This window comes from Pseudomonas sp. EMN2 (assembly GCF_009650555.1).
Lineage (GTDB): Bacteria > Pseudomonadota > Gammaproteobacteria > Pseudomonadales > Pseudomonadaceae > Aquipseudomonas > Aquipseudomonas sichuanensis.
In genome coordinates this window covers 110,567-165,036 of the sequence record NZ_VZZR01000012.1, presented here as the reverse complement: position 1 = coordinate 165,036, position 54,470 = coordinate 110,567, and the positions used below count along the sequence as shown (strand labels likewise).

The following is a 54,470-nucleotide window of genomic DNA, read 5'->3' as shown; positions in this document are numbered from 1 at the left end:
CATCGAGAAGGTTTAAGCCATGACCCAGACCCTCGCCCAACGGACCCGGCTGCGCAAGCTGGCAGCGAAGGACGCAGCCAGCGTATCTCCGCCCGCGCTCATGGACGGCCTGACTAGCTATGAGCTGATGCTCGCGAAGTTGCAGCAGGATCAGCTACGCCTCAAGCAAGTCCAGTCGCAGAAGGCCAAAGCCAAGCTCAAGGAAGTGCTTTTGCCGGATTACGTGCCATACGTGGACGGCATTCTCGAAGCTGGTAACGGAAGTCAAGACGACGTGCTGATGACGGTCATGATCTGGCGCTTGGACGCAGCCGATTACCTGGGTGGCCTCGACATCGCCGAGTACGTCCTGAAGCACGGCATGGTCACGCCGGATCGCTTCAACCGCACCACCGGTTGCCTGATTGCGGAAGAAGTGGCCACCTCGGCCCTCATCGCCCAGAAGTCCGGTAGCAGCTTTTCGCGTGATGTCCTGACCCGCACCGCGGAGCTGACCAAGGACTCGGACATGCCAGACGAGGCGCGGGCCAAGCTCAAGTTGGCACTTGGACGAGCAACTCTGGAAGGCCTGGACGAGAACAACCCCGGCCAGCCGGATGATCTCCAGACTGGTGCTGACCTGCTCAAGGAAGCCATCGCGCTGCACAGCACCTGCGGCGGCAAGAAAGACCTGGAGCGCGCCGAGCGCCTCCTCAAGAAACTCGCCGGCCCTGCCGGCTAACCGAGCGTCCCACGCAACCCGGCGGCTCGGGACGGATCAGCGGCCATTGGCTCAGCTGTGAAGCCCCGACCACCGCCGACCTTTCCAGAGCACGCGATCATGAGCGGATTCGTAGCCGGCGGCCCGACTTCGGGCGGCCAAGTCACCAGCGATGCCTTCTGGCCGTCGATTGACCTGGGCAAGCTGCGCGAAAGCCTGCGTATCGACTCCAGCGTCACCCCTGCCAGGCTGAAAACGGCTGTGATGGCCGCCATCATCGCGGTCAACAACGACCTGGCCGTCTGGCGCGAAGCCAAACAGGCCGGCGGGGCCAGGACACTGGCCGAAACCCCAAGCGAACTCATCGAGGGCGAATCCCAACTCGTCTACCTCTACCTACGCGCCGTCGAGTGCGCGGCCGGGGCCGAGGTTTGCGAGCGGTACCGCGGCTACGACACCACCGGCAGCGGCGACAAAAGTGCCGACGAAGACGCCCCGACCATTGATGACTACCGCCGGGACCAGCGCTGGGCGATCCGCGATCTGCTTGGCACATCGCGCACCACCGTGGAACTGCTGTGATGGCCGAACAACGGCGCACCCAGCAAAACGACACGGTCGATGCCCTGTGCTGGCGACACTACGGCCGCACGGCCGGCGTCGTTGAGCAGGTCCTGGACGCCAATCCCGGCCTGGCCGACCAGGGGCCGGTGCTCCCTGCCGGCCTGCTGGTCATCCTCCCCGAACTTCAAGCGGCAGCCCCTGATCGCCCGATGGTGCAGCTATGGGACTGACCGCTCACACCCAAACCCCACCAAGGAAGGCCCCGAATGCCTGACCGTCCCGAAACCTGGGCCTGGCTCGCAACCTGGCTCGAGCACAACTGGCCCGGCCTGTATGCCGGCGGCCTGGCCATCGTCATTGCCGCCCTACGGGTGATTTACGGCGGTGGCGGAATTCGCCGCATGGCCGTCGAGGCCCCGCTCTGCGGCGCCTTGGCACTGTCGGCCAGCCATGGACTGTCGCTGATCGGCATCCCGATCAGCGCCGCCCCGTTCTTCGGCGGCGTCATTGGCTTGCTGGGCGTCGAATTCACCCGCGCCACCGCGAAGAAGTTCTTCACACGCAAAGAGGGAACCGCATGACCGCTCTCCGACATGGCGACCGCTCCCAGGCGGTGCGCGATTTGCAACGCCGGCTCAACGAACGCGGTGCACAGCTGCTGACCGACGGCGCCTACGGTGACGCCACCGAAGCGGCGGTGCGGGCCTACCAGCTCAAGCAGGGACTGGTTTCGGACGGCGTGGCCGGGGCCAAGACACTGGCCAGCCTGGCGGGGGGCGACACCCAGAAGCTGCTCAAGCACGCGGACCTGGTGCAAGCCTCCCAACGCCTGGGGGTGCCGGTGGCCGCCGTCTACGCCCTCAACGAGGTCGAGTCCAAGGGCCGAGGCTTCCTGGACAACGGCAAGCCGGTGATCCTGTTCGAACGCCACATCATGTACCGGCAGTTGCAAATCGCACGGGCCGAAGGCGCCAACGTGGCCCAGCTGCAGCAGCGCGCCAAGCAACTGGCCGTTGAGTACCCCGCCCTGGTAAACCCGAAGTCTGGTGGCTACATCGGTGGCACCGCCGAACACCAGCGGCTGGCCGGCGCCCGTCAGATCGACGATGCCGCAGCGCTTGAATCAGCGTCCTGGGGTGCCTTCCAGGTGATGGGCTACCACTGGAAACGGCTCGGCTACGCCAGCGTTCACGATTTCGTTGAGTGCATGCGCCGCAGTGAAGCGGAACACCTGGAAGCCTTCATCCGTTACATCGAGGGCGATGTAACGCTGCACAAGGCCCTGAAAGCCTTGAAGTGGGCCAAGGTCGCGGAGCTGTACAACGGCGCCGACTACAAGCGAAACCTGTACGACGTGAAACTTGAGCGCGCCTTCGAGCTGCACCAAGACCGCGCGATGGTGCCAGCATGACAGTCGGCCGGCCGCTGGGCCTTGAAATCAGCCCCCGGATGACGGGCAAAACCACCCGCCTTATCGCCAAGGCAAAGGAGCACCTTGCGAAGGGCGACCTGGTGCGCGTCGTCTGCAGTAGCGGGCATCAGGACTACTTCAGTAAGCAAATCCCAGGTGCGTTGGTGCGGAGCCACCGCCAGCAGTTCCCTGCCAACCTCGATCCAGAGGAAGGAGTGTGGTTCTACGACGAGTTCGAATGGCTGGCCAACGCACAACATCGAGCAAACGCCTACTACTACTCATCGCCTCGCTTCACCCGCAAGATCGGCTGTGACGCAGGCTCGGATCTGCTGCTTCAGTTGCTCTACGCGAACGAAGGCCGCTTCGAGCGCCACTACTGGTGCGCGGATATGAGCGAATGCCTAGAAGAGGCCCGCCTGAGCTACGCGCCAGACGAGTTCCGCCGCCTGTTCCTCGGGGAGTTTTTCGAGTGATGGGGTTTCGCGGCTGGCTCCTGGCTGCTTCGGCGTCAGCCGGTATTGCTGTTATTTGCTGGGGCTGGTGGCGGGCGAACGATTTGAAAATCGAACGCCTGGTGCAAGACCTTGCCGCAGCCCAGGCTGACGCCCGCAATAACCTGGCCACGGCCAACACAATGAAATCCACCCTGGAGCGCGAACGCGAAGACCAGGCCAAGCTGCGGCAGCTCCAGGGCGAGCTGCGCGCGGGCTTGGCCAGCCGCGAGCGCCTGATCGAGGCCTTGACCCATGAGAACGAAGAACTACGGAACTGGGCTGATCAGCCTCTCCCTGACCCTGCTCGCCGGCTGCGGGAGCGTCCCGCCATCACCGGCGCCGCTGCTTACCGTCAGTGGCTGTCCGGTGGTGGTCCCGTGCCAGCTGCCAGCGACGGCGCCGTCCAAGAACGGCCAGTTGCTCAGTGACCAGGAGCGCACCGAACTGGCCTGGGCCGAGTGCGCCGCCCAGGTCGACCTTGTCTACCAGCACCAGGTGAGCCATGAACAAGCCCGATAGCCTGCGTGCTCATCTGCTGCAGGCCGTTCCCGACCTGCAGGAAGACCGGCTTCTGATGTTCATCGACGAGGGCAAAGTCCGATGCACCGGGGCCGAAAGCTTGTCATTCGAGTACGGTTACAACCTGCAAATCATCCTGACCGACTACGCCGGGCACCCCGATGCCGTCATGGTGCCGTTGCTGGGCTGGCTCAAGGTCCACCAGTCGGAGCTGCTGCACAACCTGGACAAGTCGAAGGAAGGCGTGAAATTCGAGGCCGATATCCTGGACCGCACCAAAGTAGACCTCAGCATCACACTGCCACTGACCGAACGGGTCATCGTCGGCACCGACGGCCAGGGCGGCACGACGATCCAGCATGCCGGCGAACCTCAGCCGGCCGAGTGGTCAAGCATGGAAGAGTGGGTCGTCCAGAATGGCTGACCTTGAAGCCCTGGATGACTGGGCGGCGCCGCTACTGCAGCACCTGGAGCCGGCCGGCCGTGCCAAACTCGCCAAGGAGCTGGCCAAGCAGCTGCGCAGGAGCCAGCAGCAGCGCATCGCCGGCCAGCGCAACCCGGACGGCAGCCCGTTCACTCCGCGCCGGCCGCCCAAGCTGCGCGAGAAGCAGGGCCGAGTGAAACGCAAGGCGAAGATGTTCCAGAAGATGCGCACCGCCACCTACCTCAAAGCCAAGGGCGATGCCAGGGGCGTTACTGTGGGGTTCTCCGGCCGGATCGCGAAGATCGCCCGCGTGCACCAGTACGGTTTGCGCGACCGGATCGCGCCACGAGGCCCCATGGCCCACTACGAAAAGCGGGAACTGCTGGGGTTCACTCCCGCTGACCAGGACCTGCTCAAGGACCTGATTCTCGCCCACCTCAAGCTGTAAAAGCGCCTGCTACAAGCAGCCCAGGCTGCACACGCGCACGCGTGGCGCGACCATCGCCGGCATGAACTCCATCGCCGAACTCAACCGCCTGCTGGAAAACCTGATCCGCTTCGGCACCGTTGCCGCAGTGCAGCTAGCGCCGCCCCGCGTTCAAGTCCAGACCGGTGGCCTCAAGACCACTTGGATTCCCTGGCTTGCCTGGCGTGCCGGCAAGGACCAGGAGTGGGACCCGCCTACCGAGGGCGAGCAGGTGCTACTGCTCTCTCCCAGCGGCCAGCTGGCCAACGCCGTAGCAGTCACAGGCATTTTCAGCGATGCGGTACCGGCCAACGGCGACCGTGCCGGGCTCCACCGCAGGACCTACGCCGACGGTGCCGTGATCGAGTACGACAGCGTGGCGCACCACCTGGCGGCGGTTCTGCCGGATGGCGGCACCACCGAGCTCACCAGCAAGGGCGGCATCCGCATCGTTGGCGATATCACCCACGAGGGTAACTACACCCAGACCGGCGACCAGAATGTCACGGGCACCGTAACCGTCTCGGTCGATGTCGTGGCCGATGGCATCAGCCTGGTCAAGCATCTGCACGGCGGCGTGATGCCTGGCCCGAGCAAAACGGGCGTACCGGAGGCCACATGAACAGATTCACCGGCCGGTCTATCTCCCGGCTCAACCACATCATCCAGTCGATCGGCGACATCCTGACCACCAGGATCGGCACCCGCGTCATGCGCCGCGAGTACGGCAGCCTGTTGCCTGACCTGGTCGACCACCCCGCGAACGAGGCAACCCGGCTACGTGCCTACGCCGCTACAGCCATGGCCCTGACCCAGTGGGAACCCCGTATCAGCGTGCACCGCATGCAGCTCCAGGACCTCACCTTGGCCGGCAACGCCACCATCGAAATCGAGTGCACGCTCGTCGACTCCAATGAGCCGCTGAGCCTCAGCGTGCCAATCCAGCTGGGGGGTAGCCTGTGAGCAACTTTGTTGCCATTGACCTGAGCCTGTTGCCCGCGCCGGCCGTGGTCGAGCAGATCGATTACGAGGCCATCCTGGAAGAGCGCAAGGCCTACGCCATCAGCCTCTGGCCCGCCGACGAACAAGCCGATATCGCTGCGCTCCTGGAACTGGAGTCGGAGCCACTGACGAAGCTGCTGCAAGAGAACGCCTACCGCGAAACAGTGCTGCGGCAGCGTGCCAACGAAGCGGCAGTAGCGAACATGCTGGCCTACGCCAAGGGTTCCGACCTGGACAACCTGGCGGCGAACTTCAACGTGTCGCGTCTGGTAATCCAGGCTGCCGACCCGAACGCTGTCCCTCCGGTACCACAGGTGCTGGAGAGTGACGAAAGCTTACGAGAGCGCGCCCAGATGGCCTGGGAAGGGCTGAGCACCGCCGGCCCGCGCAACAGCTACATCTTCCACGCCCGTTCCGCCGCAGGCCAAGTAGCTGATGCCACGGCCGAGAGCCCATCCCCGGCCGAGGTGGTGGTCACGGTTCAGGCCTTGGACGGTGACGGCACGGCCCCGGCTGGGCTGCTGGCCACGGTGAACACCTACCTGAGCGATGAAAACCGCCGGCCAGTTGCCGATCGCCTGACCGTGCAAGCTGCGGAAATCATCAACTACCAGGTAACCGCAGAGCTGTTCATGGTCACCGCTGGCCCCGAGGGCGAACTCGCTTTGGCTGCGGCTGAGGCCAGCCTGATCGCGTTCACCACGCAACGGCGCCGCCTGGGCCTGGAGATCTCGGAGTCGATCATCCACGCCAAGCTCCATGTCGAGGGCGTGCGGAAGGTCGTGCTGCAAGGCTGGCAGGATGTGGTGGCCACCAAGGCCCAGGCCCCGTACTGCACCAAAATCAAGCTGTCGCTGGGGGTGGACTGATGGCCGAGCGCCTGCTTCCTGGTAACGCCAGCTCGCTCGAAGTACTGGCCGCCCAGGCGCTGGCGGAGATTCAGCGCGTGCCGATTCCATTGCGGCAGCTGATGAACCCTGCCACATGCCCAACAGCGCTGCTGCCCTACCTGGCCTGGACGTTCTCTGTGGACCGGTGGGACCCGAAATGGCCTGAAGCGGCAAAGCGCGCAGCCATCCAGGCCGCCTACTTCATCCACTCCCGCAAGGGCACGATCGGCGCCTTACGTCGCGTAGTGGAGCCGCTGGGCTATCTGATCGAGGTCAAGGAGTGGTGGGAGACGCTGCCACTTGGCGTACCTGGCACCTTCTCGCTCCGGGTCGGGGTCGACGATCAGGGGATCAGCGAAGAAACGTACCAGGAGCTCACCCGACTCATTGACGACGCCCGGCCAGTCAGCCGGCACCTGATCGGGCTGGACATCAGCCTAGAAACCCAAATTCCGGCCTACCAGGCGGTCGCTGTTCTCGATGGCGACGCTCTGGAAGTCTACCCGTGGGAGCCTGCAGACATTGAGGTAAGCGTGGGTGGCTTCGACGCCGTGACTGAACACACCATCGACCAACTGGACGTTTACCTCAATGGCTAACGCAAGCACGCAATTCGGCGGATTTTTGACCAATGTCGGGATAGCCCAGCAGGCCAACACGGCGGCGCTGGGCATTCCCTGGAACATCACCCACATGCTGATCGGCGATGCCGGCGGCGAACCGTCCGTGACCCCGGACCCAACCCCGAGCCCAGCCCAAACCGCCCTGGTACGCCAGGTGCACCGAGCGCAGTTGAACGCACTGTACCAGTCGCCCACTGACCCGGCCGTACTGGTTGCTGAGCTGGTATTGCCGCCTGAGACAGGTGGCTGGTGGATTCGGGAGCTGGCCCTGGAGGATGCCAACGGCAACTTCATCGCCGTGGCCAAACCGCCGCCCAGCTATAAGCCGCTGCTGGCCCAAGGGTCGGGGCGCACCCAGACCATTCGCATGCACGTCCTGTTCGGCAATACGGCGAACGTGTCGCTGAAGATCGACCCGAGCATCGTCCTGGCGACCCGCGATTACGTCGACACGGCGATTCTGTCGGCGCTGAACAAGCAGGATTTCAAACACTCGGTGCAGGTGGCCACCACGGCCGCTATCGCCCTGAACGGCCTGCAGACGGTCGACGGAGTGGCGCTGAGTGCCGGCGCGCGGGTGCTGGTCAGGAGCCAGGCAGCGGCCAAGGACAATGGTATCTATGTCGTGGCGGCCGGTGCCTGGGTCCGTGCGGACGATGGCGATGCGAGTAGCGAGGTCACTTCGGGACTGTTCGTACATGTCGAGCAGGGCGCGGTTGGTGGCGATACGGTGTGGCAACTGACGACCGATGCGCCGATCACCCTTGGTACGACGGGCCTGGTATTCGAGCAAATCGCTGGCCCATCCGGCGTCACAGCCGGAACTTACCGCTCGGTGACGGTGGACCGGAACGGGCGAGTGATGGCCGGTACCAATCCGGCCACGCTGGCGGCGGCTGGGATCACGGATGCTTATACCCAAGCGCAGGTCGATTCGGCGATCGCGATCGCTGTGAATAACCTGGACTACAAGAACTCAGTGCAGGTTGCGACCACGGCTGCAATTGCACTGAGCGCGTTGCAGACCGTTGACGGGGTGGCACTGAGCGCCGGTGCGCGGGTGCTGGTTAAAAACCAGGCCGCTGCCAAGGACAACGGTATCTATGTGGTGGCCGCAGGAGCCTGGGCCCGAGCGGTCGATGCGGATGCGAGTGTTGAGGTTACGCCTGGGCTGTTTGTGCATGTCGAGCAGGGCGCGGTGGGAGCCGACACGGTGTGGCAACTGACGACCAATGCACCGATCACCCTTGGTACGACGGGCCTGGTATTCGAGCAGATCGCTGGCCCATCCGGCGTCACAGCCGGGACTTACCGCTCGGTGACGGTGGATCGGAACGGGCGAGTGACGGCCGGTACCAACCCAGCCACGCTGGCAGCGGCAGGGATCACGGATGCTTACACCAAGCCCGAAGTCGACGCTCTTGTGGCAGCCGCAATTTCCAGCAAGAGGGTCAAGCAAGTCGCCCGGGTCACCAGCGCCGCACTTCAGGGAATTTCCGGCGCAACGGTGGGGCCGGTGGCCTTTAGCCCGCTGTCGACCACGTTTGAGGCGGATGGCGGCGTGTATGCGATTCGTGCGCGGTTGCAGTTTAACGTCAGCACTAGCGGCGCGGCGGGCAGTAACTATGTAAGTGTCACGCTGAAAAACGGCGCCACTGTGCTTGATACCTGGTCGCAAAACATCTCAGAGAACCTGTGGCGGGGCGAATCGGCTTTGCTCCGATACACAAACCCGATGTCAGGAACTGTGAACTTGACAGTCAACTTCTCGAAAACCAGCACAGCGGGCTCTGTTTTTGTCAACGGTGACCGCGACGACACCACCAGCAACGACAGCGGACAGGTTTCGCAACTGGAGATTATTCGCTTGGGAGACGCAGCATGAGGCGCTTTGGACGTTATGACCCTCTAGTCGAGGGGCCGCAGATGCTGCTGGCGATTATTGAAATGCCAGAATCTGAGTCGGCGGATGCAGAGTACGCTGGGCCGGAGGACGGTGAGGGGCTGCTGGATCTAGCCCAGCATCCCGATGTTGGCGCGTTGTCGTGGTATCACACAGCTGAGCAGCGTTTTCTGGGGGTTCGTCCCAGCTCGGCGCATGTCTGGAATGGGCAAAGCTGGGCGCTGGACGAAGTGCTTGGCCTTGAGGCCCGCGCTACTGCCGAGCGAACCTGGCGCGATGTTGAGCTGACCAATGCTGTATGGCTGCGCGACCGCCACCGCGATCAAGTGGAGATTGGCGGCAGCACTACGCTGACGGCTGAGCAATTCCAGGAACTGCTGGTTTATATGCAGGCTCTGCGCGACTGGCCGCAATGTGAAGCGTTCCCTGACAGTGCGCAGCGACCTGTGGCGCCAACCTGGGTCGCCGAACAAACCCTGTAGCGGGCATCCCTACAACCCAACCAGCTCGCCCCGGTCCCGCGCGCGCGGCAGCCTGTGCAGTGTCATTCACACACTGCGCAGGCAAACCATGGCCGACTACCTCCACGGCGTCCGGGTCATCGAACAATCCGATGGCACGCGCCCCATTCGCACCATCTCCACCGCCGTCATCGGCCTGGTCTGTACTGCAGACGACGCTGATGCCACTGTCTTCCCACTCGACACGCCGGTCCTGTTCGCCGGGGTGCAGTCCGTCGTCGGCAAAGCCGGTACCACCGGCACCCTGGCGAAATCCCTGCAGGCGATCGCCGATCAGGCCAAACCCTACGTCATCGTGGTTCGCGTCAAGGAAGGCGAAACCGAGGCCGAAACAACCAGCGCGCTGATCGGCACCACCACGGCCGAGGGCAAGTACACCGGCATGAAGGCCCTGCTGGCAGCCAAGTCGCGTGTCGGCATGGTCCCGCGCATCCTCGGCGTGCCAGGCCTGGACGCCTTGCCGGTGGCCACCGCCCTGGTATCGATCGCCAAGGACCTGCGCGGCTTCGCCTACGTCAGCGCCTGGAACTGCAAGACCAAGGAAGAGGTCACCGCCTATCGCGAGAACTTCGGCGCTCGCGAGGTCATGGTGATCTGGCCGGACTTCCTGAACTGGGACACTACCGCCAACGCCACCGCCACGGCGCCCGCTGTGGCCATCGCCCTGGGCATGCGCGCCAAGATCGACCAGGAGGTCGGCTGGCACAAAACCCTGTCCAACGTTGCGGTCAGCAACGTGACCGGCATCAGCGCCGACGTGTTCTGGGACCTGCAGAACCCCGCCACCGATGCCAACTACCTCAACAGCAACGAGGTGACCACCCTCATCAACGAGAACGGCTTCCGCTTCTGGGGCAGCCGCACCTGCAGCGACGATCCGCTCTTCGCCTTCGAGAACTACACACGTACCGCACAGGTCCTGGCCGACACCATGGCCGAGGCCCATATGTGGGCCGTCGACAAGCCGATGACCCCCACCCTGGTGAAGGACATCATGGAGGGCATCAATGCGAAGTTCCGCGAACTGGTGCGCTCTGGCTACCTGATCGGCGGCGGCTGCTGGTACGACGAGGACCTCAACAGCAAGGAGACCCTCTACGCCGGCCAGCTCAAGCTCAGTTACGACTACACGCCTGTGCCGCCTCTGGAGGACCTCACCTTCATCCAGAAAATCACTGACAGCTACCTGATGGAATTCGCTGCCAGCGTCAACGCCTAACCGGAGATCGCGCCCATGGCACTGCCAAGCAAACTCAAGAATATGACCCTGTTCAACGACGCCAACAGCTACGTTGGCAAGGTGAAGAGCGTCACCCTCCCACCCCTCGGCCGCAAGATGGAGGCCTTTCGCGGCGGCGGCATGAACGGCCCGGTGAAGGCCGACCTGGGCTTCTCCGACGACGGTATCCAGTTCGAATGGAAAACCGGTGGCCTGGACCTCATCTCGCTGCGCCAATTCGGCGCCACCAGCGCCACGGCCTTCGGTCTGCGCTTCAGCGGCGCTTACCAGCGTGACGACACGGGCGAAGTGACCAGCGTGCAGATCGTGGTGCGCGGCCGCCACGAAACCATCGACCTGGGCGAAGCCACCCCGGGCGAGGACACCGAGCACACCATCACCACCACCTGCAGCTACTACCGCCTCACCGTCGACAACCGGGACGTCATCGAGATCGATCTCCTGAACTTCATCGAGAAGGTCGACGGCGTCGACATGCTCGCAGCCCAACGCCGTGCGATCGGCCTGTAATCACCTGGAGTCCCCATGGAACAGAACATCCAAACCACCGACACCAACCTGACCAGTGACGTCGTTGCGCTGCCTGCAGCCCCACAGCTCAAGGACAATGAGGTCCTGCTCGATGAACCGCTGCGCCGCGGTGATCAGCATCTGACCGTCGTCTCGCTGCGCAAGCCATCCTCCGGCGAGCTGCGCGGCATCCAGCTGGCTGACCTGCTGCAGATGGACGTGTCCTCGCTGATCAAGCTGCTGCCGCGTATCAGTGAGCTGCTCGAGCACGAGGTCCGCGCCCTGGACCCAGCCGACCTGGTCGCAATCGGCGTGAAGGTCACCGGTTTTTTGCTGCAGAAGCGGACCAGGACGGACGCATCCCTGGTTGCGTAGAAGACGCCATGGCCGACCTGGCCGTGGTTTTCCACTGGACGCCAGCCGAGATGGACCGGCTGAGCGTCCAGGAGCTGATGGAATGGCGTGAGCGCGCCAGGGTTAGGAGTAGTAGCAATGGCAAATGATCTGCAGCTCAAGGTTGTCCTGGACGCCGTGAACAAGGCCACCGCGCCGCTGCGCCAGATCACCCAGGGCGGACAGGACACCGCCCGCGCGCTCAAGGAAACACGCGAACGCTTAAAGGAACTGAGCGCACAGCAGAAGGACGTGAGCGCCTGGCGTCAACAGCACGCCCAGGCACGCGAAACAGCCCAGGCCCTGGACGCGGCACGGGCGAAGGTCAAGGAAATGGGCCGGGCGATGTCTGCCACCGATGCCCCGACCAAGCAGATGACGGCCGAGTTTCAGGCAGCCATCAGGGCCACCAACGCCCTGAAGCAGCAGCAGAAGGACGAGCAGGAGGCGCTGCGTGGCCTCCAGCGCCGTCTTGGTGAGGCCGGCATCGACACGCGCAAGCTCAACCAGCACAACCAGGCCTTGCGCCAAGAAATGGCGCAGACCAACCACACCATCGAGCAGCAAGAGGCCAAGCTCAAGCAGCTGGCGGCCACCCAGCGCAAGGCCGCCCAGGCCAAGGCACGCTTGGAAAAGGTGCAGGGCCGCGCGGGCGCGATGGCCGGCGCCGGGGCCGCAGGGATTGCGGGCGGTGTGGGTGCCGGTGTGGCCGGCGCTGCCCTGATCGCGCCGCAGCTGGAGGTTGGCCACCAGGGATCACTGATCGCAGCCCAGTCGGGCGAGTCCCCCGAGCGGTCCGCGCAGTACTCGAACATGATCCGCAACATCCGATCGGACGGCCAAAGCACCGACATTGCCGCGATCGGCGAGGCCGTGGCCGCGGCTAAGAGCACCCTTGGCGCCCTGGGCAGCGTGGGCGACAAGGAGCTGGACAGCGCCGCGCGGAAGGCTCTCGACCTGTCGCAGATCATGGGCATCGACGTGGCCGAGAGCATCCAGATGGTTGGCATCCTGATGAAGAACGGCCTGGCCAGCAGCAGCGAGGAAGCTTTCGACCTGGTCGCCGCCGGCATGCAGAAGGTTTCGACACAGATGCGCGGCGAGATCCCGGAAATCCTGCATGAGTACTCCACGCACTTCCGTGGGATGGGCTTCAGCGGCCAGGAGGCAATGAGCCTGCTGGTAAACATGGCGAAGCAGGGAAAGTTCGCCCTGGACAAGACCGGCGACGCCATCAAGGAATTTTCCATTCGCGGCTCGGACATGTCGAAGTCCAGCACGCAGGCCTACGCCTCAATCGGCCTCAACGCCACGAAGATGTCCTCCGCAATCGCCAAGGGAGGCAAAGACGCCCGCAAAGCCCTGACCACCACCGCCAACGCGCTGCTGCGCATCAAGGACCCGGCAGAACGTGCGAACGCGGCCATTGCCCTGTTCGGCACGCCGGTTGAGGACCTGGCCGTCGACCAGATCCCCGACTTCCTGAAGGCGCTGGCCGGCGGTACCGCGAGCCTGGGGGAAATTGGCGGGGCTGCGGACAAGATGGGCAAGACCTTCCGGGATAACCTGGGCGGCGACCTGGACAAGCTCACCGGCACCTGGTCGGCGCTCATCGGCTCACTGGTCGACGGCCAGAATGGACCGCTGCGCGAGCTGGTGCAGACCGTCACCGAGGTCGTCGGCGCGGCCAAGACCTGGATCGAAGCCAATCCAGAGCTGGCTTCTGGTATCGCCAAGGGGGCGGCAATCGTCGCGGTCCTGGTCGCCGGTATGGGCGCGCTCACTGTGGCCATGGCCAGCGTGCTGGGCCCATTCGCCCTGGCGCAGTACGGTATGGCCATGTTCGCCGTGAAAGGCTCGACGATGCTGCCGGTGATCGGTCGGCTCATCAGCGTGCTGTCTGGCGGGCTGATGAGCGCACTTCGCTTGGTCTCGGCCGCCATGTGGACCTTGGCCGCCAACCCTGTGGTCCTCGCGATCGCGGCCGTGGTCGCGGTGCTGGCCGGCGCCGCCTACCTCATCTATCGCAACTGGGACCAGGTGAAGGCCTACTTCGCCAGTGCCTGGGAAGAGATCAAGGCAGGATTCAGCGGCGGCATCACCGGCATCCTCACCGTGCTGGCCAACTTCAGCCCCATCGGGCTGATCTACCAGGCCTTCTCGGCCGTGATGAACTACCTGGGCGTCGAGATGCCCGGCCGCTTCACGGAGTTCGGGGGAATGATCATTAACGGCCTGGTCAACGGCCTGATGTCGGGGTTGAGCCTGGTCAAGGACACGATCAGCGCCCTGGGCGACTCCACCATCGGCTGGTTCAAGGAAAAGCTGGGCATCCACAGCCCATCACGGGTATTTGCTGAACTCGGCGGCTTCACCACCGAAGGCCTGGCCATGGGCCTGGATGCCGGCGCCAAGCAGCCTCTGGATGCCGTAGCGCGCCTGGGGCAAGACCTGACCCAGGCCGGGCAGTTCAAGCTCAACGCCGCAGCTCCCACAGTCGGCGCGGCCCAGGGCATCGCGGTCGAGGCCGCATCAGCCGTTACCTTGGACAACAGGCCACCGATTGCCGCTGCTGCCGGCAGTACCAGCGATAGCCACGACGTGATCAATTTCTACATCCAGCCCCAACAAGGCATGGACCCACAGGCAATAGCCCGCGCTGTCAGCGCCGAGCTGGACCGCCGCGACCGCGAGAAGTCCGCTCGGCGGCGCAGCGCCCTTTCTGACCAGGAGTAACAGGACATGATGCTCGCCCTGGGCATGTTCATTTTCAGCGTGAACACCATCGCCTACCAGGAACTGCAGCGCCAAACCGATTGGAGATGGGCTAGCAGCAACCGCGTCGGCGCCCAGCCAGCGCAACAGTTCACCGGCCGAGGCGACGACAAGATCACCCTTCCCGGGGTGATCCTGCCGGAGCTGACCGGTACCGTGGTCAGCCTGGACGAACTGCGCGGCATGGCCAACACGGGCCGGGCATGGCCCATGGTCGACGGCACCGGCCGGATGCGTGGCCTGTACGTCATCGAGAGCCTGAGCGAAACGCAGTCCCTGTTCTTCACGGACGGCACCGCGCGCAGGATCGAATTCAGCCTTGCGCTCAAGCGGACCGACGCCGGCCGCATTGACCTGCAGGGCAGCACGGCCCAGCGCAACTCGCGAATCCTGCGGGAGGTGCTGTGACCGACGACGAACTGCGCGTAGTGGCGTTCATGCGTGACGCTCACGATGAACTCCGAGAGGAGTCCCGTCACCCTGTGCCGGCCTACCGGCTGACCGTTGACGGCAAGGACATGGCCAAGGCCATCAGCCCGCGCCTGATCAGCCTGCAGCTGACCGACAACCGTGGCCTGGAGGCCGACCAGCTGAGCCTGAGCCTGTCCGACCACGACGGGCTGCTGGCCATCCCCCCACGCGGCGCGGTGGTGAAGCTGTGGCTGGGCTGGAGCGACACCGGGCTGACCTACAAAGGCTCGTACACCGTCGACGAAACCGAGCACAGCGGATCGCCCGACATGCTCAACATCCGCGCCCGATCAGCGGACATGCGCAAGGGGCTTAAGACCAAGCGCGAGCGCAGCTGGAGCGGTACCACGCTCGGCCAGGTCCTGGGCGACATCGCCACCGCGAATGACCTGAAGACCAGTATTGCCGAAGCGGTCGCGGCCCGAGCGGTCAAACACCTGGACCAGGCCAACGAGTCCGACGCCAACATGCTCACCCGCCTTGGCGAACTGCATGACGCCGTGATCACCGTAAAGGCCGGCTGCCTGGTCTGCCTCCCAGCCGGCGGAGGCAAAACGCCCAGCGGGGCCGCCCTGCCCCATGTAACGCTGACCAGACGCGACGGTGACGGCCACCGCTTCCTCCAGGCCGACCGCGATAGCTATGACGCGGTGAAAGCCTACTACTACGACGTGGGCAGCACGAAAAAGCAGGAAGCAATCGCCGGCGGCGGCGAGAAGGTCAAGGATTTGCGGCACACATACAGCGACCGGGATTCAGCCTTGCGGGCCGCCCGATCGGAGCTGAACCGCCTGCAACGCGGCAGTGCCACGCTCAGCTACAACCTGGCCAAGGGCCGGGCCGACTTGATCCCGGAGCTGACGTACAGTCTTCAAGGGGTCAAGAGCGAGATCGACGCAATCGTCTGGTACGGCGGCAACGTGCAGCACAGCCTCACCGCGGACGCCGGATTCACCTCCAGCCTGGAGCTGGAGAGCAAGCTGCCAGAGGACAACGTCGATTCGTTGTACGAGGAGCCGAAGGATGGCGCTTACACCGGGGTGGTGGCGTTCTACAGAGACAAGGCGACGGGCAAGGAGACCTCGGTCGTGGCGGGCGAATCGACCAAGCCGAAACGCCTGAGGCGGGTCTATGACAACAAGGAGGCCGCGCAGAAGGCCGCCGATCGGGAGTGGAAGAAACTGCAGCAGAAAAAATCCTGAGCAAAAAGAAACCCGGCAAAGTTGCCGGGTTTCTTCTACCGCGCCTTACTCGGTTGACCGCAGAAGCGCCTCCATGATCCTGAGAACATCCTTCCTCCGCTGCTCGTCAAGATCGCGCAGCAGTTCAAGAAAGAGGCGTTCCAACTCGGTAAGGTTTTGCATGTCATTACTCCATTCCATGTGACAGGAGCGACATAAACCATGTCGCTCACTGCCCCAGGAGCAAAGACTAAACTCAACTTAGATTGGGGTAGCGAAGAACCATGTCCCGACTTGATCGCTTTGCTTAACGCTAAGCTTTACGTCGCCATACACTTCTGGCTTTCCTTCCAGCATGGACGGCAACTTTTTGAAAACCTCCTTGTAGTCTGCTTCGGGAGCAGCTGCAGCGAGCGCTGCGCTCGCCATCATCATGATCTCAAGCCCCGAGATTGGCTTACCGTCGCCAGCTCCTATCAGGGTAATTTCCTGGATCTCGCCGTTTGCCTTGGATACCGAACCAATCAACGAGGCATATGGACCAAGGTTAGCGTTGAATATGTCGTTTACTTCTCCAACCGTCACTGCCCCACCATCAACTCGATACGGCTTCTCGTATTTTTTTAGAATCGGGTTAATACGCTCGGCGTATTGCTTAGGCGTTACCCCGAGAGTCTTAACAACAACTTTCGCTACTGCTGGCTTCTGCGACTCAACCGAAGCAGATTTTTCACTGCCGCCAGTACAGGCTTTGACCGCAAAGACGACAATTACTAACAGGAGAACCAATCCCATTAGCTGTTGAGCGGCTGTCACCCCTGGGTTTGAAACACCGCAACTGGGGCAGGTTTTTGCCTTCGCATCAATTTGATGTTTGCAGGATTTGCAAGGCTTGAGCGCCATTTAAAGAACTTCCTTTTGTCATCCAATGAATGACCGCCCTGCCATGGGGCGGCCTACTACATCCTCTGGGGGGGCTTACCGATGTACTTCACCCCAAATTACTTCGACTGCGGCTTCGCGAACGCTCGTGCCGTTCGGCCCAAAATCGCTCTATCGCTCTCATCCATATCGCGCAGCAACTGTACGAATTCTGCCTCTGATGCAGTGATGCTGTCCGTTGGCTGCGGTAATCGGGCTCCGGTTACCACGTACAGAACGTCAACGCCCTTCTCCGCAACGGCTGCTAGGTAGGCTGCATCGGGGCTTCTGTCCCCTTTCTCGTAATTGAACTGCGAGGTTTTCGCGACGCCAGCGATGGCGGCGAAATCGGCCTGGTTGTAACCAAGACGAACACGCTCCTCTTTCAGCCTCTCGCCGATATTCAACAAAACGGAACTCCAATCCTTGACCATTCAACGAATGTTGAATAATCTGACCCTACGACCACACGAAACCACACGAAACGAGACTATGCCGAACACCTACCCCACCGAGCAAGCATGCCAAGAGGCCCGTGCTCGTATCGCACGACAAGGAATTTCAGCGAAGGAATGGGCCGAAAAGCATGGGCTCAATCCCTCTACCGTGTACGCCGTCCTCAACAGGCAAAAGAAGTGCCTTCGGGGCGAGTCACACCGCGCTGCAGTGCTGCTCGGCATCAAAGCAGGCGAAATCGAAAACTAGCCCCCCTGGCCCAAGGAAGACACCAGAACATGAAGACCCCCGTTCTAGAAACCCTGCGCCAGGTCGTGAGCGCCGTTGTGTGCGCATACCCTGGCGGCCGCGAGTGCGCAGCATCACGCCTGGGCCTCCAGCTCAAGCAATTCGACAATCGCGTGTACGAGAACGCCGGTAGCCGCCCGCTGAGCTATGAGCAGATCCACCAGCTTGAGCTCGACACCAAGACGACTCATCTGCCGGAGTTCATTGCCCGCATGTACGGCGGGATGTTCGTGCCGCTGTCGCAGCCGCAAGATCTGGACAACGTCGAGCTGTACACGCGCTCCCTCAAAACTGACGCCAAGCTTGGCCTGGTCGATCAGATCATTGCGAGTTCGATTGAGGACGGCGTGATCGAGCCCAAAGAGGCTATGGCCATCATCCAGGCCCTCACCCTTTACTTCGCGGCACGTACCGCCGAAGTCGCGGCAACCCTCCAGCTATACGGCAGGGAGCGCAGATAGTGAGCAGCACCTACAAGCTCGTTTGCGCCCACTGCGCAAGCCCAATGCGGATCCGCACCAGCGAAGGCACCCACATTTTTCTGCGCGTTGCGTACCTGCAGTGCAAGAACGAAGCCTGCGGCTGGTCGGTACGCGGCCAGTTCGAAATGACCCACGAAATGAGCCCGAGCGGCATGCCGAACCCCTCGGTTCGCTTGCCTGTAGCGAGCGTGGCCCAACGCCGAATGGCAATGAAGTCCCCCGACGCTCAACCCGATCTGCTGGACCAACTGGATGTGGAGGCTGTGACCGCATGAACGCAATCGCATCGATCTCGACCGTTGAAACCGACTACCGCGCTGCTATGCAGCAGGCGGCCGTGGCCTTCCTGTTCCGCCGGAATGGTCTGCACCTGACCGGCGACCATCAGGTCCTGGAGAACTGCCGGCATTACCTGGTCCAGTCGCTTGAGGTACCCGCGCACCTGGTGCAGCGGATCGCCGAGCTGGCCGTCGCCGAGTTCGAGAGCAAGACCACCAAGCGCCTGCAACTGGTGGGCGTGTGCGTCACCAGCGGGATATTCCGCCCCCGACTGGTCCTGCTGGACACCATTACACAGCACCGCTACCAGGTGCCGGCCCGCTACCTGCCGCGCCGCATGCTGCAACACCGCGACACCTTCAAGTAACCCGATTCAACCCCTACCCGATGCCCCGTTCCGCGTGGGTAAGGGGAAACTGCATTCCACTGGTGGCCGAAATGAGCAACATCACCATTCAAATCACGCTCGACGAGCAACAGGCAAAGCAGTACCAGCTGTGGCTTGCCGGGCAATTTGCCCTCGAAATGTCCGGAGTCTGGTACTCCGACCGCTACCGGAACGTGCCGACCGGCGAGCGCGGCCGCAAGGTTCTACAGGACGTTCCCCACCTGCGCGGCATCTGCCGGACGCGCAAAGCGCTTGAGGATTTGCTGGGCCCTGTGCAAGTGGAGCGCCCGCAGTGACTCCACAGACTATGGAACACCAACTGCGCGCCGACGTCCTGCAGCGGCTGGAGAGCGACTACGGTTTGCAGCACATGTCGGGCACCGAGTACATGCGCAAGGGCACCTGCCCCCAGTGCAGCCAGCGCCGCCTATTCTCGCGGCACGACAACCCCTGGTTCATCCGCTGCGGCCGCGAGGAAAAGTGCCGCTACATGGCCCCAGTCAAGGAGCTGTACCCGGACCTTTTCGACGACTGGAGCAAGCGCGCACCGGCAACAGAAAAGGAGCCGGCCGCCAGTGCCATCGCGTACCTCACGTTTGCCCGTGGCTTTCGCCTTGAACTGATCAAGGGCTGGTACACACAGGAGAACTACTTTGATCGGGAGCTGGGCATCGGGTCCGCAACGGTCCGTTTCCCGCTTGAGCGCGGTGGTTACTGGGAGCGCCTGATTGACCAGCCTGCGCGGTTCGGTAAGAAGAAGGCACGCTTCCAACCAGGCCAGAGCTACAAGGGCTATTGGTGGTGCCCGCCTTGCCTCGACCTGCAGGAGGTCAAGGAACTGTGGATCGTTGAGGGCATCTTCGACGCCATCGCCCTTCTGCATAACGGCATCGCAGCCGTGGCCGCCCTGTCATCGAATGCTTATCCCGAGGAATCGCTCAAGGCCCTGATCACCACTTGCGAAGGCAAGACCCCCAAGCTGATCTGGGCGCTGGATAACGAGCCAGGCGCGCATAAGTACACCAAGGCATGGGTGAAGCAAGCCCGCGCCCTCGGCTTTACCTGCGAAGCGGCACAGATCCCCCAGCCTGATGCCCGCAAAGTCGACTGGAACGACCTTCACCAGCGCTGGGCCTTCATCGATGACGACGAAGCCCGGGCAGAGCGCATCAAGACCGAACTGGACGAGGCCAAGCACCACGGGGCGCTGCTCATCGCAGAGAGCGCCGTGGAGAAGGCACTGCTGATGTACCAGTGGCGTGAGCGGGAAGAGTTCCACTTCGGATACGACTCGCGCCTCTACTGGTGGCGGCTGGACATCTCCAAATTCAACAGCGCCATGCAGGCACTCGACTCCAGCGAAAGCCAGGAGGACCAGCAACTAAACGACAAAGCCCGTCGCGCAAAAGCGCTGCGCATGTCCGGTTGCGTGGTCGAGATCGCGAACTGCTACCCCAAGGCCCTGTACTACCAGCGCAACGAGATCACCGACGAGTCCTGGTACTTCTTTCGCGTCGACTTCCCCCACGACGGGGCCGCGGTAAAGAACACCTTCACGGGTAGCCAGGTGGCCGCCGCCAGCGAATTCAAGAAACGCCTTCTCGGCATGGGTGCCGGGGCCGTGTTCACCGGAAGTGGACAACAGTTGGACAAGATCATGAAAGACCAGCTCTTCGGCATCAAAACTGTGCAAACCATCGACTACCTCGGTTACAGCCGCGAATACGGCTGCTACGTTTTCAACGAAGTCGCCGTGCGCGACGGCCAGGTGGTCAGCGTCAACGAGGAAGAGTTCTTCGAAATGGGCAAGCTCAAGCTCAAGAGCTTGCAGAAGGGCGTAAAGATGGCGCTGCAGAAGGACGACAAGCGCTACAACGAAGAGTGGGTATCGCTGCTTTGGACCTGCTTCGGCGCCCAGGGCATCGTCGCCACGACCTTCTGGTTCGGCTCGCTGTTCGCCGAGCAGATCCGCTTCCGCTATCAGTCGTTCCCCTTCCTGGAAGCCACGGGCGAGGCCGGCGCCGGCAAGACCACCTTGCTCACCCTGCTGTGGAAGCTGTTCGGCCGCGAGGGCTATGAGGGCTTCGACCCGGCCAAATCCACCAAGGCCGGCCGCAGCCGCTTGATGGGCCAGGTATCCAGCATGCCGGTGGTGCTGCTCGAATCCGACCGCAGCGGCGACGACAAGAGCCACGCCAAGACCTTCGAGTGGGACGAGCTCAAGGACTACTTCGGCGGCGGCACGCTGGCCACCAAAGGTGTGAAGACCGCCGGCAACGAGACCTACGAGCCGCCGTTCCGCGGGACCATCTCGATCAGCCAGAACGCCCCGGTGGTGGCCTCCGAGGCGATCATGACCCGCATCGTCAAGCTGCACTTCGTGCGCCCTCAAGTCACGGTTGAGAGCCGCGCAGCAGCCGACCGCCTGAACGGCCTGGACGGCGCGCTGCTGAGCAACTTCCTGCTGCGGGCCGTCCGCAAAGAGGCCGAGATCCTTGAGCTGTTCGCCGTGCGCCTGCCGGTGTACGAGGCAAAGCTCCGTGCCCTGCACTCGCATTGCTTTGCCTGCGGAACACCGTTCCAGGGCGACGAGAGCCAATGCCATCACTGTGGCAGCCAGCTCAGCGGGTATATCCGCGTCGAGCGGATCATCTACAACCACGCCCAAATGCTCGCCCTCCTGGACTGCCTGCGCCTGGTCGTGGGCCTCAGCGACCACCAGGTCGACCACACCCGCGCCCAGCTGGTGCGCATGGCCATCGAGCGCCAGGCCTCGATCAGCTCCGACCACCCAGTGGTCGCCGAATTCTGGGAGGTATACGAGTACCTGGAAGGCCTGGACGCCGACGGCCCAGTGGTGAACCACAGCAAGAAAGACCACGTCATCGCCATCAACCTCAACGACTTCGTCAAGTGCGCAGCCGAGCACCGCCAGAAGCTGGCCGACATCAACGAACTGCGCGACCGCCTCAAAGACTCCCGTTCCCACAAGCTCATCGAGGTCAACAAGGCAGTCGACAGCGCGGTACGGGCTCACCAGGCGAAAAGCGGCAACTACACCATCACCAAGCAACCCATCGTCAAGTGCTGGATTTTCCAGGCCTGACCGAGGAACTCACATGTTGATTCGAGTGTTGATCGGCAACGCGTCCGCTGATGGCCGTAGCCAAATCCAACAGGAAAAGGATCGGCAGGTCGCTGCCGGCCAGGACTACCCAATCATCAACGCAGGCGCTTACGCCGAAGACGGGCTGAACGAGATCCTGGAGGTGCGGGTGAACAGCGGTCAGCGCGAGATCCTGGTCGACGACTGCACCAGGGCGCAGATCCATAGCGTGATCGCTTGGCAAACCAGCGTAGAGGAAGACCCGCGATTCGAGGACGTGTACGTCCAGCTGGCCCGCCGAAACTGAATTTCAAAGCAAGAAAAGTGGTGCCAGGGAGTTGCAGCTCCCCGGCACCAGCCAAACCCAAGGAGAATGAAATGCGCTTGAAACCCACTCACCCCCTCAGCCCCAGCACCAGACTGAAGCCTGGCGGCCGAAAGGCTATCACATCGGTATTCCGGCCCGGAGACAAGGTGAGCCAGCTGGTGCGGGCAAAACGGTCCCGTTGCACGCGGCGCCATCACAAGGTGGCCATCGTTCTGTACTCGTTCGGCCAATGTGTGGTCGTGCGCTACAAGAACCGCCCGAAGGAGCTGTACCCCGCTTGGGTACTGATACTGGCACCTCAACAAACTGCTATCGCGCCTGGAGGTCGAGTATGACCGTGCCGGCGAACATCAAGCGCTTCAGAGTCAAGGACACCTGGAAGGACTTCGAAGTAGTACTCGAAGTTGACCTCAACCGCCTGACTGCCGAACGTGCCCAGCAGATCAACAGCTTCTGGACCAGCGCCGAAGACCGGTTGGACGAGGAAGGCGGTGATGTCGTCCGCACCGTGATTCGACTCGCCGGCCTCGAAGTGATGTGCGAGATCCTTGAGGATCGCGGCGCCGATTTCGGTGATGCGGACCGCTGGTATTGCGAGAAGACCACCCAGAGGCTCCACGAAAGCGAAGGCTGGGGTGGCAGAGCCGAGGGTGACTGCTTTGGATGGTGCGGGATTCGTGTTGTTGGGGCCGAAATCGATCTGCCTTGCTTTGAGGATGTAGCTGTTTCGGAGGTGAGCGCATGAGCCAGCAGACCCGCCCGCGCCTGGCCAGCCACTCGCTGGACCTGCCGAACCATTGCGACATCTGCAACAAGGCCCGCTCCCACGGGAATCATCAGCGCTGCAGTCAGATCCGCCAACAGCGTCAATCTGCGTATTGGTCAGCCTACATGGCTAACGTCGAGGCCAAACAGGCACAAGGGGGCCGTCGCAATGCTCGCTAAACGCAAGCTCTACCACTTTCACTTCTGTTGCGGCCTGGGCGGCGGTGCCAAGGGCTTCAACCGTGCCAAGCCCATCGTCGGCAACGTGCAGGCTGAGTGGGAGTGCATCGGCGGGGTGGACGTGGACCCGGCCGGCCTGGCCGACTTCGAGCGCCTGTCGGGCGTGAAGGGCACCCTGGTCGATCTGTTCACCCGCGACCAGTACATCCGCTTTCACGGCAAAGAGCCGCCACCAGGTTGGCGCGAGGCTACGCCGGAGGATATCCGGCGTGCAGCTGGTGGTCGCCGGCCGGACGCCGTCTTCATCAGCTCCCCGTGCAAGGGCGCCAGCGGCCTGCTGTCGGAAACCATGAGCCTTACCCCGAAGTACCAGGCGTTGAACGAACTGACGCTGCGCTGCATCTGGCTATTCGGCGAGGCATGGAAGGATGACCCGGTACCGCTGCTGGTGTTCGAGAACGTCCCGCGCCTGGCCAGCCGCGGCCGGCACCTGCTGGACCAGATCGGCGCACTGCTCAGCTACTTCGGCTATGCGGTCGCCGAAACCACCCACGACTGCGGCGTGATCGGTGGCCTGGCCCAGAGCCGCAAGCGCTTCCTGCTGGTAGCGCGCCACGTCGAGAAGGTTCCACCGTTCTTGTACGAGCCGGAGAAGAAGAACCTGCGCGCAGTGGGCGACATCCTGGGACGTATGCCGCTGGCCGGCGACATCGAACAGGCCGGTCCAATGCACCGGGTACCAGCCCTGCAGTGGAAGACCTGGGTTCGTCTGGCCCTGGTCGAAGCTGGCAAGGATTGGCGCAGCCTGAACGACCTGTCGATCGAGGATGGCTACTTGCGCGACCTGATTATCGTGCCCCAATTCCGCGACGGCTTCCTTGGCGTGAACGATTGGGCCGAGTCGGCCGGTACCGTGGCGGCCCGCAGTGGTCCAACCAATGGCAAGTTCTCTGTGGCGGACCCGCGTGCCAAGGCCGGAGCCCTTCAGTATCAGCAATACGGCGTGCGGCGCTGGCAGGACACCAGTGGCGCGGTGATCGGTGTCAAGAGCCCCGGCCAAGGGACGTTCAGCGTCGCTGACCCTCGGCGGGTAGGCAACGGCTTCGGCAAGTACCTGGTCACGCCATACGCCAGCTCGGCTGGCACAGTGATCGCTGGCAGCACCACTGGCCAAGGCGCGTTTGCTGTTCAGGACCCCCGCCCGGGCATGCGCCGTACCAAAGGCGATGCCTACCTGACTGGTGGACACTATGGCGTGGTGCCCTGGACTGGCCCGGCCGGGGCCGTTTCAGCAAGCGCCATGCACGACAATGGTCGCTGGAGCGTTGCAGATCCCCGCCTTCCCGAGGCGGACGACCGGCTTACCTGTGTGATCGAGTCGCTCGACGGAACCTGGCATCGCCCATTCACCACACTGGAGCTGGCAGCGCTGCAGAGCCTGGTCGAGCCCGAAGAGCAGCTTGAGCTGGACGGCCTCAGCGACCAGGCGTGGCGCGAGCGAATCGGTAACGCAGTGCCGCCGGCTGCGGCCGAAGCTATTGCCCACGTTATGGGCACCACCCTGCTCCTGGCCGCCCAAGGAGAGACCTTCATGCTCAGCAGCATGCCGATCTGGGTCCGCCCGGTTGCGGTTGGCCTGAGCGTTGCTCAACAGGAGGTGACATATGGCTGATCTCTTTTACCTGCAGGACAGCCGCAGCAACGTCGGCAGTAGGGCCATGTTCTGGCGAGAGGGTGGCGGTTACACCTCAAACCTCGATGCGGCTGAGCTGTTCACCCGTGAGCGTGCTGTAGGGCAATTCGCGAGTCGCGAGAGCGACCTCCCCTGGCCCGTTGGCTACGTTCGCGCTCATGTTGAGGTTGGCGTCGACTCTCAGTACCTCACCAGATCCGAAGCCGAGGCTTACCGTAACCAGGATGGTCGGGTGTATGTAGCCTATGTTCGCGAGTGGGACGGCAACGACCTGGTATGGCGCGGCGGCGAAGGCCCTACTGCCAACCTGGAAGATGCCATCCACCCAGGAGCAGAAGATACCGCTGGTTACGTGGCGCAGGGCTTCGAGCTGTGGCCGTGCGGCTACATTGCCGAGCGTTCCCGGCCGGTGGTCCGGGCTGCGCTGCTCGACCATAAGCAGGCTCTGCGCTCGGTCAGCCTCAAACTGCCCAAGCTCAACCGTCCCCGCCATCGCAGCTACAACTATCGGATCAACTGCGACGGCTGTGGCCGCTTCATCAGCGAGCATCAGCGCTTCGAGGACTGCCCAAACTGCGGAGCGAGGAACGCACCATGACCGCTCTCCACCAGAATCCTGGTAAGTCGATTCTAGTCGTGGGCGTAGGGAAACCAGCCGTATGATCGACCACCAGCAGCCCGGCATGGTCCTGACATTCCAGGACCTTCAGCGCCTCACGGGTTACACCCGCCGGTCTGGAGTGGAGCAAGCCCTGCGAAAGCAGGGCATCCGCTGGTTCTGGGGGCGCTATGGCCCCTGGACCACCATTGACCTGGTCAACCAGGCCGGCGGCAAGACGCCGGCAACCGAGAAATATGACAGCGAGATCCTATGAGGCGGACCCGTAAACACAACCCGCACATCCCCGCCCACATTGATCAGGCCGCCATTCCGGCGGCCGTTTTTTTTGACCATCGTTGGGAGGGCACCTGGTACACATCCTGGCGAGACGAAGGCGGCAACCGCAAGCGCATGAACATCGCCGGCCGCACCGCCACCCTCAGCGACCTGCATCGGATCATGGAGGAAAGGAACGGCGTCGATCGGGAAAGCCTCAACCATCTGTGCAGGGAGTTCCACGCCAGCGCGCAGTTCAAGCGGCTCGCAAAGAAAACCCGCGACGACTACGAGTACTCCCGCGACGTGCTGCTGGCCATCCCGACCAAGCTGCAAAAACCACTCGGCGAATTGTCAGTACGCAAGTTCACCTCTGCCTTGGTGCAACGCCTGGTCGACCGGATCGCCGACGAAGGGAAGCCGTCAAAGGCCGCGCACGTCCTTCGCTACCTGCGGCGAGTCATGCAGTGGGGCCGTAACCGCGGCTACCTGGAGATCAATGTCGCCCTGGGCATCGAAGCGCCAGCCGAGCGCAAGCAGCGCCGGCTGCCGAACCCCAAGATCATGGGCGAACTGATCGCACGGGCGCACGCCATGGGCCAGCTCACACGGGGACAGCCTGGGGCATGCCCGGCCTACCTGGGGTACGTGATGGAGCTGGCCTACCTGTGCCGCTTGCGCGGCATCGAAGCCGTCACCCTCACCGATGCGAACGAGCTGGACGATGGAGTCCAGACGAACCGGCGTAAGGGAAGCCGTGACAACGTTGTGTGCTGGACGCCCAGGCTCCGAGCTGCCTGGGAAGGGGCCAAGTCATACCGGCGCCGCATATGGACCAGCCAGTCCTACCCAATTCCAGCCTCGGCCGAACGTCGCTTCATCATCGTGGCAGCCCACGGCGGACAGTTGCAGAAGAGTAGCCTGGACAGCACCTGGCAGCGCTTCATCACCAGGGCGATCAAGGAGGGCGTCATCACCGAGGAGCAGCGCTTCGCGTTGCACGACCTCAAGCGTCGCGGCATCACCGACACACCCGGCGACCGCAAGCAGAAGCAGGACGCCAGCGGCCACCGCGACGAAGCAATGCTCGACATCTACGACTTCAGCCTCCCCCGCGTATCCCCTTCCGCCGACTGATTCCCGCGTACCAAGACGGCCAGAAGCTGCATGGTTTCTGGCTTTCCGCATGCCCAGCACGTACCAGAAAACACCGTAACCTATTGATTTACCTGCTATGAGCAGGGTTCTTGTAATCAGTAGGTCCCGGGTTCGATTCCTGGTGCCGGCACCATATAAATCAAGGGTTTGCAGCGATGCAGACCCTTTTTTTTGGTCCAAAACGTAACAATCAGCGTAACAAGAGCTCGGCAGGGATACGCACATGGCATGGTTTGAAGACGCTCTCAACCTCCTGTCACCGGGCTGGGTTGGCTCGCTAATTGGCCTGGCAGGCCTGGCCTATGCCCTCCTGACGAGGAAGCGCAAGCGGATCAGTTACACGTACTTGGGCGAGCACTTGCTCGGAAGCGGCTCGGATTCCCTGCCCCAAGGAATCACCGTCCAGTATCAGGGCATCGACATTCCTCGCTTGACGAGATCAGTCGTTGTCATCTGGAACAGCGGTGAAGAGACGCTTATGGGTAGCGATATTGTTTCCAAGGACCCACTGCGCTTCTGCGTCGGTCAGGGTGGCCAGATCCTGTCCATATCCATCGTCAAGAGTAGCCGAGAGGTGAACGAGTTCTGCCTTACTCGTCCAGAGGGTAGATCAGACGAAGCCCATTTTTCATTCAACTATCTTGATGCGAAGGACGGTGCAGTCGTGGAGATCCTTCACTCAAGCGCAAAGCGACAACCGCGGATCAAAGGCACTATGAGGGGCTTACCACAGGGGCTTCGGGATTGGGGCGCGTTGCAGCGAAGGCCGCAACCTAAAACTCGTGTAGATCGTGTGGCCGGCTTCATCGTAAGGCTTGTTCCAATCATGACAGCAGTACCGTTGTTTCTGGCTGCATCCTTCAAGCCCCAGCTTTTCCCCCTGACCAGTGTCGATGGCTTGCTATTTGCGGGGGTCGGGGCACTGCTCGCATCCACGATTCTGGATATGTATCGAATGCGTCGTAGGTACCCCAAGCAACTCCACGCAGAGGCCCTCGAGTGATACACACCCGAAAGTTGAACCCTCGATGGCATATGTGCGGGTAGCGTAACGCCCCCCTGCATGTAGCAAAGCAAAATTTAGGTTGACCCCTAAAAAGCCTGTCAGATTTGTCAGATGGATATTCTTACCTCTGTCTAACCCTTCTATCTCAAGGCCTACAGCGTTTTCATGTAGTGTCAGAAAGGTGTCAGCGGGGTGTCAGAACCTGACAAAACCACCGTATCAGATTTAGCTTTCTCAAATCATTGATTTATAAGGCTTTTTATTTTGGTCTGTCAGATTTGCCACGAATTTCCCAGTTCGTTGTCAGATCGCAAACCCAGTAAATACGCGGCCTCCAGCCGATTCCCTGACAGATATCCATGTTCTGACAGGGATTTGGGGGTCAGCCTGAAAAACCTTTCATGGGGCACCCCGAAGCTATCCTTCAAACTGCCCCGCGTAGCGAATTGATCGAGAGCATCAGCACGCGCTAACCAGCGACCCAAGCGGCACTGCCCGTCATCGAAGTCATCTAGTCCGACAAGGCATGGGAGGTGCACTGGGAATACCAGGAACCGCCCGAGAGCTCGATCCTGTTCACGCGCCGCGGGTACTTTGACGGCTACATCGATGGCGCGATGGACGCGATCGGTATCTCACCTGAGAAGGTGGCGTGTGCAAGCGCTCGTACCGGATCCGTGAAGCGCTCCACTGAAGCTCAGGCCATCCAGCTGCGTCACGCCCTGGATCGCCTGCTAACCCCAGTCGTCGCGAAGGAGTTCCAGCGCCTTAAGAAGGAAGCCAACCTTCCGCACCTCCGCTTGGTGGCAGCTGAGCAGGACTGAAACGCTGTGAAAAGCTGACAAAACGCCGCGCCCTCACCGCACGGGGGCTCCAGGCGTATTAGTGCTCTGCACCTGGAGCGCTCTTCACCAGCTCAAATGACCATGTCCAAAATGAAAAGTCCGGCAAAAACGGGATTTCTTTACCACACCCTCACAAATTCCGTGGCCTAAAGCCGACCCGCCCCGCTCCACTACCCCGGCCGCACAGTGCAACAACGCCTGCACAACCTGTCATTCCCTTTCACAGTATGAAATGGCTGCCACCCTGCGAGAGCCCTTAAACGGCGTGGCCTGCAGCTGGTATTGCACCCCAACGCTGGTTTGCACTTTTTTACGACGAAAAGCGCGTCGGCGGGAGGGGATAAGTGTATTTTTACCTCATTTTTTTGTATCGTTCCTACTTTACTCTTAAGGCTTGCCTCGGTCGTACGAGCCAAGGGAAATTCTAAAAAAGGAAGTTATATGACGCAGGAAATCGATGTTCTGATGGGCGAGCCTGACGAAGAAGTACAGTCGCTAATAGAAAATTTTCCAATTACCGATCCTGATGAGTACTTTGCGAAAAGTGCCTTCCGAATCGTATATCAAACCAATAACTTTTTCTTGCCACAACTTCGCGACCTTATTGATCGAGGCGAAGTGCTAAATATTAGACCAGAATATCAGCGCCGACTGAGATGGAATATTTCACAGAAATCTAAATTAATTGAGTCTTTGCTGTTAAACATTCCAGTACCTCCAGTGTTTTTATATGAAAGCGATGCCGCTCGCTATGAGGTCATGGATGGCCAACAACGCTTGAACGCTGTTCGGGAGTTTCTCGCAGGTGAGTTCGCGCTCAGCTCTCTTGAAGTGCTAGCTCCGCTTAACGGCCTTCGCTATTACAGCTGCCCTCCTCGTATCAAGCGCGCTCTAGATAGAGCAAGTCTTTCAGCTGTGGTTCTACTTCTAGAAAGTGAAAGCAGCAAAAACCCTGGGTATGCCGATCTTCGGGATATTCGACGCTTTATATTCGACAGGCTGAATACAGGCGGCACAAAACTCAACGCTCAAGAAATTCGCAACGCACTGAACCCTGGGGAATTCAATAGGCTTATCATTGAGCTTACCCGATACGACTTATTCACTAAAACCTTTGATATACCGGAGTATACCGAGAGCGATCCTAGCGAATACTACGAAAACGCTAAACGACAAAAGAACACACTTTATTCCAGCATGGGCGACTGCCAGTTGGTCCTGCGATATTTTGCTCTAAAGGATGAGGGAAATATCCGAGGTTCGATGAAAGCCATGTTGGATAGGGCGATGCGGCTTCAAATCACCGCGCATGAACGTCAAAAATTAGAAATTGAATATAAAGAAAGGTTCGCTTTCCTATATCAGCTTTTTGATGGTAGGCCCTTCGCTCTTCCCGAAGATGAAAACGGACGCCAGCGTGTTTCAGCAGCTATGTATGACGCGTCGATGGTGGCAATCGATGCCCTCTGGCCACATAGAAACGACATCTTCCAAGATAGTCAAGGTGTACTTGAACGGCTGCACAAGGCGCATCAAGATCCAGCCCTATCCCATGTGCTAACAGGGCAGGGCAATACTGCCAAGTCCATAAAAGAGCGCATTGACTTACTGAAGAATATTTTCAGGCAGGAGTGATACGTGGCTACAGTATTCGAAGTAATCACGGAAGAGTTCCTAGATGATGCTGAAGCCATCCAGAATATTGTCGCTATTTTAGAAGAAGCGAAAGGGACTGCAAAGGCACGAGTTGCAGCCGCAAATTCCGCCACCCTTCTTTTGGCTGCCACTTTTGAAGAATTTGTTCGACAGATGGCTAAAGAATACGCGAAGTATGCCGTATCCAAAGCCGGGACTGTGGAGAAGTTGCCTTCAAAAATGATTTCCATAGCATGGAAAAGAACGATGGACGGCTTGGCAAAAATGAAGCTTGCTCAGGAAAGTTCTGGAGATGCTCGTAAAAACACATTCACCGAGGCCCAAGTAAAATTTTCGGTAATCCACGATTTCTGCAAGGGTGATTTAAGCCAGAACATCTATGATCAGCTTATCCATAACGAAAACAATATGCGCCCGGGCGAAATCAATAGCCTATTTAAAGTGTCTGGCTTAAGCGATATTTGCAAGAAACTCTCAGAGAAAAATGAAATCCTGTTATTTACCGGCGAGACCGAGCGTGATAAGGCTCATGGGAAGGTGCAAAGTTTTATCGAGGACTTCTTCGAGAGACGCAATGGCATTGCGCATGCATTAAATAATGGAAGTTCAAGCAGTCCTCAAAGAATTTCAACTGACCTAGAGTTCTTCAACGCTTTCTCGAAAGCAATGAGGACAACACTAGATGAAGTCACAGCCCCGCCCGCAAATACACCAGAGCTTGAAGCTGAGACGGTTGAAGAAATCATTACAGAAGCAAATTAACTTAAAGGTTGAGGTGCAATTATGCACCTCAATTTTTCACAAAGTAACAGAGCTGGCCAGCTCAAACTTTGTATTTGAATCGCCTCTGGTTTCGTAGACACCTCCAAGCCTCATAATGAAGCCCAAATAGGAGGTGCCATGAGTCGTCATGCGTTACCCCCGATGAATTCAAAATCTAAGCAGCCAAGCAAGTGACCGAAAAAGGTAAACCTGTCGCCGAGGTCGCCCAGCGCCTTGGTATGCCCGTGCACAGCCTTTACGCCTGGATCAAGGCCTACAGTCGGGGCTTTTGCGTTTCTGGAGTTCATCCACACGCACACCCACCCCGTCACTCCAGCAACAACGCCTTATGCAGTTTCCTGATCTCCGGCCCACTAAGCTCCAGCGCCACATGCTTGCCCTCCTTCCCCAGCCCGTTGATCAGCACGATCCCTCCCTTGGCAAACGTCCTTTCCTGAGCAAGCGGATAAAGCGCAATGATGTGATCGATGCTGATCACATACTGACGGTGATTGCTGACCTCGAAACTGACGAAACGGCTCACTCCCTGTGCTCCCTGAATCGCTGCACGTGGCAGCCCGCGTAACTCCATAGTAGCTACCGGCCACAATTGCGACAGATTGCCCTGCCGCTCGATTTCTTGTTTGGGCTCAATAAACCCTGCTTTCAAAATGGGTATTCCTGTGCCGACGGCTTTCGTCGACTTAAGGAGAAGTCCCATGAGTGAGCAACTAGGCATAGCCCTGACGCGGCGCGGGGTACTGGCGGGGGGTGTAATGCTGGGGGTTGGCAGCACCGTGCTGGCCAGCGGCCTGGCCCGGGCGGCGGCGCCGGCAACCAATGATCCGCCCATGGACCTGACCCAGCTGGAACGCACCCAGGTCGAGCTGGTTGCACCACCCCAGGTGCATGCCCACAGCCAGCGCGCGCCCGGCAAGCCGCGGATCGTCGAGTTCCGCATGGAGATCGAGGAAAAAGAACTGGCGGTCGACAGCGAGGGGGCCTACATCCATGCCATGACCTTCAACGGCTCGGTGCCCGGCCCGCTGATGGTGGTGCACGAGGGCGACTACGTGGAGCTCACCCTGGTCAACCCGGCCAGCAACAGCATGGTGCACAACATCGACTTCCATGCCGCCACCGGCGCGCTTGGCGGGGGTGAGCTGACCCATGTGAAGCCCGGCGAGCAGGTGAAACTGCGCTTCAAGGCGGACCGCGCCGGGGTGTTCGTGTACCACTGCGCGCCGGGCGGGGTGATGATCCCCTGGCATGTGGTGTGCGGCATGAACGGCGCAATCATGGTGCTGCCGCGGGACGGCCTGAGGGACGGCGAAGGGCGTGCGCTGCAATACGACAAGGTCTGGTACATCGGCGAGCAGGACTACTACATCCCGCGCGACAAGGACGGCAAGTACAAGCGCTACCCCAGCCCATCGGCGAGCTTCGCCGACATGTACCAGGTGATGAAGGGGCTCATACCCACGCACGTGGTGTTCAATGGCAGCGTCGGCGCGCTGACCGGCCAGCACGCGCTCACCGCCACCCTCGGCGAAACAGTGCTGATCGTCCATTCGCAAGCCAACCGCGACACCCGCCCGCACCTGATCGGCGGCCATGGTGACTACGTATGGGCCGCCGGCAAGTTCGCCAACCCGCCGCAGCGCAACCTGGAAACCTGGTTCATCCCCGGCGGTGCCGCAGGTGCGGCGCTGTACACCTTCCGCCAGCCCGGCCTGTACACCTACCTCAATCACAACCTGATCGAGGCCGTGATGCTGGGTGCCGCTGCGCACGTGAAGGTCGAAGGGCAATGGAACGACGACCTGATGAAACAGCTGGAAGCCCCTGGACCGATTCGCTAGCGGCGACCGACATCATTTGCGAAGAGTTCGCATTCGCACATGATTTTTTGTTACGATTGCGTCGTTTCACGCACTGGTGCAATGCCGGCCTGCGCGGAAATGACGTTGATCGTAATGAGCGCTGCCGCTCGCATTTCTACAGGTACCCCTCCATGAGCTCCACCCTGCTGGTTGTCGACGATGACGACGAGATTCGCGAACTTCTCTGCGATTATCTGAGTGATGCTGGCTACCAGGTTTTACCGGCCGCAGATGGCGGGCAGATGCGCGCGCAACTGGCCCTGCACAAGGTCGACCTGGTGGTGCTGGACCTGATGCTGCCCGGCGAGGATGGCCTGAGCCTGTGCCGGCAGTTGCAGGAGCTGCCGGGGCTGGCGGTGATCCTGCTGTCGGCCAAGGGCAGCACCCTGGACCGCATCACTGGCCTGGAGGCAGGCGCCGACGACTACCTGGCCAAGCCCTTCGAGCCCCTCGAGCTGGTTGCGCGGATCAAGGCAGTGCTGCGCCGGCCCCTGCACCTGGAAGCTAACGCCGACGTAAGCGAAACCCAGCCGCAGCGATTCGCAGGCTTTGAACTGGACCCCATCAAACGGCTGCTCACCCACCCCGACGGCCATTCCCTGACCCTGCCACGCTCCGACTACCGGGTACTGCACGAACTGCTGCAGGCCGATAACCGCGTGGTATCCCGCGATCATCTGACACGCAGCGCGTTCGGCCGCGAGCACCTGCCCGACGACCGTTCAGTGGATATGTGCATCAGCCGCCTGCGTCAACAGTTGCGCCGTGCCCCGGGCCAAGCCGCGCAGATCCTCACCATCCGCAACGAAGGCTACTTGCTGAACCTGCGCCGCGAAGCCGCGGGCACCTGACAGCTGCCCAAAGCGGGCCCAACGTAGTTATTTGCAGTCGCCCTGCAGGATTCTCAGCGCCGCTTCGGCCAGGAAGCCCGAGCGGCTTTTCTGCTCTGGATGACTCTTCACGTAGGCATCGATACGGGTGAGCAGGTAGGCCGGCAGGGTGATGTTGAGCTTCTCGGCCTTGCCCAGGTAGCGGGTGATGTCGATGTCGATGAGTGCCCAGGTGCATCCGGCATAGTCAGGGTTGGCCGCATGAACGCTCACCTTGCTGGCCTTGGGGATTTCCTGGCCGTCCTGGGCGAGCAGTTCGAGGTGGCCCTCGATGGCCTCGCGGGCCATGGCGATGGCGTCATCGAGGTCTTCACCGGCCGAGAAGCAGCCCGGGATGTCCGGGACTTCCACGCCCCAGGCGTGCTGGTCGTCGCCGGGCAGGATGGCGATGGGGAACAACATGGCATTAATTCTCCTGATCAGCTGGCGTAACCGATCCGCGCCTGGCGCAGGATGCTGGCCGCAGTGGCGGGCAGCAGGTCCTTCTTCGGGTGCGGGATGGTCACCAGCCCAGTCTTGTGAGGGTGCTTGAAGTGATGGTGGCTGCCCTTGGATCGCACCAGGTACCAACCATCGGCCTCGATCACCGAAATCATTTCGCGGCTGTTCATGAACCCTTCCTTGGGCTGCGCGCAGCGGTGGTTAGTATAACCACCGAGTACAATCTATCAACACCATACCCACCAAACCGACCAGCGGGCGCCTGGAGGGGAAGTATGGTCAGGGGACAGAAGCAGGCAGGCATGCAAGTGATGCAGGATCTTGCGGCGAAAACGCCACACCCCACGCCCATGCAAGAGTCTTTTACCGAAACCCCTGGTTTTCCGCGCACAGGCTTTGCCTATCCTAGGCAGCGTGATCCCGCCTGCGATGGACCCATGAACGATTCGCTCCCCAGCCGTTATGCCTGCCTGGCCCTGTGCCTGGTCTTCACCCTTGCCAGCATCCCCTTCCTGCTTGAGCACAGCTGGCTGTGGCCATTCACCCTGCTGACGGCGCTGCTCAGCCTGGTCGGCCTCAATGATTTGCGCCAGAGCCACCACGCGGTGCGGCGCAACTACCCGATCCTGGGCAATATCCGCTACCTGATCGAGACCATCCGCCCAGAGATTCGCCAGTACCTGATCGAGGGCGACGACGACAAGCTGCCGTTCTCCCGCGCACAACGTTCGCTGGTCTATGCCCGGGCCAAGAACGAGAGCGCCGAGAAGGCCTTCGGTACCCTCAACGATGTGTACAAGCCGGGCTTCGAGTTCATCAGCCATTCGATGCTGCCCGTGCCACAGGCCGATCCTGCGTCATTTCGCATTCGCATCGGCGGGCCGCAGTGCACCCAGCCGTATTCGGCGTCGATCTTCAATATCTCGGCCATGAGCTTCGGCGCGCTCAGTGCCAATGCCATCGCCGCGCTGAACAAAGGCGCGCGCCTGGGGCGCTTTGCCCATGACACCGGCGAGGGCAGCATCAGCCCTTATCACCGCAAACACGGCGGCGACCTGATCTGGGAAATCGGCAGCGGCTATTTCGGCTGCCGCACCGAGGACGGGCGCTTCGACCCCGAGCGCTTCGCCGAACAGGCTCGCGAGGGCCAGGTGAAGATGATCGAGATCAAGCTCAGCCAAGGTGCCAAGCCGGGCCATGGCGGCATCCTGCCGGGGCACAAGGTCAGCGCCGAGATCGCCGCCACACGCGGGGTGCGCGAGGGCCAGGACTGCATCTCGCCGGCCGCCCACAGCGCCTTTCGCAACCCGGTGGAGCTGCTGCAGTTCGTCGCCAGGCTGCGCGAGCTGTCAGGCGGCAAACCGGTAGGTTTCAAGTTCTGCCTGGGCCACCCGTGGGAATTCATGGGCATTGCCAAGGCCATGCTCGCCACCGGCATCACCCCGGACTTCATCGTCGTCGATGGCAAGGAAGGCGGCACCGGCGCGGCGCCCCGGGAGTTCTCCGACAACATGGGCATGCCGCTGCGTGACGGCCTGATGTTCGTGCACAACACCCTGGTGGGCCTGAACCTGCGCGAACGCGTGCGCATTGGCGCGGCCGGCAAGATCGTCAGCGCGTTCGACATCGCCAGCGTGCTGGCCATCGGCGCCGACTGGGTCAACTCGGCACGCGGCTTCATGTTCGCCATCGGCTGCATCCAGTCGCAAAGCTGCCACACCAACAAGTGCCCCACCGGCGTGGCCACCCAGGACCCGCTGCGCCAGCGTGCGCTGGCGGTGCCGGAAAAAGCCGAGCGGGTTGCGAGTTTTCACCGCAACACCCTGCACGCCCTGGCCGAAATGCTCGCCGCAGCAGGGCTGGATCACCCGTCCGAGCTCAAGCCCAAGCACCTGGCACGGCGTATCAGCCCCAGTGAGATCAGCCTGTTTTCGCAGCTGCACGCGTTCCTTAAACCGGGTGAATTGCTCAGCGGCTCGATCGATAACGCGTTCTATGCACGGATGTGGCGGATGGCGCGCAGTGACAGCTTTGCGCCGCAGATGGGGGAAGCCGAGGGGGTATCTGCGGCGAACCTGGCCCGCCACAAAGAAACAGCCCCGGCATAGGCCGGGGCTGCGAGTGACGCCAGATCAGGATCAGAAGATGCTGATCGGGTACTCGACGAATACGCGAACTTCGTTGCCGTCGTCGTTGTAGCCGTTCTGCTGGACCGCGTTGTTGGTACGCAGGAACGAGCTACGCAGCTTGATCGACAGGTCCTTGGCCGGGCCGTCCTGAACGACGTAGCGCAGCTGGTTGAAGATCTCGCGCTCCTTGCCTTCGCCGAAGCCTTCCGGATTCTTCAGGTTGCGGGTGTTGATGTTGTCACCCACTACGTAGGCGACCTTGTAGGTCAGGCCCGGTACGCCGAAGGCGCCGAAGTCCAGGCCGTAGCCCAGCTGCCAGGAACGCTCGTCTTCGGCGTTGAAGTCGGACCAGTAGGAGTTGGCCAGGTAGATGGTCGAACCACCGTCGCTGGTACCACCCGCGCTCTGGTAGCCGCTGTAGTTGTAGCCGGTGCTGCCGGTGCTGCGCTGGTGCGCCAGGGTGATCGAGTGCGGGCCGAAGGCGTAGGTGGCCGCCAGGCTCCAGATGGTGTTGGAGTTACCGTTGAGCTCGGCCGAACGCACGAACTCCTTGTCGATGCTGGTCTTGTAGCCGTTGAAGTCCAGGGTCACGGACTGGTCGCTGGCGATCGGGAAGACGTAGTTCAGGCCCAGGTAGTGCTTCTTCATGACGTCTTCGTTGTCTGCGGTGTACAGCGCAGCGGTGAAGTTGTCGGTGAACTTGTAGCTACCGCCCAACACGTTGATCGACTTCAGGCCACCGCTGTCACGCCCTTCGGCGCTCTTGCGGGCTTCCTGGGTGAAGCGGCCGGCGTTCAGTTCCAGGCCCTTGATCTCCTTGGAGGTGATCAGGGTACCGGTGAAGCTCTCTGGCAGCAGGCGGCCGTCATCGTAGTTGAGCACCGGCAGGGCCGGCATCTGGTCACCGTACTTGAGCACGGTGTTGGAGATGCGGAACTTCACGGCTGCGCCGGCACGGGCCAGGTCGTGGGGGCTGCTGGCGTTGCCGTCGGCGTTCTTGGTGTTGTGCGGCTTGAAGAAGTCGACGCCACCACCACCGTTGTGGCCTTTGCCGCCGTCCAGACGCACGGCGTACAGGCCGAAGGCGTCGACACCTACACCCACGGTGCCCTGGGTGAAGCCCGAAGAGAAGTTACCGATGAAAGCCTGGCCCCATTCGATCTGGTCGTCGGTGCGGTGCTTCTTGTCACGGTTGATGTAAGCGTTGCGCAGAAGGACGTTGGCGTGGCTGTCCTCGATGAAACCTTTGCTTTCGGCCTGCTCGTTGGCCTGTGCCTGGGTCGCGGCGATCATCGCCAGGGCGACCAGGCTGATCCTGGTTTTCAACATGTTATTTTCCTTATTGCTTAATCAAAAACGCTCTGCATGAGAACGCCAGGAACCAACGCCCCTTCGTAGGTTCGACGCTATGCGGATCCAGGCCGGAAGGCCCGCAGATGGTCTGCAACGGGCCTTGCAGCCGCATGGCCAAGTCATGGCCAGCAGGCGTAGAGGCCGAATCCTAGCTGCGCCTGCTTATACATGTCAAAAAATCGTGAAATGCAGGTCGATATAACCAAAAAAAAGGTCAGGAGCAGTGCATTTCCACGCACTAATGCCCAGCTTCTGCGCAAATTTGTCTCTTTCAGGTTTTTTCGAGAGAACTCGCACAACGGTCATGTAAATGGGCGACCCGCACGCCCGCATTCGGTAGCGGTCCAGGCACCCAGAAACGACTAGTTACAAAGTGATACAAACGTAAAGACAAGTCCTTACGAATAGGCAAGCAACAGCAAATAGCAAGCATTACCATTCGCGCCAATTTTCTCACTTGCGTAGACGGATGCCTGTAATGCCTGCCCCCTGCCGCCTTTCACCCCTGACCCTGGGCCTTTCGCTGTTGTTCAGCGCAGGCCTGGCCAGTGCCGCCACCACCACCTTGCCGGAAACCGCTGTCACCGCCGACAGCGAGCGCGAAGAGGACAACCCACGGGTACGCGAAGTGAGCACCGCGACCCGCACCTCGACCCCGGTGCGCTACGTGCCCCAGGCCATCGACACGGTGAAGACCAGCAATGTGCTGGACTATGGCAGCAGCACCTTGGGCGAAGCGCTGGAAGGCATTCCCAACGTCAGCAGCGGCGCCGACACGCGTTTCGACAGCGTGCGCATCCGCGGCTTCGAGGCCAGCAACGACTTCTACCTGGACGGCGTGCGCGACGACAGCCAGTACGTGCGCGACCTGCACAACATCGAGCGGGTCGAAGTGCTCAAGGGCCCGGCCGCGGTGCTGTATGGCCGCGGCAGCCAGGGCGGCATCGTCAACCGGGTGAGCAAGGCGCCGGAACATGGCCGCCGCTCGACCATCGAAGCCCAGGGCGGCAGCCAGGACCTGCGCAGCCTTTACGCCGACCTCAGCGCAGACCCCAGCGACACCGTCAGCCTGCGCCTGAACATGGGCAATGAAGACAGCAACAGCTTCCGCCACGGCGTCGATGGCAACCGTCAACTGTTCGCCCCGTCCATGAGCTGGCAGTTGAACCCCGACCTGAACTGGCTGGTGCAGTACGAGTACAGCCGCTACAACCGCACGCCGGACCGCGGCATCCCCGGCAACCCGTTGACCGGCCGCCCGGCGGACGTCAGCCGCAGCGCCACCTATGGCGATACCCAGCGCGACTACATCGACGACCGCGCCCAGTCGCTGCGCTCGCGCCTGAACTACCAGCTCAGTGACAACTGGCAACTGCGCCATACCCTGGGCCTGTTCAAGCTCGACAGTGAGTTCGACAACACCTACCAGACCGCCTACACCCCGCGCACCAACCTGGTCACCCGTCAGCGCTGGCAGCAGGACCTGAACACCCGCAACCTGTTCAACAACCTCGAAGCCGAGGGTGATGTCAGCACCTGGGGCCTGGAGCACAAGCTGCTGCTGGGCCTGGAGTTCGGCAGCCAGCGCCGCGACCCGACCCTGTACAACGCCGCCACCTCAGGCCCTGGCGCCCGCCCGGTACCGGCCCTGAACCTGGACAGCCCCAACCGCAACCTGCAGCACAACGGCCGCATGGCGGTATCGAGCAACAACCACACCGTGGTCGAGAGCCGGGGCATCTACCTGCAGGACCAGATCCGCCTGAACGACCAGTGGCAGATCCTTGCCGGCGTGCGCTTCGACCAGTTCGAGGTGGAGACCACCAACAAGCTGCGCAATATCTCCGAGAAGCAGAACGACAACAGCTTCAGCCCACGCCTGGGCGTGGTCTACACGCCATGGCGCGACCACTCCTTCTACGCCTCCTGGAGCAAGACCTACTCCCCCGTCGGCGGTGGCCTGATCGGCATCACCCCTGGCGCGGCCGGCAACACCAACGAGACCGACCCGGAGCTGACCCGGCAGAAGGAAATCGGGGTCAAGAGCGACTGGTTCGACGAGCGCCTGACCACCACCCTGGCGCTCTACGAACTGGAGCTTTACAACCGCCGCACCCGCGACCCGATCGACCCGAACATCACCCTGATGTCTGGCCTGCAGCGCTCGCGCGGCATCGAGCTGACCGCCACCGGCAATGTGGTCGGCAACTGGTATGTACGCGGCGGCATCGGCCTGCAGGACGCGAAGATCGTCGAGGACAACAATGGCCAGGAAGGCAACCGCATCAACGACGTGGCCCGGCGCAACGCCAGCCTGTTCGTGACCTGGAAGCCGGAGCTGGGCTGGTATGCCGAAACCGGCATGACGCTGGTGGGTGACCGCTACGCCGACAACCAGAACACCATCATCCTGCCGGGTTATGGCCGTTGGGATGCCCTGGCCGGCTATCGCACCCATGACTGGGACGTGCGCGCTGCACTGAAGAACATCACCGACAAGACCTACTACGATTCGGCTACCAGCGCGGCGCAGATCCAGTATGGCGATCCGCGTAGCCTGGTGGTGACCGGCAGCTACAGCTTCTGACGCCATCGCTGGCAAGCCAGCTCCCACCAGACCTCGCCGAGCTCGAGGCTATCAATATGCTTGTGGGAGCGGGTTTACCCGCGAAGATGACACCTCGGTGCCTGGCACGGGCTATGCCCGTGTTCGCGGGTGAACCCGCTCCCACAGGGATCGCGCAGCTGTTTGAATGGCGGCCAGGCCTGTGCCACAAACGAAAACGCCACCGCATTTTGCGGTGGCGTTTTTCGTTGCGGCGGGTTGCTACCCGGTCAGTGCCACACAGCCAGCAGCGCTTCGAGCTCCGCATCGCTGATCAAGCCCTGCGGGTAACGCCCGTTCAGCAGACGTCGTGGGTCGGTCTTCCTGACCCGGATGCATCCATGGTCTCGCAACCACTGCGCCAGTATTTCAAGCGTTTGGTGATTCACTGCCGATGGGGGCATAGCCGACTCACTTGCTGCATTCATTTCAACACGCACTCCCTAAGCCCGTGAGCGGCTAACTTACGTAAGGTTTGTTACAGAACGGCGTGGGCCTATCTCTCTGAAACACAATGAAAAACTAATACAAGAGCTGTGCCACCCGCCGCCACCGAACGTCGCCACAAACAAAAAAGCCCGTCATGAGACGGGCTTTTTCATTCAGCGTGAATCAGCGCTTGAACGGCGCCGGCTGCTGCTGGGTCAGGCAGTGGATGTTGCCGCCACCGAGCAGCAGCTCGCGGCCGGGGATCATTACCACTTCGTGATCCGGGAAGACCTTGGCCAGGATCGCTCTGGCCTGCGCATCGGCGGGGTCGTCGAAGCTCGGCGCAATGATGCCGCCGTTGACGATCAGGAAGTTCACGTAGGAACCGGCCAGGCGCACCGACGGGTCACGCTCCTGGCTGCCGGCCACATGGTCGACACCGGCGCATTCGGCTTCGGTGGCGAACAGCGGGCCAGGGATCGGCATCTTGTGCACCACAAACTCGCGGCCCTTGGCGTCGCGGCTGTTTTTCAGCACATCGTAGGCCGCATGGCAGCGTGCGTAGTTGGGGTCGTTGGAATCATCGGTCCAGGCCAGTAACACTTCACCTGGGCTGACGTAACAGCAGAAGTTGTCGACGTGGCCGTCGGTTTCGTCGTTGTACAGGCCGTCCGGCAGCCAGACGATGGTTTCCACCGCCAGGTGCTCGCGCAGGATGTCTTCGATCTGCTCGCGGGTCAGGTGAGGGTTGCGGTTGCGGTTGAGCAGGCACTCTTCGGTGGTGATCAGGGTGCCTTCGCCATCGACATGGATCGAGCCGCCTTCAAGCACGAAGCCTTCGGTGTGGTAACGCTGCACGCGCTCCATTTCCATCACCTTGGCCGCCAGTTCCTCGTCGCGGTTCCACGGTGCGTACAGGCCGCCATCGAAGCCACCCCAGGCGTTGAAGCCCCAGTCCACGCCACGCACTTCACCCTGGTCGTTGATCACGAAGGTCGGGCCGGTGTCACGCACCCAGGCGTCGTCGTTGCTGATCTCGACCACGCGGATGTTGGGCACATCGAGCTGGCGCCGAGCGTTCTCGTACTGACCGGCGGAAGCCGCCACGGTGACCGGTTCGAAACGAGCGATGGCCTTGGCCAGGGTCACGTGCGCGGCCTGCGCCGGCTTGCCGCCCAGGCGCCAGTTGTCCGGACGCTCCGGCCAGACCATCCACACCTGGGTTTGCGGGGCCCATTCGGCGGGCATGTGGAAACCGTCGGCGCGGGGAGTGGTGTTGAGGGTTTTCATCGATAACCTCTGGGCAACTGGCGGAAAGGGCGGGGCCCGCTGCGCGCACCTCTCACAGCACAAAGCCGCCCCTGCAGGGAATCGCGTCCCCTGTAGGAGCGGCCTTGTGCCGCGAAAGGACCGCAAAGCGGTCCCACCGGCTGATGGCGAACAGTTATAGCCGATAAATATCTGCTTTTAAAGCCAATCTGAAGACCGTTTTCGTATAAAAAACGCTTTCAAACCGATAACAATCGATTTCAGAGCCCTTCGTTGAGAATCCGCTCCACGCTGTCGACAAAGTAGTCCACGCTCGCCCGCGTGGTGCACATCGGCGGCTTGATCTTGAGGATGTTCAGGTAGTCGCCGGTCGGCTGCATGAAGATCCCCAGCTCGCGCAGGCGGTTGCACAGGCGCATGGTCTCCTGCGTGGCCGGCTCCAGCGTCTGCCGGTCGCGCACCAGCTCCAGCCCGAGGTAGAAGCCCGAACCATGGGCGGCCCCCGCCAGCGGATACTTATCGACAAGCGCCTGCAACCGCGCCTTGAAATGCCGTCCCACGTCACGGGCATTGTCCCACAGCCCTTCGTCGCGCATCACGTCCAGCACCGCCATGCCGATGCGGCAGCTGACCGGGCTGCCGCCGGCCGAGGAGAAGAAGTAACCCTCGGCCTCCAGCGCCTCGGCGATCTCGCGGCGGGTGATTACCGCCCCCAGCGGCTGGCCGTTGCCCATGCCCTTGGCCATGGTGATGATGTCCGGCACCACGCCCTGCTCCTCGAAGCCCCAGAAGTACTCGCCCAGGCGCCCGTAACCCACCTGCACCTCGTCGGCGATGCACACCCCGCCCCGCTCGCGCACCTTGGCGTAGGCTGCTTGCAGGTAGCCCTTGGGCAGCGAGATGCCGCCGGCGTTGCCGTACACCGGCTCGCAGATCATGCCCGCCAGCTGGCGGCCACGGCCATCGAGGTCGGCAAGCTTGGCGTCGACATCGCGCAGGTAGTCTGCCGCGCTATCGGCGCCGCGGTAACGGCCGCGGAAGGTGTTCGGCGCCTCCACCGGGTGCACCCAGTCCGGGCGGGTTTCCAGGGCCTGGGGGTTGTCGGCGATGGAGGTGGAGATCGCATCCGTCGCCACCGACCAGCCGTGGTAGGCCTCCAGTACGCTGAGCAGGTCGCGCCCGCCGCTGTAGGCCCAGGCCAGGCGGATCGCCAGGTCGTTGGCCTCGGTACCGCTGTTGACCAGAAACACCCGGTCGAAGCCTTCCGGCGCCACTTCCAGCAAGCGCTCGGAGAACTCGGCAATGGCCGCGTAGTGGAAGCGCGAGTTGGTGTTGAGCAGTGACCATTGGCGCGCCGACTCGGCGACCATGCGCGGGTGGCCATGGCCGAGCACCGCGACGTTGTTGAGCATGTCCAGGTACGAACGGCCCTGCATGTCGATCAGGTAGTTGCGCCAGCCGCGTTCGATATGCGGCGGCTGCTCGTAATAGTGCTTCTGCGAGCGGGCGAAGCTGGCATCGCGGCGGGCCAGCAGTGCCTGGGCGTCGGCCAGGGGTTCGGCAGCGCAATCAAAGCCCAGCAGCGCCGAAGGCGAAGGGCACAGGGTCAGCCAGGCAGCGGCAGCACTGGGTGTGGCGAAAAACGGCGGCACGGCCTGGCCATCGAGGCACAGCTGCACACTGAGGAAGCCACAGGTGGCGCCAAGCGCCTGGCCCCTGGCAAGCACCTGGCCGTCGGCCGGGGCCTCTTCCAGGCCGTTCAGCCACAGGTTCCAGTGCGCCGTGCGCAGGCAGCCACGGTTGTCGCCGGCACGCTGCCAGACACCTTCGGCCGGGGCCTGCAGCAGGCTGCCAGGCAGCAGTTTCAGCTCTACGCCCAGGGCACAGGTGGCGGGCTCTTCAGGGCGGTCGATGTGGGTTTGCGAGAGTCGGTACTGGCCGTGCAGGCTGCAGGCCGGCGCAGGCTGGGTGGCCAGCAGGCGCTGGTCGAAGCCCGGCTGCTCCCAGTTGCCGGCCTCGCAATGCGGGCTGAGCACACTGAGGTCGACTCGGCTCACCACCTGCCCAGCAAGCGCTGGCAATAACGGCAGGCAACCGCTGAAGTCGGCGGTAGCGGGCTGCTTGCCGGCCGCCTGCAGGATGGCCGCTTCCATCAGCGCGGCGGGCACCGCGCAGGCGGTGTCGAAGATCTCCCACTCGTGGGCAATGTTGTCGCGGGTGTACTGATTGAGCGGGTCGATCGCCAACTGCTGCTCACTGCTGAGCACCAGTACGGCGGCACGCAGCTGCACCAGCGGCCAGAGTGCCTGTAATTCGGCCGTTTCCAGCGGGTTGGCAGCCTGGTAGGCGGCTACCGCCGGCAAGATGCGCAGCGGGTCGCCTTCGGCGTGATGCAGCAGTGCTGAACAGGTCACCGACAGGTCGGCAATGCGCCAGCTGCGCAGCAGGTCACCGAAATCGATCACCCCCTGCACTTGCCACTCCCGTTGCCCGTCGCGCGCCCAGACCACGTTGTCGTCGGTGATGTCCAGATGCACGGCCTGGGTCGGCAGTTGCCCGACCAGCGGCGCCAGCCTGTCTGCGGCCTGGCGGGCCAGTTGCGCAACCTGCTGACGGCGTGCCGGATCAGTGAGCACCGGCAGCAGGTGCTCGACCAGTGCCTGGGCATGCCGCGGGTCCCACTGCAAGGTGCGGTCCAGGCCCGGGTGCTCGAAACCTGCCAGCGCCTGGTCCACCTGCGCGCACAGCCTGCCCAGCTCAGCCACCACCGACACCGGCAGGTGCTTGAGGCGGGTCAGCGGCTGGCCTTCGATATAACTGAGCAGCCGCACCCGCAGGGGTTGGCTATCGACCTCAAGCGCCAGCAGCGCCTCACCGGCAAGCGACGGCTGCACCTGCGGCACCGGCACGCCACGTTCGCGCAAGTACGCCAGGGCGGCGTGCTGGGCCTGCAATTCGACTTCGGCATAGCTGCCGTGGCAGGCCTTGAGCACATAGCGCCCCTGGACGCTGTCGAGGAGGAAATTCACATCCTGCTGGCTACCCAGTACCTGCAACTCGCCCCGCAGGTCATAATGCGAACGCAGCAGGGCATGGGCCTGGGCTTCACCGAGTGAAGGGCTGGGCTGGCTCGAACGCTGGATCAGGGTGCTCAGGGGCATGCGGGGGACCTCGGTTTTTTTGCCGCTTATATCGCCACTACTGTTGCCGTTATTCAAGAGGCAGCTCGCATCAGGCGACGGACATCGTGCGCCAGCACGATTTACGACGAGCGGCCACAAACAAACCAGCTAGGCTTTTCGCCAAAGCCCTCAGCAAAGGCCATTGCACATGCGCATTCTCGTCACCGGCGGTGCCGGCTTCATCGGCTCTGCCCTGATCCGCCACCTGATCGGCAACACCGAGCATGAGGTGCTCAACCTCGACAAGCTGACCTACGCGGGCAATCTGGAATCGCTGCAGCCCATCGCCAGCAACAGCCGCTACGAGTTCGTCCAGGCCGACATCGCCGACCAGGCAACGGTCGCCGAGGTCCTGGAACGCTTCCAGCCCGAGGCGATCATGCACCTGGCGGCCGAGTCCCACGTAGACCGATCCATCGATGGCCCCGCGGCCTTCATCCAGACCAACATCGTCGGCACCTATGCCCTGCTAGAAGCTACCCGCGCCTGGTGGTCCCGGCTGCCGGCGGCGCAGCGTCAGGCCTTCCGCTTCCACCATATCTCCACCGACGAGGTGTATGGCGACCTGCATGGCGTCAACGACCTGTTCACCGAAACCACGCCCTACGCGCCCAGCTCGCCCTATTCGGCCAGCAAGGCGGCGTCCGACCACCTGGTCCGCGCCTGGCAGCGCACCTACGGGCTACCGGTGCTGGTGACCAATTGCTCGAACAACTACGGGCCCTACCACTTCCCGGAAAAACTGATCCCGCTGATGATCCTCAACGCCCTGGCCGGCAAACCGCTGCCGGTGTATGGCAACGGCCAGCAGGTGCGCGACTGGCTGTACGTCGAGGACCACGCCCGGGCGCTGCTCAAGGTGGTGACCGAGGGCCAGGTCGGCGAGACCTACAACATCGGCGGGCACAACGAGCAGAAGAACATCGACGTGGTGCTCGAGCTGTGCAAGCTGCTTGAAGAGCTGGCCGCCGAACAACGCCCGGCCGGCATAGCGCATTACAAGGACCTGATCACCTACGTGCAGGACCGCCCCGGCCACGACCTGCGCTATGCCATCGACGCCAGCAAGATCGAACGCGAGCTGGGCTGGGTCCCCGAAGAAACCTTCGCAAGCGGTCTGCGCAAGACCGTGCAGTGGTACCTGAACAACCTTGAATGGTGCCGCCGCGTGCAAGACGGCAGCTATCAAGGTGAACGCCTGGGCAACTCCAACATCAAGGACTTGATCGCATGACCAAAGGTATCGTTCTGGCCGGTGGCTCCGGCACCCGTCTGCACCCCATCACCCTCGGTGTCTCCAAGCAGCTGCTGCCGATCTACGACAAACCGATGATCTACTACCCGGTTTCGGTGCTGATGCTCGCCGGGATCCGCGACATCCTGCTGATTTCCACCCCCCAGGACCTGCCGCAGTACAAGAACCTGTTCGGCGACGGCCACCAGTTCGGCCTCAACATCAGCTACGCCGAACAGCCCTCGCCGGACGGGCTGGCCCAGGCCTTCCTGATCGGCGAGCAGTTCATTGGCGACGACTCGGTGTGCCTGATCCTGGGCGACAACATCTTCCACGGGCAGAGCTTCACCGAACAGTTGCAACGCGCCGTGAAACATGAGTCGGGGGCCACCGTGTTCGGCTATTGGGTCAAGGACCCCGAGCGCTTCGGTGTGGTCGAGTTCGATGAGCAGGGCAATGCCCTGTCGATCGAGGAAAAGCCACTGCAGCCCAAGTCCAGCTATGCCGTGACTGGCCTGTATTTCTACGACAACGATGTGGTGCGCATCGCCAAGGATGTACGCCCGTCGGCACGCGGCGAGCTGGAGATCACCGACATCACCAACGCCTACCTCAAGCGCGGCGACCTGCGCGTGGAGCGTTTCGGCCGCGGCTTTGCCTGGCTCGATACCGGCACCCACGAAAGCCTGCTGGACGCCTCGCAGTACGTGCAGACCATCGAGAACCGCCAAGGGCTGAAAGTGGCCTGCCTGGAAGAGATCGCCTTCAACCAGGGCTGGATCAGCCGTGAAGACTTGCTGGCCAAGGCCGAAAAACTGAAAAAGACCGGATACGGTCAATACCTGGGCAAACTGGCCAAAGAATCTGCATGAACATCATTGCTACCGACATACCCGACGTCCTGATCATCGAGCCCAAGGTGTTCGGTGACGACCGGGGTTTTTTCCTCGAAAGCTTCAACGCCCGGGTGTTCGCCGAACTGACCGGGTACAAGGGCGGCTTCGTCCAGGACAACCACTCGCGCTCGGCGCACAACGTGTTGCGCGGCCTGCACTACCAGGTGCAGAACACCCAGGGCAAGCTGGTGCGGGTGGTCCAGGGCGAAGTGCTGGACGTGGCGGTGGACGTGCGCAGTAGCTCCAGCACCTGTGGCCAGTGGGTTGCGGTGCGCCTGTCCGCCGAAAACCGTCGCCAGTTGTGGATCCCGCCCGGCTTTGCCCATGGCTTCGTGGTGCTGAGCGAATCGGCCGAGTTCCTGTACAAGACCACCGATTACTACAATCCCGGTGCCGAGCATTGCATCCGCTGGGATGACCCCGACCTGAACATCGACTGGCAGTTGCAGGGTGCAGCGCCAAAGCTTTCCGACAAGGACAAACTGGGTAAACGCTTCAGCGAACTGAGCAAGGCAGGGAGCCTGCTGCCATGAAGGTGCTCGTCTGCGGCCACAATGGCCAGGTGGCCCAGGCACTGCAAGGCGCACTGGCCAGCTTGGGCGAAGTCCATCTGCTGGGCCGCGGGCAGCTCGACCTTGCCCACCCGCAGCAGTTGCGCGCGCCGCTGCGTGAACTGAAGCCCGACCTGATCATCAACGCCGCGGCCTACACCGCAGTGGACCAGGCCGAAAGCGAGCCGCAACTGGCCTTCGCCATCAACGCCGAAGCCCCTCGGGTGCTCGCCGAAGAGGCCGCGCGCCTAGGCGTGCCGCTGATCCACTACTCCACCGACTATGTCTTCGATGGCAGCAAGGCACTGCCCTATGACGAGGACGACACACCTAACCCGCTGGGCGTCTATGGACGCAGCAAGCTGGCCGGCGAACAGGCCATCACGGCAGTCGGCGGCGAGCACCTGATCCTGCGCACCAGCTGGGTCTACTCGCGGCATGGACGCAACTTCCTGCTGACCATGCAGCGCCTGCTGCAGGAGCGCCCGCAATTGAAGGTAGTGAACGACCAGATCGGCGCCCCCACCTGGGCCGGCACCATTGCCGCCAGTACCCGCGCCTTGATCGAACGCTGGCAGCAGGGCCAGGCCGGCGCCTGGGGCACCTACCACCTGACCGCACAGGGCGAAACGTCGTGGTTCGGCTTTGCCCAGGCCATCGCGCAGCAGCTCAAGGCACAAGGCCTGCCTTGCGCCGAGCTGCTGCCGATCGCATCAAGCGAGTACCCCACGCCCGCGCAAAGGCCGCTCAACTCGCGCCTGGACTGCTCGCGTCTGGCGCGCCAATGGCAAGTCGCGCAGCCGCACTGGCATCAGGCGCTGATCGACTGCCTGAACTAGCGCATAATTGCGCCAGACTCTTCTGGCGCCCTTTACCGATGATTCCCAAACCCACGCCGCCTCGCCGTCCCCGCTGGCGCAGCCTTGCCCTGCTGGCGCTGTGCCTGACCCCACTGCTGTGGCCCCTGCATCATCTGGCCGAGCGCTACTACCAGGAAGAACTGGCCTCGCAGAACCGCCAGACCCTCGACCTCTACGTCGCCAACCTGCTCGGTACCCTGCACCGCTACGAGACCCTGCCGCAGATCCTCGGCGAACTGCCGGCCCTGCGCGGTGTGCTGGCCGACCCGTTCAAGCTCGAGGCGGTGACCAACGCCAACCGCCTGCTCAAGCACATCACCCAGCAGACCGGTGCCGAAGTGATGTACCTGATGGATGTCAGCGGCAACACCCTGGCCGCCTCCAACTGGGACAAGCAGGACAGCTTCGTCGGCCGCAACTTCTCGTTCCGACCGTACTTCATCGAAGCCATGGACGGCCACCTGGGGCGCTTCTTCGGCCAGGGCACGACATCGGCCAAGCGCGGCTACTTCTTCGCCGCCGCCGTGCACGACCGTGAGCGGGTGATCGGCGTGCTGGTGGTAAAAGTCGACCTCGACCACACCGAAACCCTCTGGGGCCGCACCCCCGAACAGCTGCTTTTGACCGACCAGAACGGCGTGGTGGTGCTCACCTCGCGCCCGGACTGGCGCTTTCGCGCCACCCGTGAGCTGACCGAGGCCGAGCGCCAGGCGATCATTGCCATCCAGCCGTACCCGACCCAGGCGCCGCAGCCGTTGAGCCTGAACCACGACGCCTGGCTCACGCAGACCCGCGACATCAAGGAAACCGGTTGGCAGGTCAGCATCCTCGCGCCGCGCACCCTGGTCGACCGCTCGGTGCAGACGGTCATGGCCATCGGCGCCGGTGCGCTGCTGGTGACCATGCTGCTGGCCGGCCTGGTGATGCAGCGCCGCCGCCATTACATCGACCGCATCGACTTCGAAGCCCGCGCCCGCCATGAGCTGGAAAACCGCGTGGTGGAGCGCACCGCCGACCTTGAAGGCCTCAACACCCGGCTCAAAAGCGCCGTGCTGGAGCGCGAGAACGCCCAGCAGGAGCTTGTGCGCGCCCAGGACGAGCTGGTCCAGGCCGGCAAGCTGTCGGTGCTCGGCACCATGTCGGCGAGCATCAGCCACGAGCTCAATCAGCCGCTGGCAGCAATTCGCAGCTACGCCGAAAACGCCGAGATCCTGCTCGACCACCAGCGTTCCGAGGACGTGCGCGGCAACCTCAAGCTGATCGGCGAACTGACCGGACGCATGGCCTCGATCATCGCCCACCTGCGCGCCTTCGCCCGCCGCGACCGTCACGCTCCGGAAAGCGTGGCCCTGCAGCCGGCGCTGGACGACGCCCTGGCGCTGCTGGCCAAGCGCCGCCGGGCCATGGCCGTGGAGCTGGTGCGTGACCTGCCGGAGGCCACCCTGTGGGTGCAGGCCGGCGAAACCCGCCTGCGCCAGGTGCTCGGCAACCTGCTGGCCAATGCCCTGGACGCGCTCACCGAAAAGGCCAACCCACGCAAGCTGTGGCTAAGTGCCGAGCGCCAGGACGATTGCGTCTACCTGTACATTCGCGACAACGGCCCAGGCTTCAGCCGCCAAGCCCTGGAGCATGCCAAAGAGCCGTTCTTCACCACCAAGACCCGCACCCAGGGCCTGGGCCTGGGGCTGGCCATCTGCGAAAGCCTGATGCGCGCCCTGGGCGGTGAACTGCTGCTGGCCAACCACCCGGAAGGCGGCGCCCTGCTGACCCTGCAACTGCGCGTGGCCAAGCCCGGCGCCAACCTGCAATCTTCGGAGGACACCTCGGCATGACCACCGAGACACTGATCGACAGCCACGCCCAGGTGATCCTGGTCGATGACGACCCGCACCTGCGCCAGGCGCTGAGCCAGACCCTCGACCTGGCCGGGCTCAAGGTCGTGGCGCTGGCCGATGCCCAGGGCCTGGCCGCACGCATCGAGGCCGACTGGCCGGGCGTGGTGGTCAGCGACATCCGCATGCCCGGCATCGATGGCCTGCAGCTGCTGGAGCAACTGCACGCCCGCGACAGCGAGCTGCCGGTGCTGCTGATCACCGGCCACGGCGATGTGCCGCTGGCGGTGCAGGCGATGCGTGCCGGGGCCTATGACTTCCTGGAAAAGCCCTTTGCCACTGACGCGCTGCTCGACAGCGTGCGCCGTGCCCTGGCCCTGCGCCGGCTGGTGCTGGACAACCGCAGCCTGCGCCTGGCACTGAGCGACCGCCAGCAACTGGCCACGCGCCTGGTCGGACTGTCGCCGGCCATGCTACGCCTGCGCGAGCAGATCGGCGCCCTCGCCGGCACCCGCGCCGACGTGCTCATCCTTGGTGAGACCGGCGCAGGCAAGGAGGTGGTGGCGCGTGCGCTGCACGATCTGTCGAGCCGCCGCGATGGGCCGTTCGTGGCGATCAACGCCGGCGCCCTGGCCGAGTCGGTGGTCGAGAGCGAGCTGTTCGGCCACGAGCCAGGGGCGTTCACCGGCGCGCAGAAGCGCCGCATCGGCAAGTTCGAATTCGCCAACGGCGGCACGCTGTTCCTCGACGAGATCGAGAGCATGAGCCTGGATGTGCAGGTCAAGCTGCTGCGCCTGTTGCAGGAGCGGGTGGTCGAGCGCCTGGGCGGCAACCAGTTGATCCCGCTGGACATCCGCATCATCGCCGCGACCAAGGAAGACCTGCGCCAGGCCGCCGACCAGGGCCGCTTCCGCGCCGACCTGTATTACCGCTTGAACGTCGCGCCGCTGCGCATCCCGGCCCTGCGCGAGCGTGGCGATGACATCCTGGTGCTGTTCCAGCATTTCGCCGATGCCGCCAGCGAGCGCCACGGCCTGGCGCCCCACAGCCTGCAACCGGCCCAGCGCGCCATGCTGCTGCGCCACGAATGGCCGGGCAACGTGCGCGAACTGCAGAACGCCGCCGAACGCTTCGCCCTGGGCCTTGAACTGGCCCTCGACGGGCAGCCGCCAGCCACCCCCAACGACGTTCACCTGCCCGTGCCGAGCGGCAACCTCAGCGAACAGGTCGAGCAGTTCGAACGCTCGCTGATTGCCGCCGAACTGGCCCAGCCACACAGCTCCATGCGCAGCCTGGCCGAAGCCCTCGGCATCCCGCGCAAGACCCTGCACGACAAGCTGCGCAAGCATGGCATGAGCTTCGATGGCGCCAGCGGCGGGCACGACGACCATGAGGACAACCGTCAATGAGCACCGACAGCCAGTACCTGCAAGCCGTACTGCACAGCGACATTCCCCTGACCCGCGAAATGGGCATGGCCGTCATCGACTGGCGCGACCACTGCCTGCGCCTGCAGCTGCCGCTGGCCCCCAACGTCAACCACAAGAGCACCATGTTCGGCGGCAGCCTGTATTGCGGCGCGGTGCTGGTGGGTTGGGGCTGGCTGCACCTGCGCTTGCGTGAGCTGGGCATCGATGACGGGCACATCGTCATCCAGGAGGGGCAGATCAGTTATCCACTGCCGGTGACCGGTACTGCCGTGGCGCGTTGCCCAGCGCCGGACGAGAAAGCCTGGGAGCGGTTCCTGACCATGTACCAGCGCCGCGGGCGGGCGCGGTTGACGCTGGAGACGGTGGTGAGCAACGAAGGCAGTGACGAGCCTGCGGTGAGGTTCAGTGGGCAGTACGTGCTGCACCGTTGATATTCCCAGCAGGAGGCTGCGCAGAGGAACCATTGTTCAGTCGCATCGCGCCCCTGTGGGAGCGGCTTTAGCCGCGAAACAGGCGATGCGGTGGATGGCACCGGCGTTGCCGGTGTTCGCGGCTAAAGCCGCTCCCACAGGGCCCTGCTAAATCAGAGAATCTGTGCCCATGATAGGACCTCAGCTATTGATCGAGCCTGCCAGCTCGACCAATGCCTGCCGCCACCCGGCAGCCTTGGGCAACGCCAGGAAAAACGGATTGAGCAACGATTCCCGTGGCGGATAACGAAACGCCTGGCCATCCAGCCCGATCACCTCGCCACCAGCCCCCTCCAGCACGCCCTGCGCGGCAGCGGTGTCCCACTGCGAGGTCGGCGCCAGGCGCGGATAGCAGTCGGCAGCGCCTTCGGCGAGCAGGCAGAACTTCAACGAGCTGCCGATATTGGCCAGTTCCAGCTCACCAACAGCGCTGCTCAGGCCAGCCAGCAGCGCTTCCTGCTCGGGGCTGGAATGCCGGCGGCTGGCGACCACGGTGAAGCGGCCATCCTGTGGCGGTGTGTTGCGCACCTGGATCGCTTGCGCCTCGGCATCGCGCTCGGCACGCCAGGCCCCCAGCTCGCGACCACCGAAGAAACAACGGCCATTGGTCGGCATCGCCACCACACCAAACACCACCTCGCCATTCTCGATCAGCGCAATGTTGACAGTGAACTCTTCACTGCCGGCGATGAATTCCTTGGTACCGTCCAGCGGGTCGACCAACCACCAGCGCTGCCAGGCGGCGCGGGTTTGCAGCGGGATATCGCAGTCTTCCTCGGACAAGACCGGGATCTGCGGCGCCAGCGCCTGCAGGCCATCGGCAATGACCCGGTGCGCAGCCAGGTCGGCAGCGGTCACCGGCGAGTCGTCGGCCTTGGTGTCGACGGCCACGCCTGCGCGCCAGAACGGCAGGATGGCCTCGCCGGCCGACTGGGCGAGCTTGACCACTTGCTGCATCAGTTGCAGATCGTTCATACGCTCAGCACCCCACGCTGGATCAGCAGGTCACGCGCCAGGTACAGCGCCGCCAGGGCCCGGCCTTCGCTGAACTGCGGGTGCATGGCCAGCGCCGACAGCTCGCGCAGGTTGACCTTGTCGACGCGCATCGGCTCCGGCTCATCACCCTCCAGCCGCTCCTCGTACAGGTCGCTGGCCAGCACCACCTGGATCTTCTGGCTCATGTAGCCGGGCGACAACGACAGCTCGGTCAGGTGCTCCAGCTGGCGGGCGCCGAAACCGGCCTCTTCCTTGAGCTCGCGGTCAGCGGCGGCCAGCACGTCCTCGCCCGGCTCGATCAGGCCTTTGGGCAGGGACAGTTCGTATTCATCGGTGCCGCCGCAATATTCCTCGACCAGCACGGCGTGCTCGGCATCGAGCATGGCCACGATCATCACCGCGCCATAACCATTGCCCCGGCCGACCAGTCGCTCATAGGTGCGCTCGGTGCCGTTGGAAAAGCGCAACTGCACGGCTTCGACGCGGAACAGGCGGCTGCTGGCGACGATCTCGCGGCTGAGGACGGTGGGTTTCTGGCGCATGGGGCGGCTCCTTGGCGTGAACGGGTTACTATACCGTGGCTTGTCACCTGATCGAGAGTTTCCCATGCCCGTTCTTCCCTGGTCTGCCATCGATACTGTCCTGCTGGACATGGACGGCACCCTGCTCGACCTGCACTACGACAACCGCTTCTGGCTGCAGCACCTGCCGCAGCGCTACGCCGAGCTGCATGGGGTGAG

The 54,470-nt window shown here is 62.6% G+C and carries 62 protein-coding genes and 4 pseudogenes (2 of these 66 running past the window's edge); 55 read left to right on the top strand and 11 right to left on the bottom strand.

All coding sequences use genetic code 11. The features are described from left to right. The 25 genes and pseudogenes from F6X61_RS05190 to F6X61_RS05080 form a co-directional block, all read left to right on the top strand. Positions 1-16: the 3' end of a phage major capsid protein, P2 family gene (locus tag F6X61_RS05190; protein ID WP_153785692.1), read on the top strand. 995 nt of this gene lie to the left of the window's left edge; only the last 16 of its 1,011 coding nucleotides appear in the window; its start codon lies off the left edge, out of view; the stop codon is at positions 14-16. Between the two features lie 3 nt (positions 17-19). Continuing rightward, the gene (gene gpM, locus F6X61_RS05185; RefSeq protein WP_153785691.1) at positions 20-721 is read left to right on the top strand and encodes a phage terminase small subunit; all 702 of its coding nucleotides are present in this window, start codon (positions 20-22) and stop codon (positions 719-721) included. Positions 722-820: 99 nt separating this feature from the next. Then, complete coding sequence (locus tag F6X61_RS05180) at positions 821-1,282, top strand: head completion/stabilization protein (protein ID WP_153785690.1); 462 nt, start codon at positions 821-823, stop codon at positions 1,280-1,282. Next, complete coding sequence (locus tag F6X61_RS05175) at positions 1,282-1,494, top strand: tail protein X (protein WP_153785689.1); 213 nt, start codon at positions 1,282-1,284, stop codon at positions 1,492-1,494. The genes F6X61_RS05180 and F6X61_RS05175 overlap by 1 nt, the downstream gene beginning before the upstream one ends. Before the next feature lie 36 nt (positions 1,495-1,530). Then, a complete protein-coding gene (locus F6X61_RS05170) occupies positions 1,531-1,845 on the top strand; it encodes a phage holin, lambda family (protein ID WP_099813805.1) in 315 nt (104 codons plus the stop codon). Next, positions 1,842-2,675, top strand: coding sequence for an N-acetylmuramidase family protein (locus F6X61_RS05165; protein WP_153785688.1), 834 nt, complete (start codon positions 1,842-1,844; stop codon positions 2,673-2,675). The genes F6X61_RS05170 and F6X61_RS05165 overlap by 4 nt, the downstream gene beginning before the upstream one ends. Beyond that, positions 2,672-3,151 (top strand): hypothetical protein, encoded by a 480-nt coding sequence (locus F6X61_RS05160; protein ID WP_153785687.1) that lies wholly within the window; start codon positions 2,672-2,674, stop codon positions 3,149-3,151. The genes F6X61_RS05165 and F6X61_RS05160 overlap by 4 nt, the downstream gene beginning before the upstream one ends. After that, positions 3,076-3,501 (top strand): annotated as a pseudogene (locus tag F6X61_RS27210) (hypothetical protein); the annotation flags it as partial. The gene F6X61_RS05160 and the pseudogene F6X61_RS27210, both read left to right, overlap by 76 nt. Next, positions 3,425-3,691, top strand: a complete 267-nt coding sequence (lysC, locus tag F6X61_RS27105; protein ID WP_218575530.1) for an Rz1-like lysis system protein LysC — start codon at positions 3,425-3,427, stop codon at positions 3,689-3,691. The pseudogene F6X61_RS27210 and the gene lysC, both read left to right, overlap by 77 nt. Next, the gene (locus tag F6X61_RS05150) at positions 3,675-4,115 is read left to right on the top strand and encodes a phage tail protein (protein ID WP_153785686.1); all 441 of its coding nucleotides are present in this window, start codon (positions 3,675-3,677) and stop codon (positions 4,113-4,115) included. The genes lysC and F6X61_RS05150 overlap by 17 nt, the downstream gene beginning before the upstream one ends. Continuing rightward, on the top strand, positions 4,108-4,563 hold the full coding sequence (locus F6X61_RS05145; RefSeq protein ID WP_153785685.1) for a phage virion morphogenesis protein: 456 nt from the start codon (positions 4,108-4,110) through the stop codon (positions 4,561-4,563). Before F6X61_RS05150 ends, F6X61_RS05145 begins: the two co-directional genes overlap by 8 nt. Before the next feature lie 61 nt (positions 4,564-4,624). Continuing rightward, positions 4,625-5,203: a phage baseplate assembly protein V gene (locus tag F6X61_RS05140; protein ID WP_153785684.1), complete on the top strand. Its 579-nt coding sequence runs from the start codon at positions 4,625-4,627 to the stop codon at positions 5,201-5,203. Next, positions 5,200-5,544: a GPW/gp25 family protein gene (locus F6X61_RS05135; RefSeq protein WP_153785683.1), complete on the top strand. Its 345-nt coding sequence runs from the start codon at positions 5,200-5,202 to the stop codon at positions 5,542-5,544. The genes F6X61_RS05140 and F6X61_RS05135 overlap by 4 nt, the downstream gene beginning before the upstream one ends. Continuing rightward, positions 5,541-6,452, top strand: a complete 912-nt coding sequence (locus F6X61_RS05130; RefSeq protein WP_153785682.1) for a baseplate J/gp47 family protein — start codon at positions 5,541-5,543, stop codon at positions 6,450-6,452. Before F6X61_RS05135 ends, F6X61_RS05130 begins: the two co-directional genes overlap by 4 nt. After that, complete coding sequence (locus F6X61_RS05125) at positions 6,452-7,072, top strand: phage tail protein I (RefSeq protein ID WP_153785681.1); 621 nt, start codon at positions 6,452-6,454, stop codon at positions 7,070-7,072. Before F6X61_RS05130 ends, F6X61_RS05125 begins: the two co-directional genes overlap by 1 nt. Next, positions 7,065-7,526: pseudogene (locus F6X61_RS27485) on the top strand (phage tail protein); the annotation flags it as partial. The gene F6X61_RS05125 and the pseudogene F6X61_RS27485, both read left to right, overlap by 8 nt. Before the next feature lie 855 nt (positions 7,527-8,381). After that, positions 8,382-8,508 (top strand): annotated as a pseudogene (locus tag F6X61_RS27480) (hypothetical protein); the annotation flags it as partial. A 514-nt stretch (positions 8,509-9,022) separates the two neighbouring features. Then, positions 9,023-9,481 (top strand): phage tail assembly chaperone, encoded by a 459-nt coding sequence (locus F6X61_RS05115; protein ID WP_256671295.1) that lies wholly within the window; start codon positions 9,023-9,025, stop codon positions 9,479-9,481. A gap of 88 nt (positions 9,482-9,569) precedes the next feature. Further along, positions 9,570-10,739, top strand: coding sequence for a phage tail sheath protein (locus tag F6X61_RS05110; protein ID WP_153785680.1), 1,170 nt, complete (start codon positions 9,570-9,572; stop codon positions 10,737-10,739). Positions 10,740-10,754: 15 nt separating this feature from the next. Then, the gene (locus tag F6X61_RS05105; protein ID WP_153785679.1) at positions 10,755-11,270 is read left to right on the top strand and encodes a phage major tail tube protein; all 516 of its coding nucleotides are present in this window, start codon (positions 10,755-10,757) and stop codon (positions 11,268-11,270) included. A gap of 15 nt (positions 11,271-11,285) precedes the next feature. Further along, positions 11,286-11,645, top strand: coding sequence for a phage tail assembly protein (locus F6X61_RS05100; protein ID WP_153785678.1), 360 nt, complete (start codon positions 11,286-11,288; stop codon positions 11,643-11,645). A gap of 8 nt (positions 11,646-11,653) precedes the next feature. Further along, complete coding sequence (locus F6X61_RS05095; RefSeq protein ID WP_153785677.1) at positions 11,654-11,773, top strand: GpE family phage tail protein; 120 nt, start codon at positions 11,654-11,656, stop codon at positions 11,771-11,773. Then, positions 11,763-14,399, top strand: a complete 2,637-nt coding sequence (locus tag F6X61_RS05090; protein ID WP_153785676.1) for a phage tail tape measure protein — start codon at positions 11,763-11,765, stop codon at positions 14,397-14,399. The genes F6X61_RS05095 and F6X61_RS05090 overlap by 11 nt, the downstream gene beginning before the upstream one ends. Before the next feature lie 6 nt (positions 14,400-14,405). Then, positions 14,406-14,846 (top strand): phage tail protein, encoded by a 441-nt coding sequence (locus F6X61_RS05085; protein ID WP_153785675.1) that lies wholly within the window; start codon positions 14,406-14,408, stop codon positions 14,844-14,846. Between the two features lie 29 nt (positions 14,847-14,875). Further along, on the top strand, positions 14,876-16,111 hold the full coding sequence (locus tag F6X61_RS05080) for a phage late control D family protein (protein ID WP_153785749.1): 1,236 nt from the start codon (positions 14,876-14,878) through the stop codon (positions 16,109-16,111). 240 nt (positions 16,112-16,351) lie between these two features. Here F6X61_RS05080 and F6X61_RS05075 read toward each other — a convergent pair whose 3' ends face one another. Both F6X61_RS05075 and F6X61_RS05070 read right to left on the bottom strand, forming a co-directional pair. Beyond that, complete coding sequence (locus F6X61_RS05075; protein ID WP_153785674.1) at positions 16,352-16,993, bottom strand: hypothetical protein; 642 nt, start codon at positions 16,991-16,993, stop codon at positions 16,352-16,354. Positions 16,994-17,091: 98 nt separating this feature from the next. Further along, complete coding sequence (locus tag F6X61_RS05070; RefSeq protein ID WP_178125774.1) at positions 17,092-17,418, bottom strand: helix-turn-helix domain-containing protein; 327 nt, start codon at positions 17,416-17,418, stop codon at positions 17,092-17,094. 85 nt (positions 17,419-17,503) lie between these two features. Here F6X61_RS05070 and F6X61_RS05065 point away from each other — a divergent pair, with 85 nt between their 5' ends. The 18 genes and pseudogenes from F6X61_RS05065 to F6X61_RS04980 all read left to right on the top strand — a co-directional run. Next, positions 17,504-17,716: a DNA-binding protein gene (locus F6X61_RS05065; RefSeq protein WP_153785672.1), complete on the top strand. Its 213-nt coding sequence runs from the start codon at positions 17,504-17,506 to the stop codon at positions 17,714-17,716. 29 nt (positions 17,717-17,745) lie between these two features. Beyond that, positions 17,746-18,216: a YmfL family putative regulatory protein gene (locus F6X61_RS05060; RefSeq protein WP_153785671.1), complete on the top strand. Its 471-nt coding sequence runs from the start codon at positions 17,746-17,748 to the stop codon at positions 18,214-18,216. Continuing rightward, the gene (locus F6X61_RS05055; protein WP_153785670.1) at positions 18,216-18,512 is read left to right on the top strand and encodes an ogr/Delta-like zinc finger family protein; all 297 of its coding nucleotides are present in this window, start codon (positions 18,216-18,218) and stop codon (positions 18,510-18,512) included. Before F6X61_RS05060 ends, F6X61_RS05055 begins: the two co-directional genes overlap by 1 nt. Continuing rightward, entirely contained in the window at positions 18,509-18,883 is a 375-nt protein-coding gene (locus F6X61_RS05050) for a hypothetical protein (RefSeq protein WP_153785669.1), read from the top strand. The genes F6X61_RS05055 and F6X61_RS05050 overlap by 4 nt, the downstream gene beginning before the upstream one ends. Positions 18,884-18,954: 71 nt before the next feature. Further along, a complete protein-coding gene (locus F6X61_RS05045; protein WP_153785668.1) occupies positions 18,955-19,200 on the top strand; it encodes a hypothetical protein in 246 nt (81 codons plus the stop codon). A gap of 11 nt (positions 19,201-19,211) precedes the next feature. Further along, positions 19,212-22,010 carry a toprim domain-containing protein gene (locus tag F6X61_RS05040; protein WP_178125773.1) on the top strand — a complete coding sequence of 933 codons (2,799 nt, stop codon included), beginning with the start codon at positions 19,212-19,214 and terminating at the stop codon, positions 22,008-22,010. 13 nt (positions 22,011-22,023) lie between these two features. Then, positions 22,024-22,317 (top strand): hypothetical protein, encoded by a 294-nt coding sequence (locus F6X61_RS05035; RefSeq protein ID WP_153785666.1) that lies wholly within the window; start codon positions 22,024-22,026, stop codon positions 22,315-22,317. 352 nt (positions 22,318-22,669) lie between these two features. Then, positions 22,670-23,083: a DUF2528 family protein gene (locus F6X61_RS05030; protein ID WP_153785665.1), complete on the top strand. Its 414-nt coding sequence runs from the start codon at positions 22,670-22,672 to the stop codon at positions 23,081-23,083. Beyond that, on the top strand, positions 23,080-23,283 hold the full coding sequence (locus tag F6X61_RS05025) for a hypothetical protein (protein ID WP_153785664.1): 204 nt from the start codon (positions 23,080-23,082) through the stop codon (positions 23,281-23,283). The genes F6X61_RS05030 and F6X61_RS05025 overlap by 4 nt, the downstream gene beginning before the upstream one ends. Then, a complete protein-coding gene (locus F6X61_RS05020; protein ID WP_153785663.1) occupies positions 23,273-24,955 on the top strand; it encodes a DNA cytosine methyltransferase in 1,683 nt (560 codons plus the stop codon). Before F6X61_RS05025 ends, F6X61_RS05020 begins: the two co-directional genes overlap by 11 nt. Then, positions 24,948-25,574, top strand: a complete 627-nt coding sequence (locus tag F6X61_RS05015; protein WP_153785662.1) for a hypothetical protein — start codon at positions 24,948-24,950, stop codon at positions 25,572-25,574. Before F6X61_RS05020 ends, F6X61_RS05015 begins: the two co-directional genes overlap by 8 nt. Positions 25,575-25,635: 61 nt before the next feature. Continuing rightward, on the top strand, positions 25,636-25,851 hold the full coding sequence (locus tag F6X61_RS05010; RefSeq protein ID WP_153785661.1) for a DUF4224 domain-containing protein: 216 nt from the start codon (positions 25,636-25,638) through the stop codon (positions 25,849-25,851). Then, entirely contained in the window at positions 25,848-26,990 is a 1,143-nt protein-coding gene (gene xerC / locus F6X61_RS05005) for a tyrosine recombinase XerC (RefSeq protein WP_153785660.1), read from the top strand. Before F6X61_RS05010 ends, xerC begins: the two co-directional genes overlap by 4 nt. Positions 26,991-27,234: 244 nt before the next feature. Beyond that, positions 27,235-28,014: a hypothetical protein gene (locus tag F6X61_RS05000; RefSeq protein ID WP_153785659.1), complete on the top strand. Its 780-nt coding sequence runs from the start codon at positions 27,235-27,237 to the stop codon at positions 28,012-28,014. A 536-nt stretch (positions 28,015-28,550) separates the two neighbouring features. Then, positions 28,551-28,841 carry a hypothetical protein gene (locus F6X61_RS04995; RefSeq protein WP_256671293.1) on the top strand — a complete coding sequence of 97 codons (291 nt, stop codon included), beginning with the start codon at positions 28,551-28,553 and terminating at the stop codon, positions 28,839-28,841. A gap of 462 nt (positions 28,842-29,303) precedes the next feature. Further along, entirely contained in the window at positions 29,304-30,497 is a 1,194-nt protein-coding gene (locus tag F6X61_RS04990) for a DUF262 domain-containing protein (RefSeq protein WP_153785658.1), read from the top strand. A 3-nt stretch (positions 30,498-30,500) separates the two neighbouring features. Continuing rightward, the gene (locus F6X61_RS04985; RefSeq protein WP_153785657.1) at positions 30,501-31,280 is read left to right on the top strand and encodes an MAE_28990/MAE_18760 family HEPN-like nuclease; all 780 of its coding nucleotides are present in this window, start codon (positions 30,501-30,503) and stop codon (positions 31,278-31,280) included. A gap of 191 nt (positions 31,281-31,471) precedes the next feature. Beyond that, a pseudogene (locus tag F6X61_RS04980) lies at positions 31,472-31,564 on the top strand (helix-turn-helix domain-containing protein); the annotation flags it as partial. 44 nt (positions 31,565-31,608) lie between these two features. Here the strand turns inward: F6X61_RS04980 and F6X61_RS04975 are convergent. Then, a complete protein-coding gene (locus tag F6X61_RS04975) occupies positions 31,609-32,001 on the bottom strand; it encodes a hypothetical protein (protein WP_153785656.1) in 393 nt (130 codons plus the stop codon). Between F6X61_RS04975 and nirK the strand changes: the two genes are divergently transcribed. Next, positions 32,000-33,142 (top strand): copper-containing nitrite reductase, encoded by a 1,143-nt coding sequence (nirK, locus tag F6X61_RS04970; RefSeq protein ID WP_153785655.1) that lies wholly within the window; start codon positions 32,000-32,002, stop codon positions 33,140-33,142. The genes F6X61_RS04975 and nirK overlap by 2 nt on opposite strands. A 152-nt stretch (positions 33,143-33,294) precedes the next feature. Next, on the top strand, positions 33,295-34,014 hold the full coding sequence (locus F6X61_RS04965; protein ID WP_153785654.1) for a response regulator: 720 nt from the start codon (positions 33,295-33,297) through the stop codon (positions 34,012-34,014). A 27-nt stretch (positions 34,015-34,041) separates the two neighbouring features. Here F6X61_RS04965 and F6X61_RS04960 read toward each other — a convergent pair whose 3' ends face one another. Together F6X61_RS04960 and F6X61_RS04955 are read right to left on the bottom strand one after the other, a co-directional pair. Then, positions 34,042-34,455, bottom strand: coding sequence for a type II toxin-antitoxin system HicB family antitoxin (locus tag F6X61_RS04960; protein WP_153785653.1), 414 nt, complete (start codon positions 34,453-34,455; stop codon positions 34,042-34,044). Positions 34,456-34,472: 17 nt separating this feature from the next. Further along, positions 34,473-34,664: a type II toxin-antitoxin system HicA family toxin gene (locus tag F6X61_RS04955; RefSeq protein WP_110992223.1), complete on the bottom strand. Its 192-nt coding sequence runs from the start codon at positions 34,662-34,664 to the stop codon at positions 34,473-34,475. A gap of 267 nt (positions 34,665-34,931) precedes the next feature. On the opposite strand from F6X61_RS04955, the gene F6X61_RS04950 reads away from it, so the two are divergent. Further along, a complete protein-coding gene (locus F6X61_RS04950; RefSeq protein WP_153785652.1) occupies positions 34,932-36,602 on the top strand; it encodes an FMN-binding glutamate synthase family protein in 1,671 nt (556 codons plus the stop codon). 30 nt (positions 36,603-36,632) lie between these two features. Here the strand turns inward: F6X61_RS04950 and F6X61_RS04945 are convergent, their stop codons facing one another. Then, positions 36,633-37,952 carry an OprD family porin gene (locus F6X61_RS04945; RefSeq protein WP_153785651.1) on the bottom strand — a complete coding sequence of 440 codons (1,320 nt, stop codon included), beginning with the start codon at positions 37,950-37,952 and terminating at the stop codon, positions 36,633-36,635. A 502-nt stretch (positions 37,953-38,454) separates the two neighbouring features. On the opposite strand from F6X61_RS04945, the gene F6X61_RS04940 reads away from it, so the two are divergent. Beyond that, positions 38,455-40,563 (top strand): TonB-dependent siderophore receptor, encoded by a 2,109-nt coding sequence (locus F6X61_RS04940; RefSeq protein WP_153785650.1) that lies wholly within the window; start codon positions 38,455-38,457, stop codon positions 40,561-40,563. A gap of 248 nt (positions 40,564-40,811) precedes the next feature. Here F6X61_RS04940 and F6X61_RS27200 read toward each other — a convergent pair whose 3' ends face one another. The 3 genes from F6X61_RS27200 to F6X61_RS04930 form a co-directional block, all read right to left on the bottom strand. Next, on the bottom strand, positions 40,812-41,009 hold the full coding sequence (locus F6X61_RS27200; protein ID WP_110992219.1) for a hypothetical protein: 198 nt from the start codon (positions 41,007-41,009) through the stop codon (positions 40,812-40,814). A gap of 184 nt (positions 41,010-41,193) precedes the next feature. Next, positions 41,194-42,300 (bottom strand): agmatine deiminase, encoded by a 1,107-nt coding sequence (gene aguA / locus F6X61_RS04935; RefSeq protein ID WP_153785649.1) that lies wholly within the window; start codon positions 42,298-42,300, stop codon positions 41,194-41,196. A 239-nt stretch (positions 42,301-42,539) separates the two neighbouring features. Next, positions 42,540-45,440: an aminotransferase gene (locus tag F6X61_RS04930; protein WP_153785648.1), complete on the bottom strand. Its 2,901-nt coding sequence runs from the start codon at positions 45,438-45,440 to the stop codon at positions 42,540-42,542. 169 nt (positions 45,441-45,609) lie between these two features. Between F6X61_RS04930 and rfbB the strand changes: the two genes are divergently transcribed. From rfbB to F6X61_RS04895, 7 genes are read left to right on the top strand one after another with little or no spacing between them, the layout of a single operon-like run. Then, on the top strand, positions 45,610-46,695 hold the full coding sequence (gene rfbB / locus F6X61_RS04925; protein WP_153785647.1) for a dTDP-glucose 4,6-dehydratase: 1,086 nt from the start codon (positions 45,610-45,612) through the stop codon (positions 46,693-46,695). After that, positions 46,692-47,567 carry a glucose-1-phosphate thymidylyltransferase RfbA gene (gene rfbA, locus F6X61_RS04920; protein WP_153785646.1) on the top strand — a complete coding sequence of 292 codons (876 nt, stop codon included), beginning with the start codon at positions 46,692-46,694 and terminating at the stop codon, positions 47,565-47,567. The genes rfbB and rfbA overlap by 4 nt, the downstream gene beginning before the upstream one ends. Further along, positions 47,564-48,124 carry a dTDP-4-dehydrorhamnose 3,5-epimerase gene (gene rfbC / locus F6X61_RS04915; protein WP_153785645.1) on the top strand — a complete coding sequence of 187 codons (561 nt, stop codon included), beginning with the start codon at positions 47,564-47,566 and terminating at the stop codon, positions 48,122-48,124. Before rfbA ends, rfbC begins: the two co-directional genes overlap by 4 nt. Beyond that, positions 48,121-48,981 carry a dTDP-4-dehydrorhamnose reductase gene (gene rfbD / locus F6X61_RS04910; protein WP_153785644.1) on the top strand — a complete coding sequence of 287 codons (861 nt, stop codon included), beginning with the start codon at positions 48,121-48,123 and terminating at the stop codon, positions 48,979-48,981. The genes rfbC and rfbD overlap by 4 nt, the downstream gene beginning before the upstream one ends. Before the next feature lie 38 nt (positions 48,982-49,019). Next, positions 49,020-50,834: an ATP-binding protein gene (locus tag F6X61_RS04905; protein WP_125462229.1), complete on the top strand. Its 1,815-nt coding sequence runs from the start codon at positions 49,020-49,022 to the stop codon at positions 50,832-50,834. Beyond that, positions 50,831-52,243 (top strand): sigma-54 dependent transcriptional regulator, encoded by a 1,413-nt coding sequence (locus tag F6X61_RS04900; protein ID WP_153785643.1) that lies wholly within the window; start codon positions 50,831-50,833, stop codon positions 52,241-52,243. Before F6X61_RS04905 ends, F6X61_RS04900 begins: the two co-directional genes overlap by 4 nt. Then, complete coding sequence (locus F6X61_RS04895; RefSeq protein WP_153785642.1) at positions 52,240-52,695, top strand: YiiD C-terminal domain-containing protein; 456 nt, start codon at positions 52,240-52,242, stop codon at positions 52,693-52,695. The genes F6X61_RS04900 and F6X61_RS04895 overlap by 4 nt, the downstream gene beginning before the upstream one ends. A gap of 180 nt (positions 52,696-52,875) precedes the next feature. Here F6X61_RS04895 and cysQ read toward each other — a convergent pair whose 3' ends face one another. Then, positions 52,876-53,709 carry a 3'(2'),5'-bisphosphate nucleotidase CysQ gene (gene cysQ, locus F6X61_RS04890; RefSeq protein ID WP_153785641.1) on the bottom strand — a complete coding sequence of 278 codons (834 nt, stop codon included), beginning with the start codon at positions 53,707-53,709 and terminating at the stop codon, positions 52,876-52,878. After that, positions 53,706-54,272: an ADP compounds hydrolase NudE gene (nudE, locus tag F6X61_RS04885; protein WP_153785640.1), complete on the bottom strand. Its 567-nt coding sequence runs from the start codon at positions 54,270-54,272 to the stop codon at positions 53,706-53,708. The genes cysQ and nudE overlap by 4 nt, the downstream gene beginning before the upstream one ends. Before the next feature lie 64 nt (positions 54,273-54,336). Here nudE and yrfG point away from each other — a divergent pair, with 64 nt between their 5' ends. Beyond that, on the top strand, positions 54,337-54,470 hold the beginning of the coding sequence (gene yrfG / locus F6X61_RS04880; protein ID WP_153785639.1) for a GMP/IMP nucleotidase. 529 nt of this gene lie beyond the right edge of the window; the window shows 134 of its 663 coding nt (coding positions 1-134); it begins with the start codon at positions 54,337-54,339; its stop codon lies off the right edge, out of view.

Excerpts from the sequence above, each read along its gene's own strand:
- gpM (WP_153785691.1), top strand. The coding sequence starts at position 20 with ATGACCCAGACCCTCGCCCAACGGACCCGGCTGCGCAAGCTGGCAGCG.
- F6X61_RS05180 (WP_153785690.1), top strand. The coding sequence starts at position 821 with ATGAGCGGATTCGTAGCCGGCGGCCCGACTTCGGGCGGCCAAGTCACC.
- F6X61_RS05175 (WP_153785689.1), top strand. The coding sequence starts at position 1,282 with ATGGCCGAACAACGGCGCACCCAGCAAAACGACACGGTCGATGCCCTG.
- F6X61_RS05170 (WP_099813805.1), top strand. The coding sequence starts at position 1,531 with ATGCCTGACCGTCCCGAAACCTGGGCCTGGCTCGCAACCTGGCTCGAG.
- F6X61_RS05165 (WP_153785688.1), top strand. The coding sequence starts at position 1,842 with ATGACCGCTCTCCGACATGGCGACCGCTCCCAGGCGGTGCGCGATTTG.
- F6X61_RS05160 (WP_153785687.1), top strand. The coding sequence starts at position 2,672 with ATGACAGTCGGCCGGCCGCTGGGCCTTGAAATCAGCCCCCGGATGACG.
- lysC (WP_218575530.1), top strand. The coding sequence starts at position 3,425 with ATGAGAACGAAGAACTACGGAACTGGGCTGATCAGCCTCTCCCTGACC.
- F6X61_RS05150 (WP_153785686.1), top strand. The coding sequence starts at position 3,675 with ATGAACAAGCCCGATAGCCTGCGTGCTCATCTGCTGCAGGCCGTTCCC.
- F6X61_RS05145 (WP_153785685.1), top strand. The coding sequence starts at position 4,108 with ATGGCTGACCTTGAAGCCCTGGATGACTGGGCGGCGCCGCTACTGCAG.
- F6X61_RS05140 (WP_153785684.1), top strand. The coding sequence starts at position 4,625 with ATGAACTCCATCGCCGAACTCAACCGCCTGCTGGAAAACCTGATCCGC.
- F6X61_RS05135 (WP_153785683.1), top strand. The coding sequence starts at position 5,200 with ATGAACAGATTCACCGGCCGGTCTATCTCCCGGCTCAACCACATCATC.
- F6X61_RS05125 (WP_153785681.1), top strand. The coding sequence starts at position 6,452 with ATGGCCGAGCGCCTGCTTCCTGGTAACGCCAGCTCGCTCGAAGTACTG.
- F6X61_RS05115 (WP_256671295.1), top strand. The coding sequence starts at position 9,023 with ATGCTGCTGGCGATTATTGAAATGCCAGAATCTGAGTCGGCGGATGCA.
- F6X61_RS05110 (WP_153785680.1), top strand. The coding sequence starts at position 9,570 with ATGGCCGACTACCTCCACGGCGTCCGGGTCATCGAACAATCCGATGGC.
- F6X61_RS05105 (WP_153785679.1), top strand. The coding sequence starts at position 10,755 with ATGGCACTGCCAAGCAAACTCAAGAATATGACCCTGTTCAACGACGCC.
- F6X61_RS05100 (WP_153785678.1), top strand. The coding sequence starts at position 11,286 with ATGGAACAGAACATCCAAACCACCGACACCAACCTGACCAGTGACGTC.
- F6X61_RS05095 (WP_153785677.1), top strand. The coding sequence starts at position 11,654 with ATGGCCGACCTGGCCGTGGTTTTCCACTGGACGCCAGCCGAGATGGAC.
- F6X61_RS05090 (WP_153785676.1), top strand. The coding sequence starts at position 11,763 with ATGGCAAATGATCTGCAGCTCAAGGTTGTCCTGGACGCCGTGAACAAG.
- F6X61_RS05085 (WP_153785675.1), top strand. The coding sequence starts at position 14,406 with ATGATGCTCGCCCTGGGCATGTTCATTTTCAGCGTGAACACCATCGCC.
- F6X61_RS05080 (WP_153785749.1), top strand. The coding sequence starts at position 14,876 with ATGCGTGACGCTCACGATGAACTCCGAGAGGAGTCCCGTCACCCTGTG.
- F6X61_RS05075 (WP_153785674.1), bottom strand. The coding sequence starts at position 16,993 with ATGGCGCTCAAGCCTTGCAAATCCTGCAAACATCAAATTGATGCGAAG.
- F6X61_RS05065 (WP_153785672.1), top strand. The coding sequence starts at position 17,504 with ATGCCGAACACCTACCCCACCGAGCAAGCATGCCAAGAGGCCCGTGCT.
- F6X61_RS05060 (WP_153785671.1), top strand. The coding sequence starts at position 17,746 with ATGAAGACCCCCGTTCTAGAAACCCTGCGCCAGGTCGTGAGCGCCGTT.
- F6X61_RS05050 (WP_153785669.1), top strand. The coding sequence starts at position 18,509 with ATGAACGCAATCGCATCGATCTCGACCGTTGAAACCGACTACCGCGCT.
- F6X61_RS05045 (WP_153785668.1), top strand. The coding sequence starts at position 18,955 with ATGAGCAACATCACCATTCAAATCACGCTCGACGAGCAACAGGCAAAG.
- F6X61_RS05040 (WP_178125773.1), top strand. The coding sequence starts at position 19,212 with ATGGAACACCAACTGCGCGCCGACGTCCTGCAGCGGCTGGAGAGCGAC.
- F6X61_RS05035 (WP_153785666.1), top strand. The coding sequence starts at position 22,024 with ATGTTGATTCGAGTGTTGATCGGCAACGCGTCCGCTGATGGCCGTAGC.
- F6X61_RS05030 (WP_153785665.1), top strand. The coding sequence starts at position 22,670 with ATGACCGTGCCGGCGAACATCAAGCGCTTCAGAGTCAAGGACACCTGG.
- F6X61_RS05025 (WP_153785664.1), top strand. The coding sequence starts at position 23,080 with ATGAGCCAGCAGACCCGCCCGCGCCTGGCCAGCCACTCGCTGGACCTG.
- F6X61_RS05020 (WP_153785663.1), top strand. The coding sequence starts at position 23,273 with ATGCTCGCTAAACGCAAGCTCTACCACTTTCACTTCTGTTGCGGCCTG.
- F6X61_RS05015 (WP_153785662.1), top strand. The coding sequence starts at position 24,948 with ATGGCTGATCTCTTTTACCTGCAGGACAGCCGCAGCAACGTCGGCAGT.
- F6X61_RS05010 (WP_153785661.1), top strand. The coding sequence starts at position 25,636 with ATGATCGACCACCAGCAGCCCGGCATGGTCCTGACATTCCAGGACCTT.
- xerC (WP_153785660.1), top strand. The coding sequence starts at position 25,848 with ATGAGGCGGACCCGTAAACACAACCCGCACATCCCCGCCCACATTGAT.
- F6X61_RS05000 (WP_153785659.1), top strand. The coding sequence starts at position 27,235 with ATGGCATGGTTTGAAGACGCTCTCAACCTCCTGTCACCGGGCTGGGTT.
- F6X61_RS04990 (WP_153785658.1), top strand. The coding sequence starts at position 29,304 with ATGACGCAGGAAATCGATGTTCTGATGGGCGAGCCTGACGAAGAAGTA.
- nirK (WP_153785655.1), top strand. The coding sequence starts at position 32,000 with ATGAGTGAGCAACTAGGCATAGCCCTGACGCGGCGCGGGGTACTGGCG.
- F6X61_RS04975 (WP_153785656.1), bottom strand. The coding sequence starts at position 32,001 with ATGGGACTTCTCCTTAAGTCGACGAAAGCCGTCGGCACAGGAATACCC.
- F6X61_RS04965 (WP_153785654.1), top strand. The coding sequence starts at position 33,295 with ATGAGCTCCACCCTGCTGGTTGTCGACGATGACGACGAGATTCGCGAA.
- F6X61_RS04960 (WP_153785653.1), bottom strand. The coding sequence starts at position 34,455 with ATGTTGTTCCCCATCGCCATCCTGCCCGGCGACGACCAGCACGCCTGG.
- F6X61_RS04955 (WP_110992223.1), bottom strand. The coding sequence starts at position 34,664 with ATGAACAGCCGCGAAATGATTTCGGTGATCGAGGCCGATGGTTGGTAC.
- F6X61_RS04950 (WP_153785652.1), top strand. The coding sequence starts at position 34,932 with ATGAACGATTCGCTCCCCAGCCGTTATGCCTGCCTGGCCCTGTGCCTG.
- F6X61_RS04945 (WP_153785651.1), bottom strand. The coding sequence starts at position 37,952 with ATGTTGAAAACCAGGATCAGCCTGGTCGCCCTGGCGATGATCGCCGCG.
- F6X61_RS04940 (WP_153785650.1), top strand. The coding sequence starts at position 38,455 with ATGCCTGCCCCCTGCCGCCTTTCACCCCTGACCCTGGGCCTTTCGCTG.
- F6X61_RS27200 (WP_110992219.1), bottom strand. The coding sequence starts at position 41,009 with ATGAATGCAGCAAGTGAGTCGGCTATGCCCCCATCGGCAGTGAATCAC.
- aguA (WP_153785649.1), bottom strand. The coding sequence starts at position 42,300 with ATGAAAACCCTCAACACCACTCCCCGCGCCGACGGTTTCCACATGCCC.
- F6X61_RS04930 (WP_153785648.1), bottom strand. The coding sequence starts at position 45,440 with ATGCCCCTGAGCACCCTGATCCAGCGTTCGAGCCAGCCCAGCCCTTCA.
- rfbB (WP_153785647.1), top strand. The coding sequence starts at position 45,610 with ATGCGCATTCTCGTCACCGGCGGTGCCGGCTTCATCGGCTCTGCCCTG.
- rfbA (WP_153785646.1), top strand. The coding sequence starts at position 46,692 with ATGACCAAAGGTATCGTTCTGGCCGGTGGCTCCGGCACCCGTCTGCAC.
- rfbC (WP_153785645.1), top strand. The coding sequence starts at position 47,564 with ATGAACATCATTGCTACCGACATACCCGACGTCCTGATCATCGAGCCC.
- rfbD (WP_153785644.1), top strand. The coding sequence starts at position 48,121 with ATGAAGGTGCTCGTCTGCGGCCACAATGGCCAGGTGGCCCAGGCACTG.
- F6X61_RS04905 (WP_125462229.1), top strand. The coding sequence starts at position 49,020 with ATGATTCCCAAACCCACGCCGCCTCGCCGTCCCCGCTGGCGCAGCCTT.
- F6X61_RS04900 (WP_153785643.1), top strand. The coding sequence starts at position 50,831 with ATGACCACCGAGACACTGATCGACAGCCACGCCCAGGTGATCCTGGTC.
- F6X61_RS04895 (WP_153785642.1), top strand. The coding sequence starts at position 52,240 with ATGAGCACCGACAGCCAGTACCTGCAAGCCGTACTGCACAGCGACATT.
- cysQ (WP_153785641.1), bottom strand. The coding sequence starts at position 53,709 with ATGAACGATCTGCAACTGATGCAGCAAGTGGTCAAGCTCGCCCAGTCG.
- nudE (WP_153785640.1), bottom strand. The coding sequence starts at position 54,272 with ATGCGCCAGAAACCCACCGTCCTCAGCCGCGAGATCGTCGCCAGCAGC.